We start from the raw sequence: 43,971 nt of genomic DNA, 5'->3' as shown, positions 1-43,971 counted from the left end.
ATCGTTCTCTTTGAGCTAAGGCGAGGCAACGCTGTACCGGTTTTTGTTAATCCGCTATATTCCGCCATCTCTAAGATTTACAGCGATACACGGGTAATTTAAGGAATGCCCGAACCGTCATTCCCGCCACTTTTCGTCATTCCCGCGAAAGCGGGAATCTAGAATCTCGGACTTTCAGATAATCTTTGAATATTGCTGTTGTTCTAAGGTCTAGATTCCCGCCTGCGCGGGAATGACGGCTGCAGATGCCCGACGGTCTTTATAGCGGATTAACAAAAATCAGGACAAGGCGACGAAGCCGCAGACAGTACAAATAGTACGGAACCGATTCACTCGGTGCTTCAGCACCTTAGAGAATCGTTCTCTTTGAGCTAAGGCGAGACAACGCTGTACTGGTTTTTGTTAATCCACTATAAAAACCATCAATCGGAAAATATTGCATAAACAGGCGGAAATATATCATTTAAAAGAAAACCCATACAATGTCTGACAGAAACAAGCCTCTTTGCCATTATTTCCTAACAGTTAAGCCCCACCCTTCAAGGCAGCGGATCGGCCTTATTTCAAAATGGCGCAAGCCCTTTCCGGAAGCTGCAACGCGCAGGATTAAACCATAATAGCAGCTTTCTTATCGTTTCTTATTGAAACATCGCACCAAACCCGATACAATCCGCCCTTGAACCATCAGTGAAAATCGTTCTCTTTTAATCAGTTAAACCGAATATGGAGCCGAAAATGAATCCAGCCCGCAAAAAACTCTTCTCTTCTCTTCTCTTCTCTTCTCTTCTCTTCCGCAGCGCGGGCGGCGGGTGAAGACCATGGGCGCGGCCCGTATGTGCAGGCGGATCTGGCCTACGCCTACGAACACATTACCCGCGATTATCCCGCCGACAACGCCAAAGTCTTCGACGACTCTCGCGACATCAAAACCCATTCCACCCACCCCCGCCTTTCCGTCGGCTACGATTTCGGTAACTGGCGCATCGCCCTCGATTATGCCCGTTACAATACCTGGAGACATAGCAAGCATATTCATGCAGAACAAACAAAACAATATAGTCCTGCTGTTACAGCCAAAACAGAAATAGACCACACCGACAAAGGCACATTCAAAGCCGAATCCAACTACGGCATCTCTGCCATCTACGATTTCGATACCGGCACCCGCTTCAAACCCTATGTCGGTGCACGGGTTGGTTTAGGCAAAATCAAACACAGCATTTCCTTGGAAGACCAAGTAACCATTACCATTAACAATATCAAACGAGGACCGACCAATGCCCACGACCCCATCCACCAAAGCCGCAGCATCCGCCGCGTGGGCTTCGGCGCAGTGGCAGGCGTAGGCATCGACATCACACCCAACCTAACCTTGGACGCCGGCTACCGCTACCACAACTGGGGACGCCTGGAAAACACCCGCTTCAAAACCCACGAAGCCTCATTGGGCGTGCGCTACCGCTTCTGATTCCCCGATGCCGATGCCGTCTGAACCTTCAGACGGCATTTTTGATGCACTCGCCGTTTACAGGCGCAGGACAGGCGTAGTGAAATACCCGAACCGTCATTCCCGACAACACCGTAATCTTGAAATCCGTCATTCCCGCGCAGGCGGGAATCTAGACCTGTCCGCACAGAAACTTATCGGATAAAAACAGTTGCTCAAACCCCGCGTTCTAGATTCCCACTTTCGTGGGAATGACGTGGTGCAGGTTTCCGTATGGATGGATTCGTCATTCCCGCGCAGGCGGGAATCTAGGTCTGTCGGTGCGGAAACTTATCGGATAAAACGGTTTCTTTAGATTTTACGCCCTGGATTACTGCCTGCGCGGGAATGACGGGATTTGAGGTTTCTGTTTTTGATTTTCCGCTTTCGAGAAAATGACGGTTTAGAGTTACCCGAAACCTCAAAAAAAACCGAAACCGAACGGTCTGGATTCCCGCCTGCGGGGAATGACGGGTTTCAAGATTACGGTGTATCGGGAATAATGGAAAACGGTGGGAATTGTGTAAAAAATGCCGTCTGAAGCCTTTCAGACGGCATTTGCGGCGTTTGGACGTTTAAAACTTCATTTCCAAGCTAAATGTGTAGTTGCGACCGGGGGCGGCATATCGGTTGTAAACGCCGACATTTTTGTGTTGGTTGACTGCGCCGCCGGCAGTTTGCCGCACATTTTCCCAAGTAACATAGCGGTGGTTGAGGAGGTTGTACACGCCCGCACGGAGGGTGAAGTGTTTTTTAATCGTGTAATAACCGGACACATCCACAATATACCAAGGGCGGGTACGGCGCGCGGTGGCTTTTGTATTGCGGCTGTTGCCGTTGAGCAAAGCCCGGCTGCCCAACAACTCTGTGATTTCCTTGGCTTTGGAATAAGTCAGCATACCGTTCACACCCCATTTACCTTCCGGTTGGTCATAGCCCAAGCCGACGACATAGCGCGAGGGTTGGATGGCATCAAACAGGTGTGATTGAATATCGGTGCGGTCTGCGCGTTTTTTGATGTCGCGGACACGGACACGATTATAGGCAAATGTAGAATACCAACCTTCGGGCAATTTATCCCATACGCCGTTCCAATCGATTTTGCCCAAAACATTGATGCCGGTAATCCGCGCGCTTTGGGCATTGAGGTAAGCTGGGTCGCCTTTGGCTTCTTCTTTGCCGTTTTTAATTTGCGCTTCATAACCCCGGACAATCAAATCGCGGTAGGCATTGTTGAACCAACTTGCCTCCAAGTTGCCGAAATCGCCTTTAAACACGATGCCGACTTCTTTGTTGAACGATTTTTCCGGATCGATTTTGACGGCTTTTATTTTATCGCCCGACCGCCAGCCGTACATTTCCGAAAACGAGGGCAGGCGGAAGCCGGTTGAAGTGCGGTAAGTCAAATCCAGCCAGTCGACAGGTTTGAGGACGATGCCGGCGTTCCAGGACAGGGTGCGGTGCGTGCCGGTGGAAACGCTGCCGTCGTCCGAATGCGTGCTGCGGTAGTCGTAGCGCAAGCCCGCGCCGACATCCGCCCACCTGCCCAAACGGACATTGTCCCGAACTGCCGCGTAATAGCTTTTGCCGTTGATGCTGCGCGGCGTGCAGTCCGTATAAGTATTGTTGCCCGAGCGGCAGATTTGCCCCGTAACCACATTTCCCCCGCCTATGCTGACCCAATAGGGTTTGTCTTGGCTGCCGTTGGGGCTGATTTTTTGATTGCCGTTTTGAGTGGGTATTTTCGACGAATAGGCGCGGTTGGCATTTTGATAATAATAATCCTGATGGCGGAGGTCGGAACCAAAACGGTCAAAACCGAGGTTGACGCTCAGGTTGTGGCGGATTTTGGCGGTATCGAAGGATTTTTTGAATGCCGCCTGCAAGAGCCTGTGGCTTTCCCCGTAAATCACGCGGTCGGATTTGTAATAGGAAAACGGCTTGTCGGCACTCGGACGGCAATATTTGTCCGAACCGTCGGCAGAACAGTGCGTCTGCTGAAAATGATTATCCAAACCGATACCCTGCCGGTCGTAAGAGAGGCGGGCATAATCCGCCCAAGTGTCTTTATCGGCATTGGTATAGACATATTCCAAACCGTAGCGGCTTTTGGTGTGCGTCTCGTCGTAAAACACGCCCGTACCGTATTCCGCGCCCACCAGCGCACCGTTTTCGCCGTTGGTAAACAGACCGCCGTATTTGTGGTCGCCCGCGTATTTGCCGTTGCCGGACAAAGAACCCGCCTGTTTTTTATTTTCATCAAAAACCGCCTTGGTCAGGAATGCCGGAACCGTCATATCGCGCGTGTCGAAAGTTTGTTGCGTGCGTTCGAGTATGCCGCCGATGTAGTGCCGTTTGTTGTCAAAACGAAAACCCGGGCGGAACAGCCACGACCGGCTTTCGTATGAAAGCGGATCGGCGAGGAAGCGGTTGGGACCCGTGTAGTCTCGGGTGGAAACCGTTTGACGTTCGTCTTTGCCGACAACATCTTTTTTCGGATTCGCTTTACACGTTTCGTAATTCCCGCTTTCGCATTCTTCTTCAACGATGAAATTTGCGTACTGATTGGTATCCTCAACCGGCACCAGCCTGTTAAAGCTCTGAACGCCGCGTCCGGCGGCTTCGTGGGCGCGGATTTCCCCCGCGCGCCGACCCGTGTGGATCAGCAAAGCCTCCGCACCGCCGATGCGCCCCGCCAGCGCGATGGATTGGGTAAGCCCCCGGTTTTTGCCGGAATAGGCGGTTTTACTCTGAATCCCCCACTGCCTGCCTTCCCCGATAACATCGTCGGCGGTTTTGGTTTGAAATGCGACCGAGCCTGCCAATGCGCCGCTGCCTTGTTCGACCGAGTTTGAGCCTTTGCTGATTTCGACAGCTTTGACGTTTTCATACTCGATTTCATTGATTGCGCCGCTGCTGCCCGCCGTCCTCGTCCCGCCCAATGCCGCCTGCGCGGTGTAGGACTGTATTTGCGCCAAGCCGTCTACCGTCAAGGAAACGCGGTTTTTGTCCATACCGCGTATCGAATAGCCCGAGCTTGCGCCGCGCCCCTGTTCGACGACGGCGATGCCGGGGTCGTAGCGAGTCAGGTCGCGGATATCGAGTACCTGTTCCTTGCTGAGGGTGTCGGCGGTTTTGACCAATTTGCCCAAACCGGTTACTTCGTTATCGCGGCGGGTTTTCTGTTTTTTGGCTTTTACCTGTATGGTATCCAACTGTTTTTCCTGTGCTTGTCCGGCTTGCACATTTTCTGCATAAACGGGCAGCGCAGTCATCAGCGACAGGCATAAAATATTTAATCGGAACAAATGTTGCTGTTGCATAGTGTTTCCCTACTCTTCGCTTTCAGACGGCATCGGAAGGAGCGATGCCGTCTGAAGCCTTATTCTCGATTGTTCGGCAGCCGTACTTATTGCACAAGCTGTTGGCGTTTCGCACCGAATACCACGGTCGCGCTGTTGGCGGCTGACGTACCTGACCCCGAAGCGGACGGCTGCGCCTGACTGTCGCCCGGATAGGCAAACCATCCGCCCATTTCTTCGGCTTTAGGCCCGTAAAAACCGCCGGTTACAGTGGCATTGATGCTCGCTTTATGGGAGGCTTCCGTATTTTTCGGATCCAGCGCAAAGCCGCCATCACCGGTTTTCGCCGTACCTTCAAAGCCGTTGCCCTGAATCATTCCCTCAATGGTAAAGGTTGCCGCCTGCCTGTTTTCAGCGGTTAACGTGCCGGTAATTTTTTTCTCGCCAAAATTCACGGTAAAGTCCGCCCTGTTGCCACTCGTTGCATTGGAAGCATTGCCGCTCCAGCTTGTGCCGTTGGCAATATGCCCGTACCAAGACCCCCGATAAACGACGTTTTGCTCGCTTGGAATCTTGTTTTCATCGGTGCGCTCGCCTTGGAGGAACATACTTTGTGCACCCTGTGCCGTTTGGGCGGCGGTTGGGCTGCCGTTGCCGCCTTCCCCCGTATTGCCGGCAGTCTTGCGCGTCAGCAACCCGTATTTCAGATAATTGAGGTTGGAACAGCAGACTTCGACTTCATAGGTTTTTGTTTTGCCATTGGTATCACCTGCCGTATTTGAAGCGGCTTGATCGCCATTCGCCGCCGTACCTGCTTGGGTGTCTTTTTCATCGCTTTTCGGCGTGTAGGTTGTTTTGTAGGTAAAGGCTGTTCCGCCATTTGTACCTTGATTGGCTTGATTGTTCCCACTTTCGGAAGCCTCGGGCAGAAGCGGAATCATAATGCCGTCGACAACCAGTTGGGCGGCATTGCTGAAGTTGTCGAGATTTTTGATTGCTGTGCCGCCGTGCGTCAGCTCGACCGCATCCAAAACCGTGGTCAGCTTACCGTTTTCAGACGGCATAGCTGCCGCACCGCCCGATGCTGCCGCACCTGCGCCGCCTGAAGCCGCTGCGCCATTTTCCGTTTTGTCTTTGGTTTTCGCGCTGCCGACAACCGCAACTTTTTGATCGTCGCTCAAAAAGCGGAAACCCAATTCCTCACCCTTCGGACCGAAAAAGCCGCCGCTCAAAGAAGACGAGTCGGAAACAAAGGGATGTAGTTTGGTTTCTCCAGTGCCGGGCTTGTCGGTTGCCATCGCCTTGCCGTTGAAGCGGTTGCCTGTTACTTGAGCCTCAAGGCTGTAATATTGCGTGGTATGTTTGTCGCCAGTAGTAGCGTTTGTAACTCTATTATTGCGTATCAATTTACCCGTCAATTTTTTATTATTGAAATCCACTTCTAAATTTGAGGTAAAACCATAACCCTCGTGATTATTATTAAGGTCGGAATCAGTTCTATTGGAAGTTGTTTCGCCTTCATCGCCCGAAAATCCGCTGTACTTATCTCCTTGCCCTTTTGAAGTTTCAAGAATATCGTTAAATTTTTGTCCCTGTTTCGTATCGGTTACAAAATGCCACACACCTTTGTAGATAATGTTTCCAGAAGCGGGAAGTTGTCGGGAAGGTTCTTTGCCGTGATAAAAGATATAACCGTCGTCGCCGTTTTTTGCACTTTTATGTTCCCCCTGTAAGTTAAACTCTCGTTTGGCATGTTTATAAAACCAGCCGGAATAAACATATTGGAAATTTTCGTAACCTTTTGCCCAATTTTTAGGTTGGTTTACACCGTTGCCAGTGTTGCCGTTTTGATGGTTTGATTGCGCGAGATAGGGGGAAGTGTAAATATTGTTGTCGCCATTGTTTGCTTGTACTTTTGAAATGACGGATTCTTGTTTTAATGGCAGTTTCTTGGGTTCTGTCGGTAATCCTGTCGCCTCCCAATCATCATTCTTTAATTTAACCTCATTTTCTTTAGGCATTGCCATAGGATGCCAATTCCTCCGCTTGAAGCGCATTGCAAAACCGTATCCGCCTTGGTCTTTTTGGGCTTGCGGTTTTTCGGAAGAAACATCTTGATACTTTGGCGCGGGACGCGGGGCTTCGGTATCGACAGAATCAAGATCGAAACTGCCGCCGCCTCCGCCCAAACAAGCACTCAACAAAAACACCGGCAGCACCATAGCAGCCTGATTTACCAATGGATTGTTCATATAAACCCAATTCAATTAAAGAATGATAAAGATTATTATTTTATTTATTTTTAACAAATTTGCAAATACTTTTTTATTTTTTAGGGAATACACCAAAATCCCGTCATTCCCGCGCAGGCGGGAATCCGAACGCGTCCGCACGGAAACCTATATCCCGTCATTCCCACGTATATCCCGTCATTCCCACGAAAGTGGGAATCCAGGACGTTCGGTTTCGCTTGTTTTAAGTTTCGGGTAACTTCCACTTCGTCATTCCCGCGCAGGCGGGAATCCAGTGCGTTGAGTTTCAGCTATTTAGAATAAATTTTGAAACTCTAATCGCGTCATTCCCACAAAAGTGGGAATCCAGTTTTTTGAGTTTCAGTCATTCCCGATAAATTGCCTTAGCATTGAATGTCTAGATTCCCGCCTGCGCGGGAATGACGGGATTTGAGGTTTCTGTTTTTGATTTTCTGTTTTCGTAGGAATGACGGTTTAGAGTTACCCGAAACCTCAAAAAAAAAAACCGAAACCGAACGGACTGGATTCCCGCCTGCGCGGGAATGACGGGTTTCGAGATTACAGTGTATCGAGAAGGAGGGGAAACGGTGGGAGTTGTGTAAAAAATGCCGTCTGAAGCCTTTCAGACGGAATTTGCGGAGACGGGGCGTTTAATACGGCAGGGCGTTGCGGGTGCGTATGCGGATGGCGCGGACGGGGACGGTTTCCGTCCGTACCTGCCGCTACCCCAAAGACACCATTTCAATCTGCTCCATCGTCCTGCCCAGAAAACGCTCGCCGATGGTTCTGAATTTCAAAGGAATATCGCTGACGTAAAAACGGTAGTCGGGATTGTTGTTGTCGGTATTGAGCAACCCTTCCTGCGCAAGGACGCGTGCGGTTTCTTCGGCCGTCGTAATCGCGGAATCGACCAGCGCGACATTGCCCGCCTCCCTGCCGATTAAGGGCTTGAGCAAGGGAAAGTGCGTGCAGCCCAACACCAGCGTATCGATGCCGTCTGCAAGCAATGGTTTGAGGTATTCGCATACGGTCAGGCGGGTAACTTCGTGTTCCAACCAGCCCTCTTCCACCAAAGGGACGAGCAGCGGCGCGGCCTGCGTGCGGACGAGCGTGTCGGGGTTGTTCCTATGGATGGCGCGCGCATAGGCATTGCTGTTGACTGTGGTATTGGTGGCGATAATGCCGATTTTGTTGTTGCGCGTGGTTGCCAGCGCGGCTTTCGCGCCGGCGGAAATCACGTCCAAAACCGGCATATTGCCCGTCTTTTGACGGATTTTCTGCCCCGCCACCGCCGCAATCGTATTACATGCGATAACCATCGCCTTAACATCGTGTTCCAGCAGAAAATCGACAATCTGCATCGAGAAATTTTCGATGGTAGCCTTAGATTTCGTCCCGTAAGGCACGCGCGCCGTGTCGCCGAAATAAATGATGTTTTCCATCGGCAGCCGTTCCATCAGCGCGCGCACATTGGTCAAACCGCCGATTCCCGAGTCAAAAACGCCGATGGGTCGCTGCCTGCCGATATTTTCCATCCTTTTTCCAATCCGTCCTAAACATACAATCCGCGTATTGTACACGCGCCGCTTTTTCTTGACAGCCATGCCGTCTGAAAGCAGGATGCGGATTTGGCTGTTATAATGCTCGGAAAAGAAGCATCCGCCCCTCGGGTGCAAAGTTTGTAAAACCTGCAAAACTGCCCATAATACCCCAAACCTTACAACAAACCGTTTCCATGTCTGATTTTCCCCCCGTTTCCCGATTCCTTGCCGACGAAGCTGCCACACTCGATTTGGGTGCGGCGTGGTCTTCCCGTTTAAACGCACCGCTGGTCATTTATCTCGAAGGGGATTTGGGTGCGGGCAAAACCACGCTGACACGCGGAATCCTACGCGGACTCGGTCATCGGGGACCGGTCAAAAGCCCGACTTACGCCATCGTCGAATCCTATCCGCTGAAACCCTTTACCCTGCATCATTTCGACCTCTACCGTTTCACCACGCCCGAAGAATGGGAAGATGCCGGATTGGACGAACTGTTTGCCGCAAACAGCGTCTGCCTGATCGAATGGCCGCAACAGGGAGGCGAATTTACCCCGCCTGCCGACATCACCACAACATTGACACACGACGGCGACGGCAGAAAATGCCTGCTGACCGCCCATACCGAACGAGGACGTGAAAGCCTGCCGCTATGACCAAACTGACACGAAGACAAATCATCCGCCGCACCGCCGGCACACTGTTCGCCCTAAGCCCCATCGCATCCGCCGTTGCCAAAACGGTACGCGCACCACAATTCACTGCCGCACGGATATGGCCGTCGCACACCTACACCCGCCTGACGCTGGAAAGCACCGCCGCGCTCAAATACCAACACTTCACGCTCGACAACCCGGGCAGGTTGGTCGTCGATATACAAAACGCAAACATCAATACCGTATTGCACGGACTGTCTCAGAAAGTCATGGCAGACGACCCCTTTATCCGCAGCATACGCGCGGGTCAGAACACGCCGACCACCGTCCGCCTCGTCATCGACCTGAAACAATCCTCACGCGCACAAGTCTTTTCCCTCCCCCCTGTCAGCGGCTTTAAGAACCGCCTCGTTATCGACCTCTATCCGCACGGAATGGATCCCGACGATCCGATGATGGCGCTGCTTAACGGCAGCCTGAACAAAACCCTGCGCGGCTCTCCGGAAGCCGACCTCGCCCAAAACACCACGCCCCAACCCGGGCGCGGCAGAAACGGGCGCAGACCCGTCATTATGATCGACCCCGGACACGGCGGCGAAGACCCCGGTGCCATCAGCCCGGGCGGCCTACAGGAAAAACATGTCGTCCTATCCATTGCCAGGGAAACCAAAAATCAGTTAGAAGCATTAGGCTACAATGTATTTATGACGCGCAACGAAGATGTGTTCATCCCGTTGGGCGTGCGTGTCGCCAAAGGGCGCGCACGGCGGGCGGACGTATTTGTCTCCATCCACGCCGATGCCTTCACCAGCCCCTCCGCGCGCGGAACCGGGGTTTATATGTTGAACACCAAAGGCGCGACCAGCTCTGCCGCCAAATTCTTGGAACAAACCCAAAATAATGCCGACGCAGTCGGCGGCGTACCGACCAGCGGCAACCGCAATGTCGATACCGCCCTGCTCGACATGACCCAAACCGCCACGCTGCGCGACAGCCGCAAACTCGGCAAACTGGTGCTTGAAGAATTGGGCAGGCTCAACCACTTGCACAAAGGCAGGGTGGATGAAGCCAATTTCGCCGTTTTGCGCGCACCCGATATGCCGTCTATCCTGGTCGAAACCGCCTTCCTGTCCAACCCTGCCGAAGAGAAGCTGCTGGGCAGCGAATCCTTCCGCCGGCAGTGCGCCCAATCCATTGCCTCGGGCGTCCAACGCTACATCAACACTTCCGTATTGAAGCGGGGTTGATTCCGAAAAATAAATGCCGTCTGAACATTTTTCAGACGGCATTTTTGTACACTTTCCTCAACGGTTCGATCCCTGCACCATATCAATCAGAAACAGGCGACAATCGAGGTTGCCGTTATAAAGTGGGATTTTGCGTTTTGGCGACAGGCGCATGAATTTGGGCATTTCCCTGTCGCCGGTAAACATGCCGACCCGCCAGCCGGCATAGTGTTTTTTCAACCACGTACCCAACTGCGGATAAAGTGCCTGCAAAGCGTGGACTTCCTCAAGGCGCACACCGTAGGGCGGATTAGACACCATGATGCCGTTTTCGCCGTTCGGACGGACGGATTGCGCGTCGGCAACGCTGAAGGAAACGATGTCGTCCACTTCGGCACTGCGTGCGTTGGCCAATGCCGTCTGAATGATGCGGCGGTCGTTGTCGCTGCCTGCAATCGGGGCGCGGACGGGGCGGGTTTGCGCTTCGGCGCGGCGGCACAAATCCGCCCACAGCGTTTTATCGAAATTTTGCAGTTTTTCAAAACCGAAGCGGCGCATCATACCCGGCGCGCGGCGGGCGGCAATCCAAGCGGCTTCGATAGCAATCGTGCCGCTGCCGCAAAACGGGTCTTGAAACGGCTGCGTGCCGTCGTAGCCTGCCGAGAGCAGCAGTCCGGCGGCAAGGTTTTCGCGCAGCGGTGCTTCGCCGGTATCGAGACGGTAGCCGCGTTTGAACAAGGCTTCGCCCGAAGTGTCGATGAAGATTTCGACATTGCGTTCGTCCAAAAAGGCGTGGATGCGGACATCGGGCGCAGCTTTGTCCACGCTCGGACGTGCGTCGTAAATGTCGCGGAAAGCGTCGCAGACGGCATCTTTGACAGTCAGTCCGACAAATTGGATGCTCTTAACGTTGGCACGCTTTGCCTCGATTTTGACTTTGAACGTCTGCTGCAAGGTAAACCAGTTGAACCAGTTGATGTTTTTGGCAAGTTTGTAGATGTCGCGCTCATTGCGGTATGTACCTTTGGTCAGACGCAGCAGGATACGGCTGGCAGTACGCGAATGCAGGTTGGCGGCGTAGGCCTGTTCCAATCCGCCCCGGCAGGAAACGCCGCCGTCAAACGCTTGAACATCGGTACAGCCGAGGCTTCCGAGTTCTTGAGATAAAACGGTTTCCAAGCCGCGCGGGCAGGTGGCGAAAAGTGTATATAAAGTATTCATAGCGTGTCCTTTCCGGACGGATGTTCCGGCAATGGCGGATTGAAAGGTTTATTCGGCGGTAAATGCCGTCTGAAATGTCCGGCTGCCGATTGTAATGTCCGCCGTAAAATCGCGCCTGCCTTCGACACAGACGGGCAGGCGGATGCGTGCTGCCTGCCAAGTCCCCGACGGTTGCCGCTCGAACATATAGCGGTTGAACCCCATATCCATATTTTTCATACTGAAGCTGATACTGACCTGTTCCGTGCCGATGGGTGCGTGTTCGATATAAATATCAAACGGTTTTTTGGTTGAAACGGCGGCGGCGCGGACGCGGCTTCCGTCCGGCAGCGTGCAACCTTCGGTCAAATCGCATTGCGCCGCCACGGCTTGCGGCTGCTGCGCCTGCCACCATTGCAACAAAACAAGCTTGAAGGCGGCAAAGGCAATCAGCAGCAATGCGGCAAGCAGTAATTTGCGGTTTTTAGCCATTTCCGTTCCCCATTTTTTCATCGGCCAACACGGCGTGTGCGCCCGCCGCCAGCCATTGCCCGCCGCAATGCGATGCCGTCTGAACGTCGGCGGCAACGACCAGCGGCACGGATACGCCGTGCTTCAACACTTCGTCCACCGCTGCGGCTTGTGCGGCATTACCGACTCGCCAGACGACCACATCTGCGCCCTTTTCCTGCGCCTGCCTCCATTGTTCGCGGGTCTGCACCATCATCCACACGCTGTCGGCGTGTTCGGGTCTGTCCTGCCATTGCGCCGCCTCCATCAAAACGTTCGCACCGCTTCCCTCTGCCGAACCCAAAGGCAGGACGCGGTACGCGCCCATACTGTTTTCGCCGTGCAAACCCGTTTTCAGGCTGCCGTACAAACGGCGCGGGACGGACAGCGAACGCAAAAGCGCGCCGTTGGCGGGCAGCATGGGGGCAACGGTAAAATCACCCGCCTTCTGCCACGACCATGCCTGTCCTTCGCGCGATTGCGGTTCGCCCGTCCATTGGTCGGGGTTTACCCATAGGAATTTCAGGCAGACATGCGCGTGTTCGTAGGAATGGATTTTGGTCAGCCAAGGCGTGGCGGCGAGGATGCGGATGCCGAGTTCTTCTTCAAACTCGCGTTGCAGGGCTTGGAAGTCGGTTTCGCCCGCTTCGACCTTGCCGCCGGCAAATTCCCAATATCCGGCATAGGGCTTGCCTTCNGGGCGCGAGCNGAGCAGGTAGTTGCCGTCTGAATCAAGCAGGATGCCGGCAACGACGCGGATAAGGGGGCGGGTGTCTTGGATCATGGCGGGTATGCGGNTGGTCGGTCGGAGTGCAAATGAGGGACGGGCAATGCCGTCAACGGGTTTGCCGCATTTCAGACGGCATTATTTTTCGGCAACGGCAAATGCCAATACGGTGTCTTCTTCGTCGCTCATGCTGAGGCTGACGCGGCTGATGCCTTGTTCTTCCAGCCATTCGGAAAGGGAGGGGGCATAGAAAAATTCGGGTTTGCCCAATGCGTCATGCCCGATGCCGATGTTGCGGAAGGAAACCGCGCCGCGTATGCCCGTGCCGACGGCTTTGGCGAAGGCTTCTTTGGCGGCAAAGCGTTTGGCGAGGTAGTTGACGGGTTTGCCCGCCTGCGGAAATTCAAGCAGCTCTTCCGGAGTGAGGATACGCACGGCAAATGCTTGTCCGAACTTTTTGCTCAGGCGGACGATGCGTTTGAGGGAAACAATATCTGTGCCGATGCCGTAAATCATATTTGCGCTCCTTTGTCGTGAAATGCCGTCTGAAACGGTTTGCCTGCCCTTAAGGCAGCAGCCTTGCCCTGAACATCGCCTCCTTCATCTGGCGCACGGCCTCGGGCAATCCGAGGAAAAGTGCCTGCGAAATCAGCGAATGCCCAATGTTCAGCTCGCGGATGGCGAGGATTTGGGCGATGGGGGTAACGTTGTGTATGGTCAGTCCGTGTCCGGCGTTGACGACCAAGCCCAAATCGCTGGCAAAATGCGCGCCGTTTTGCAGACGCTCGAATTGCTTGATTTGTTCGGCGTGGCTGCGTGCATCGGCGTATGCGCCGGTGTGCAGCTCGATAACGGGTGCGCCGACATCACGGGCGGCTTGGATTTGCTCGTTGTCGGCATCGATAAAGAGCGAGACTCGGATGCCTGCGTCGGTCAGGATTTTGGTGAACTCGGCAATTTTTTCTTGTTGCGCCAATACGTCCAAACCGCCTTCGGTCGTGATTTCCTGACGTTTTTCAGGCACGATGCACACGTCTTGCGGCATGACTTTGAGTGCGTTTTCCAGCATTTCTTCAGTCAACGCCATTTCAAGGTTCAGGCGCGTGCGGATGGCGTTTTTAACGGCGAACACGTCCGCGTCTTTGATGTGGCGACGGTCTTCGCGCAGGTGCATGGTAATCAAATCCGCACCGTGCGTTTCCGCGACCAATGCCGCTTCCACAGGGCTGGGATAAGTCGTGCCGCGCGCGTTGCGGACGGTGGCGATGTGGTCGATGTTGACACCCAAAAGCATAATGTTTCCTTTTCTCTTCGTTTTTCTGTTTGACGGCATGGTGCGGGCGCAGCTACGCGGTATTGCGGTCGAACTGCCTTATCTGTTCCAACACCTGCCGCGATTTCAGCCCTTCGGGCAACAGGTGGCGGATAAAAAGCCGTGTGATTTTCAATGCCTGTTGCAGGCTTTCGGCGGTGCGGAAACTGCCTTCGCGCAAATCGATCAGGCTTTGCCCTTCGACAATTGCGCCGGCCTCGTGCGAAAGCGCGTCCGTGTCCCGGCATACGGGCATGACCGCCTCTTCGGGCATCAGCCGGTAGGTTTTGTCCGCCAAAATATCGCCGCCCGTACCGTCGGCGTGCAAATCGGGGGCAACGCCCAAGGCATTGAGCAGCTTCCACTCGAAGCAGCGCAAATCGGCAATGTGGTTGGCTTCACGGCACACCGCCTCCATCACTTCCGCCAACGCGTCGTACAGTTCGGGCATCGGATCTTCGCGCGCGGTCAGTTTTAAAACCAGCTCGTTCACATACAATCCGCCAAACAACGCCCTGCCCTGCGGCTGCCGCCAACCGCCGACCCATTCGGCGCGGTGAAGGGTTTTGAGTTCCTGACTGCCGTACCACGACACGCTGACAGGGACGAACGGAACCAATACGCCGCGCAGCTCGCTCTGCCGTTTGCGCGCGCTGCGCGCCAGCAAAGCCACACGCCCGTAACGGCGGCTGAATGCTTCAACCCACAGGCTGCTTTCGCGCCAAGGCGAAGATGCCAGCATAAAAACGGGTTCGTGGTTGACTCGGTATTCGGACATAATCGTTGGGGGAATGCCGTCTGAACGCTGCCGCAACTACAAAACGGCAGTCGGATACGAACCAATGATTTTGACAAACGAAGCGCGCCCGCCCAACTGTTTTAATGCCGTCTGAACCTTGTCATCCGTCCGGTGTCCCTCGATATCGATAAAGAACAGGTATTCCCACAACGCCGCTTTTCCGGGACGGCTCTCAAACTTGGTCATGGAAATGCCTGATTCGGTCAGGGGTTGCAGCAGCGAGGCAACCGCGCCTGCCCGGTTGGGTGCGGAAACGACCAGCGAGGTTTTGTCGCTGCCGCCAGCACCGGTTTCATGATGACCCATAACCAGGAAGCGCGTGGTGTTGTTCGTCTCATCCTCAATGCACTCAGCAACGGGGCTGAGTCCGTAGATTTCCGCCGCAGTACGCCCGGCAATGGCGGCAACCGTACCGTCGTCCGATTCGGCAACCAGCCTTGCGGCTTCGGCATTGCTAGACACGGCAATCCGCTCGGCGTTGGGAAGGTGTCTGCCCAGCCAGTCGTTGCACTGCGCCAACGCCTGTGCGTGCGAAAATACTTTGGTGATGCCTTCGGTACTACTGCTGTTTTTACGCAGAAGGTTGTGGTGTATGCGCAAGACAACTTCGCCGCAAGCCTGCAATGCGGTAACGGCAAGCAGGTCTAACGTGCGGCCGACCGAGCCTTCGGTCGAATTTTCCACGGGGGCGACCAGATAATCCGCCTGACGCGTTTCAACCTGTTTGAAGCAGTCGTCTATGGTCGGACACGTCATAGTGTGTGCGGCATGACCGAAATGCTTAATCGCCGCCTGTTGGGTAAACGTACCCTGCGGTCCCAGATAGGCGATGGTCAGCGGGCGTTCTACGGCGAGGCACTCGCTCATCACTTCCCNGAACAGGCGGGCGACTGATTCGTCGGGCAGCGGGCCTTTGTTCAAATCCTGAATGCGGCGCAACACGGCAACCTCGCGTTCCGCGCGGTATACCGCGCCCGTGCCTTTCAGGTCGCCGATGGCGTGTGCGTGTTGCGCGCGTTCGTTGAGCAGGCGCAGGATTTCCGCATCGATGGTGTCGATGGCGTTGCGGTGGGGAAGGAGGAGTTCGTCGATGTGATGGGACATGATTTTGTCTGAATGGTAATTTATCGTGCATTCTAACATCAAATGCCGTCTGAAACGGTTTCAGACGGCATTTTCCGTTAAAGGTATTCGCTTTGCCCGTTTTCTTTCCACGCACGATGCGAGCAGAGCCACAGAAGCGCAATGCCGCAAGAGGTGGACGCGGTCATGGTTGCCGCCATCACGGTTGCCGAACCGTCGTGCAAGAAGGTCGCCGCCATACCTACCCCCGCGCCGATTAAAGATTGGAATACACCCAATACGGCGTTTGCGCTGCCGCCCTCTTCTTTGAAATAAGACATAAAGCATGCCTGCGTGTTCGCGCCGACCAGACCCTGCGTACCGACGGAAAACATCACGCACGCAACCAGCAACCAAAACGGGGGCAGCCCGAAAAACAGCACGGCGGCGAGTTGGGACAGGTTGGCGGCAAACTGAACGACAATCCCCCACAGCAGGATGCTTTGCGGATGCGCGCCGGTTTTGAGCCGCCACGCAGTAACGCGGTTGAAAAACATCATCGTGATGATGTTGAGCGCAAACGCCCAAGCGTATTGATGCGGCGTAACGCGGTAAAGTTGCTGGTACACGAAGGACGATTCGGTCAAAAAAACAAACATCGAGCCGAAACTGAATGCTTGGAAAAACAGATACCCCATCGCGGCGCGTGTTTTCAAAACACGTTTAAACCGCCCAGCCACCAGCCCGAACACGTCCCGTCTGATTTTGCCGCCGACGGCAGGCTTGGGCAGGAAATATTGCACCAAACCGAGCAACACCAGCGAATAAGCCGCCAGAAAAACAAAAATCGCCTGCCAGCCACCCAAGCCCTGCAACAATGCGCCGACCATGGGCGCGACAAGCGGCACAACCATCAGAATGATGCCGATAAGGGCAAACATCTGCGCGGCTTTCCGCCCTGAATAATAATCGCGCACCATCGCACCGACGATGACCACAGTCATGCCTGCGCCGAACGCCTGTACCGCACGCAGGTTAAGGAGCTGTTCGGCACTTGAGGCAAATGCGATGGCGGCAACGGCAAGGCAATATACAATCAAACCGGTCAGGGCGACGGGTTTGCGCCCTTTGATGTCGGACACCGAACCGCCGACCACCTGCCCGAACGCCGTGCCGAACATAAACAAACTCAGGCTCGGTTCGATACGGTGAACATCCGCGTTCAGCGACTGCGCCATTTCGGGAATCGCGGGCAAGTAGGCATCGATGGAAAACGGCATCAGCGCGACCAGCATCGCCATCAAAACCGCCATCAGTTTTTCGTTCATCGGAGGAAGGGTCGGAGACATGGTTTTTCCGTTCAAATCAAATAAAGAAACCGTCGCAAACGACGGTCGGTACGGGCGCAAGTTTAACATATCGGACGGCGGGGCAAAACCGGAGGATATGCCGTCCGAAACCGCTTCAGACGGCATTGCCGTTTTGCGCATCCCTGCGCGACAGCCAGCCGGCGGCAAATGTGGCGGCGATGACGACAAACACGCCCAAGGCGGACACGGGCGATAAATATTCGCCCAAAATCAAAACCGCCAACAACACGCCGACGACGGGTTCGAGCGAAATCAACAGTCCCGACGCGTTTGCCGGAACACGGCTCATGCCTTTATTCCACAGCCAATAGGCATACCAGCTGCACCCCACGCCCAAATACAGCAGCGACACCACGCCCTGCCAACTCCAATGCACGGTATAACTCTGTGCCAAGGCAAGCGAAAACGGCAGGCACATCAGCGATGCAGCGGCAATGGAAACAGATGTGAATGCCGGTGCGCCGATGCGGGCCACCAACCTTTGCGTCGGACGCATAGCGGCACAAAAGCCCGCACCCGCCAACAACACCAGCAGGCAGCCGAACCAGCCGACTTCGCCGCCCTCTTCCGCCCCGCCCACCATCAGCAGCGCAATGCCGACAAACGCTGCCGCGCCGCATATCCAATGATAGGCACGGGCTTTGTCGTTGAAGAAAAAGTGTCCGATAAACACCATCAGCAGCGGCTCGAGTCCGACGATGGTCGATGCACTGGCGGCAGACGTATATTTCAGTCCGACAAACTGCAGCATCAGGGTAAATACATAAGTGATGAAGGATACCGCCAGCAGGGGCTTCCATTCCCTGCGCGGAATCTTGCCGATATACCGGCGGCAGACGGGCAGCACCAGCAGTGCGGCAATCAGCAGGCGCACGCCGACCATCAGTGCCGGATCGATGACGGCATAGGCGTATTTGGCGGCAATAAACGAGCTGCTCCAGATAATCAGGGCGAAGATTTGGTAAAACATTTCAACTTATTCGGCTTAAAAACTGTGTTTGTTGGCGGAGGGGCGGATGGGAAGTTTCACCACCGGCGGGGCAAAACAAACCGCCTGCCGGTTTCAGACGGCATCCAAAACCATGTGTTTTAAAGCAGGCAGCCTGCTGCGGACGCTGTTCAGCCTGCCTGCATCGATGTCTGCCGTAACGATGCCTTCGCCCTCGGGCAATACGTCCAACACGTCGCCCCACGGATCGACAATCATACTGTGTCCGAACGTGCGCCTGCCGTTTTCGTGCACCCCGCCCTGCGCCGCCGCCACAACATAACATTGGTTTTCGACGGCACGCGTACGCAAAAGCAGCTCCCAGTGCGCCTTGCCCGTCGTATGGGTGAATGCCGCCGGAAGCATCAATACGTCAAACGGCAGCTGGCAGCGGAAAAATTCGGGAAAGCGGACATCGTAACAAATACCTGCCGCCACCGGCACGCCCTCTGCCGACAAGTGCGGCACTTCCTGCCCCGCGCGGATGGTATCAGCTTCGGCATAGCGTTCGCCCAAACCGGAAAAACCGAAGAGGTGCATTTTGTGATACAGACCCGTTCTTACTCCGTCCCGTCCGTACACCAACAGCGTATTCATCACCTTGCCCGCCTCGCTGCTTTGCAGCGGCACGGTTCCGCCAAACAGCACCACGCCGCACGCTTTCGCCGTTTCACTCAATGCCGTCTGAAAGCGTCCGCCGCCCAAAGGCTCGGCAAGCGCAAGTTTGTCGGTATCGTTTGCGCCCATCAGCACCCAATATTCGGGCAACAGCACCCAATCCGCACCGCACTGCGCCGCTGTTTTAACCAAACGCCTCATGGTTTCGATATTTTTATGGGGAGACAGCCCGGAAACCATCTGCACGGCGGCTATTCTGATTTTGTCCACTTTTCCTCCTTTACCCGCCCATCTTGCGGGATATTCCGCCGATACGCTACCATGACGGTACTTTGCGAAAGTTTTTTACACAAATGCACATTTTGAACCATATCGTCCTCGTCGGCGTAGGGCTGATCGGCGGTTCGTTCGTCCTAGACCTCAAGAGACAGGGGCTCGTCCGTACCGTTACCGGCATCGACACCGACCGCGACAACCTGCAACGTGCGCTGGAACGCGGCGTGATTGACCGGGCTTCCGCCGTCATCGATAAAAACAGCATCGCCGATGCGGATTTGATTGTTATCGCCACGCCCGTTGCCTCCGTCTCCGGCATCTTAACCGCGCTTGCACCCGTTTTACCCGCCCACGCTTGGATTTCCGATGTCGGCAGCACCAAAATCTCCGTTATCAAGGCTTTCCGACGCTGCCTGCCCGACAGCATTTACCGCTGTATTGCCGCCCACCCGATTGCCGGCTCCGACCGAAGCGGGGCAGATTCGGCGCAGTACGGCCTGTTCCAAAATAGAAAACTCATCATCACACCACACGGCGGCGAAGATTCAGACGGCATCTCATTGATAGAAAACCTATGGCGCGCCGTCGGGGCCGAAATTTATACGATGGACGCGCAAAAACACGATGCGGTTTTTGCCGCCGTCTCTCATATGCCCCACCTTGCCGCCTTCGCCTATGTCCACCAGCTCTTCGACCACCCCGACGGAAAGGCGTATCTGAAATTTGCCGCCACGGGCTTTCAGGACTTTACCCGCACCGCGTCCAGCCACCCTGCCGTGTGGGCGGACATCTGTCTTGCCAACAGGGACAACCTGTTGGAGCTGATTCGGGGCTTGGGCAGGCAGTTGGACACTTTGGAAACCATCCTGCTTAACCGGGACCGCCCCTCCCTGTACCGCTATTTTGAAGAAGCCAAAGCCACGCGCGACGGCTGGTCTGATGAGAATTGATGTTCAGACGGCATCCCACCCAAGCCAAAACCGCCGCAGACCAGAAATCTGCGGCGGTTTTACTCAACCGGGCCTGCCGTCCGAACGCGGACGGAACAGCCAAGGAATGTACTTCCACGCATACAGCAAAAGCGCGATGGCAAACAAAACCGAAGACGTGCGGATACTGTGCGTGTAGGCAGTGCCGGAAGAAAATACGGCAACCATACGGACGGCGGTTGCCGCCATCATCAGCCAAAATGCGACCGGAACGGATTTAGGCGGCGGATAAATGGGATTGCCTGTATGACCGAGCGCGGTACGCGCCATCATGCCCAAAGTCAACACGCCGATACCGCCCACACCGATCAGATGCACGCCCAAATTGAGGAAGGCAGGTTTGAAATAAGACACGCCGACCGCAATCAGCCCCAATCCGGTAAACAGATAACCGGCAAACAGAATCCACAGCATCGGCTCTTTCAACACGGGCTTATACCACCAACGGTAAACCTGCACGGTAAAGATCACGCCTGCCGCAAAGGCAAAAACGGCAGACAGCCAAGCCAACACACCGTGCGCCATCAGCATGGCAGTCAGCATGGGCAACCACAGCGAAGCCTGCGCAACCCATTTCGGACTGGGAATCTGCGGCACATTCAAACGTTTGGACGTAAAAAACGAAATAATCCGCATCCCAATCAGGCCGATAAAGCCCGACACCATAATCAGCCCCGACTGCAAACCGCCCAACAGCCCCTCAAAATTACCGTTGTGAAGCTGGACGTGAAACGCCGCATGCGTGCCGCCCAACACAAATATTGCGAATACGGCGACATAGTTGCGTCGATTCTGTGAACGGATAACGGGCAAAGCCATGCACACCGCGCCATACCAGAAAAACAGCGTACCGAGTATGCCGCTTGCCGCCGCACCCCAACCCGGGATAAAGACGGCAATCCGCGCAGCCAACCAAAAGGCGGTCAACCCGACCAGAACGCCGCCCCTCGTAGGCGGCTGCCCCGTCCAAGTGGCGACGGCGGTCAGCAGGAAGGCGATGACGACGAGACCGGCATAACCCCAGATCATTTCATGCGCGTGCCAATAGAAACCGGACAGTTCGTACGTCCCCTTGTAGCCGAAACCCCACAGCAATACGGACAATGCGCCGTACAGTGCCGCCAGCGAATAAAACGGGCGGAACGCCATTGCCCAGACGGGGTGCTTGGTAAATGCATTCATGTGTGTTCCTTATTCTTCATTAATATATTTACCCCTCCGAACCGGCAGGTTCAGACGGCAAAAAAGGTTCTACGGCAGGAAACAATTCGCGTTCTTCAAACCGCGCATGATCGCGAAGCGTTACGGCAAAATCCGTGTTCCATACTTTGCTCCCGTATTCGGGTTCCGCCATCATCTGCCGCAGTTTGGCATGGTCCCTCTCGAAACGGGCTTTAAGCTCGGGGGCAATATTCTGCCAAACGGGAGCGAACATGGTTTCTTCTTCGCGAAAATGAACTTCCAGCTCGGCAAAATGGGGCTCGAGCTCGTTCCGATGTTCCTCTTCCGGCGTACGCAACAAGCGTACGCACAGGGAAAGCGAATGGTGATGCTCGCGCGAAAGTCCAATAAGTGCCGAATGTCGTTTCAACGGTTTCATGATTTTGAGTTATAATAATAAATTATCAAACGGTAGCCCGCCTGTTTCAGATGGCATACTGCCGCGAACAGGCTGCATTCTACCGCCCTGACTGACAAAGTTTCAACCTTTAAGGTATTTTCTGTGAAACTTGGGCAACGACAATAAAAATAACGAACCATACTGGAAAAATCATGTATCTGACCCAACATACGGACTACGGTCTGCGAGTCCTCATCTATGCCGCCATCAATGACGATATGCTTGTCAATATCGGCACCATTGCCGAAACATACGACATTTCCAAAAGTCATTTAATGAAGGTGGTTACTTCGCTGGTCAAAGGCGGGTTCTTACACAGCATACGCGGAAAAGGCGGTGGACTGAGGCTTGCCGCACCACCCGACTGCATCAATATCGGTGCGGTCGTCCGTCACCTCGAACCGATGCAGTTGGTCGAATGCATGGGACCGAACAATGAATGCCTGATTACACCGTCCTGCCGCCTGACAGGCATACTCGGCGGCGCGATAAAGTCGTTTTTTACCTATCTGGACGGCTTCACACTCCAAGACCTGCTCGACAAACCGACTTACGACTTGCTCTACGAGCCGAAAATCCCGATTGTGACGAAAAATTGAAGCTGCAAAAATGCCGTCCGAACCCGTTTTCAGACGGCATTTTATTTGATGTTTCAGACGGATATTCCGCCTGGGCACGATATGTGCCGACATTTCGGATTTCTACCGGCGGCGGATATGATGCCGTCTGAACGGTTTATGCTTCAGACGGCATCTGTTGTCCTACAAACCGAACACTGCCGTATCGCCGCAACCTTGGCGCACCAATTCCGTACCGTCGGTCATGTCGATGACGGTAGTCGGATCGGTTCCGCACCAGCCGCCGTCAATCACCAAATCGACGGCATGCTCCAAGCGGGCGCGTATTTCATAAGGGTCGGCCAGCGGCTCGCCGTCTTCGGGCAGCATCAGGGTGCAGCTTAAAAGCGGTTCGCCCAACTCCTCCAGCAGGGCTTGTGCAATGGCATTATCGGGAATACGCAGCCCGATGGTTTTGCGTTTCGGGTGCAGGGTGCGCGCCGGCACATCCTTCGTCGCCTGTAAAATAAAAGTATAAGGCCCGGGTGTAGCGGCTTTAAGCTGACGAAACTGTACGTTGTCGATTTTGGCATATGTACCCAACTCGCTCAAATCTGCGCACATCAGGGTCAGGTGGTGTTTCAAATCGATTTTTCGGATGGAGAGTATGCGTTCCATCGCCGCCTTATCGCCGAGTTTGCAGCCCAAGGCGTAACACGAATCGGTCGGATAAACCACCACGCCGCCTTTATTGACGATTTCGACCGCCTGCCTGATGAGGCGTTCTTGGGGGTTGTCGGGATGAATAGCAAAAAACTGTGCCATAGTTTGCGTCCTTATCGTCATGTTTTCCGTATTGTACGCCCAAAATCCAAACAAAATGCCGTCTGAAAATTTCAGACGGCATTTGATGCTTACAACCATCAACCCAAATACCAGAATTTCAGTGCCCACAATACGGCAACAATCCATACCATAGGCGGAACATCCCCGGTTCGGCGACACAAAAGTTTGACTACGGCATAACTGATGAAGCCGAAAGCGATGCCGTCTGCAATCGAATAAGTAAACGGCATGAAGACAATGGTCAGGAATGCGGGTGCGGCTTCCGTCATATCGTCCCAATCGATGTCCCTCGCGCTGCGGAGCATCTGCGTGCCGACATAAAGCAGGGCGGGTGCAGTAGCAAAAGCGGGAACACTTTTCGCCAATGGGGAGAACATCAGACACGCCAGCATCAATACGCCGACGGTAACCGCCGTCAGACCGGTACGCCCACCCGCCGATACGCCCGCCGCACTTTCCACATAGGGCGTGGTTGAAGAAGTACCCAAAGCCGCACCCGCCACAATAGCGGTTGAATCGGCCAACAGTGCACGCTTCAAACGTGGCAGCTTACCGTCCACCAGAAGTCCGGCACGATGCGATACACCGACCAGTGTTCCGGTACTGTCGAACAGATCGACCAGGAAAAAGACGAAAATCACGCTGACCATGCTAACAGTAAACAACCCTTTAAAATCCATCTGCATAAAAGTCGGCGCAATGCTCGGTACTTCGCCTATTACCCCGTGGAATTCATTCAAACCCATCAGGCTGGCGATAACAGTAATGGTCAAGATGGTAATGATGATTGCACCTTGAATGCGGAAGTATCCCAAAACAACCACCATGGCAAAACCGAACAGTGCCAACAACGCAGACGGTTGATGAATATCGCCCAAACCGACCAAGGTTGCCGGATTGGCAACGATAATACCCGCACCTTTCAGGGAAATTAGTGCCAAAAACAAACCGATACCGGCAGCAATCGACATTTTTAAACCCATAGGCAAAGCATTGACCAACATTTCCCTGATTTTGAAAAAGCTAAACAGGATGAAAATCAAACCTGAAATAAATACCGCACCCAAAGCCACCTGCCAAGGCACACCCATACCTTTAACGACCGCAAAGGTAAAATACGCGTTCAAACCCATACCCGGGGCAAGCGCAATCGGATAGTTGCCGATAAAACCCATGACAAAACAGCCGATGGCGGATGCAATACAGGTGGCGACGAATACCGCCCCCATATCCATTCCGGTCTCGCCCAAAATCAGGGGATTGACGATAACGATGTAGCACATCGTCAAAAAGGTCGTCAAACCTGCCATCAACTCGGTACGCACCGTCGTACCGTTTGCCTTCAGGTTAAAAACCCTATCCAGCAATGTTTGTTTTGAAATATCCATATCTAGCAGTCCGTTTCAAGTAAAAAATCTGAACCCGCACACCGCAAACCGCACAGGATTCGGCATATTGAAAAATATACCTCCCAAATCGGGAAAACCGGTTCGGGAGGCAATAGGTTTACGGCAAACGGCACATTATTTGTCTGAATTGTGTTGACGACGCAAAATTGCAGGGATTTCAAAATCGTCAAGGACAGACTGATTATCGAAATCCGCAGCCGTCAGATTCATGGTACGGATGCCGCGATTAGTGCGAATCATACCTTCTACATTGTAGCTTTGCGCCTGTTTGGATGAGGAAACCGATTCAGTTTCTCTGACCGGAGCGGCTTCAACCGCACCTTTTTCTTTCAAACCGGTTGCAATAATAGTAATCCGGATTGCATCTTCACTCATGGTTTCGTCTTCTGCAGCACCAAATTTGCATTCCAAATCAGGATGCGCGCTTTGGTTGACGATTTTCATAACCTCGGACAGCTCGGACATTTTCAGACAACCGGGTGCGGTCGTGATATTGACAAGCACGCCGCGCGCACCGTCCAACGTCACATCATCCAACAACGGGCTGGAAATGGCCTGATCGGTTGCCATGCGGGCACGGTCTATACCTTGGGCATAACCCGAACCCATCATGGCGATACCGCGATTACTCATCACGGTTTTCACATCTGCAAAATCGAGGTTGATGATTTCGCTCGGACAAGTAACCACTTCGGAAATGCCGGCAACGGCATCACGCAATACATTGTCAGCGGCACGGAAGGCTTCGCGCATGGTTACGTCTTCGCCTAAAGCCGTCATCAATTTGTCGTTCGGGATAATAATCAGCGAATCGACGTGTTCTTTCAACTGTTCCAGACCTGCCTGTGCGACATGGACGCGTTTGCCTTCATATGCGAACGGCCGGGTAACCACAGCAACCGTCAAGATACCCAGCGATTTGGCGATTTCGGCAACAACCGGAGCCGAACCGGTACCGGTACCGCCGCCCATGCCGGTCGTAATAAAGAGCATGTTTGCACCGCGAATGGCTTCTTCAATGGCTTCCCTATCCTCTTGGGCGGCCGCGCGGCCAATATCGGGATTGGCACCCGCACCCAAACCGCGTGTCAGATTCGTACCCAACTGGATTCTCTTCGCCGCATGGTTTTTTGCCAAAGACTGCGCATCCGTATTGGCACTGATAAACTCCACACCGCGCACATTGTTGGCAACCATGTTATTGATTGCATTGCAACCTCCGCCGCCCAATCCGATTACTTTAATCACCGCAGGGCTGACTGCCGATTCTGCCACGTCGTAAACAAATTCCATTGAAAAACTCCTGCTCGCCCATTCAGAGGACGGTTGAAAATAAATTATTATTTATTATTATATAAGAAGTATCTTGTTACTTGCAAAATACTTCTTACCCAGTCAAACGGCAACCTGTCTGTTTAGAGATTGTTTTCAAACCACCTCTTCAACCTTGCCCACAAACCACTGCCGGCTTCTTCTTTGTCTTGCACTATTCCGCCTTGCTGCTGCACATGGACACCTTCCAAACTGCGTGCTGCCTGAAGCAGTCCAATGACAGTAGAGTAGCGCGGCGTACGGACGCGCTCGGAAACGCCGCCCATCTCCTGAGGTATGCCGATACGTACGGGCAGTTCGAATACTTCTTCGGCAAGTTCTTCAATACCGGACAGCATGGACGTACCACCGGTCAATACTATTCCTGAAGTCAGCACTTCTTTTGGGAAACCCGATTTACGCAATTCGCTAGCCACTACCTCCAGAATTTCCCGTATACGTTCCCTGATAACGATTGCCAGAACCTTACGGGAAACCTGACGCGGCTTCCTGTCGCCCACACTGGGAACTTCGATCATTTCATCCAGTCCTTCCATCTCCGGAGAGACTACACCGTAATGGATTTTGATGTATTCGGCAGCATCATGCGGCGTTCTCAAAGCCTGTGACAGATCTTTGGTAATCAAATCGCCGGCCACCGGAATGACGGATGTATGCCGGATCGCGCCATTGGTATAAACAGCTATATCTGTTGTTCCTCCGCCGATATCGATGACGCATACGCCAAGGTCTTTTTCATCCTCAGTCAATACGGCCTGACCGCTTGCCAGCGGCTGCAACATCACTTCATCCACCTTTAGGCCGCAGCGCTCAATACATTTTTGGATATTTTGCACGGCTGTGCTTGCACCGGTGATAATATGTACCCGCGTATCCAACCGGACACCGCTCATCCCGATAGGTTCCCTCACACCCAATTGTGTATCAATGATGTAGTCCTGAACAACGGCATGCAGGATTTTATGATCGGGCGGAATATTGACTGCCTTTGCAGTTTCGATAGCACGGTCAATATCTGCCTGCGTGACTTCACCGTCTTTAATTTTGACCACGCCTTGCGAATTAAGGCTGCGGATGTGGTTGCCCGCAATACCCGTGGTAACATGAGTAATCTTGGTATCCGCCATCAGCTCGGCTTCATTGACCGCCTGCCTGATGGCTTGAACGGTGGCATCTATATTGGTAACCATGCCTGCACGCAAGCCGCGGGAAACCGACTGTCCCAAACCGACGATGTGGATTTCGTTGTCATCCTGGACTTCACCGATCAGCGCCAAGACTTTCGATGTACCGATATCCAATACGCTGATATATCTTTTCTGTTGTTCCATTGTTCATGTGCTCTTAAGACTAATTAAAATTTGTGCCTCGCCGTTTTCAGACGGCACGACTATAATCTTTCTAGTACCTGCTTCACTATTCTTCGGATTCTTTTTCAGGCAAACCGTCGGAGTCATAACGGACTGAAAATCCGTCTTTATACCTCATATCCACATAGGATAACCGATTTTTATTTTTACGCAACAAATGCTGCCACGCCTCGGTAAAAAGCCGGAGACGTTTTATATCGTTTTCCCGACCGAGCCTGACAGTGATATTGTTGTCCAACACAATAATCCACGCCGAACGCGCCGTATAGGTTATTTCTTTGATACCCAAACCCTGCTTTGCCAAAATTGCCGAAAACTCACCGTAACGGCGGAGTATATCGGCAGACGTTCCTTCCACGCCTCTAAATACCGGCATACCCGGTCTGTTTAGACGAGCCTTAAAAACATTACCCTCGCTATCCACCAAGGCACTGTCTCCCCAATGCGCAACCGGCTTACGTTCTGTCAAAACAATCTCGACCGTATCAGGAAACCTGCGGCGCACCATGGCAGAAGCAATCCACGGATATCGGCGGTAGGCCTCCTGTACTCCGTTGATATCCGCCCTCAATATATTTCCATGAATATATTTTTTCGCCAAAACGCCCAATTCTTTTTGATTGGAATAAACCAAATCACCCTTTAATGATACCTGCTTAACAGGAAGATAATTTGAATTATAAAACCAAACGAATCCTGACAAAGCCAGCAACACCGCCACAATAACAAGCAGCCAGCGCGTCAGCCGTCCCATTGCTTCAGCATTATCCCACATGTGCGGTCTTCAGAATTTCAATGCATAAATCGGCAAAATCCACGCCTGTCCGGGCGGCGGATTTCGGTACTAAACTGTGGCTCGTCATCCCGGGCAACGTATTGATTTCCAATAAGTACAGCTTACCGTCGGTATCTCTGAGGAAATCGACACGCACGCAGCCTTCTGCCCCGATTGCCTGCGCCCCGCGAACTGCCAACGCGCGCATCAGGTTTTCTTCAGCCTCGCTCAAGTCTTCGGACGGACATTGATAAACAGTGTCGTCGCGGTTGTATTTGGCTTCGTAGTCGTAAAACTCGGTCGCGGGGATGATGTGTATGCTGGGCAGGCCTTTGCCGTTCAACACGGGGCAGGAATATTCGCCGCCGCCGATAAACCGTTCGGCAATGATTTCGCCTTGAAGGTGCTTCAATTCTTCGTACACGCTTTTCAGACGGCCTTTTTCTTTCACTTTCACCACGCCGACGCTGCTGCCTTCGGCTGCCGGTTTAACAAACATGGGCAAACCGAGCTGCTGCTCGACAGCATCGAAATCAGAGTCTTCATGTAAAACGGCGAACTCAGGAACAGGCAACCCCAAGGCTTGCCAAATCAGCTTGCAGCGGTATTTGTCCATGCCGATGGCGGAAGCGGCGACACCGCTGCCGGTATAGGGGATGCCCAACAGTTCCAACGCGCCCTGAACAGCACCGTCTTCGCCGTAAGTACCGTGAAGGATGTTGAATGCCGTCTGAAAACCTTGTGCCTTCAATTCAGACAATGGGGTTTCCTTGGGATCGAAGGCGTGTGCATCTATGCCTTTGCTTTTTAAGGCATTCAAAATAGCGGCACCGCTATCCAGCGAGATTTCGCGTTCGCTGGAAAAGCCGCCCATCAATACGGCTACTTTGCCAAAATTCTGCATTGTTTTTGTTCTTTCTTGATTGCTTTTTTGTTTGATACAGGTCGTCTGAAAACAAATCAGGTTTTCAGACAACCTTAATCTCGTTTGCCCCACCTGATGAAACATCGCTTCATCAGGCAGCTATCGCGGCATCACGATAAAAGTTGCGCCTCAGGCTTTTTTCGACAACTCCAACATCGCGGCAGGCACGCGGTTGATGCTGCCTGCACCCATATTCAACACGACATCGCCATCCTGTAAAACGTTCAATAGCATTTCAGGTAAGTCGGCGACGTTTTCACAGTAAATCGGCTCAAGTTTGCCCAATACGCGGATAGCACGCGCCAAGGCGCGGGAATCGGCCGCGGCAATCGGCTCTTCACCGGCGGCATAAACTTCGGTCAACACCAGCGCGTCAACGGTATTGAGGACTTTGGTAAAGTCTTCAAACAAATCGCGTGTACGGGTATAGCGGTGCGGCTGAAAGGCCAATACCAAACGTTTTTCCGGATACGCGCCACGTGCAGCGGAAAGGGTTGCCGCCATTTCGACGGGATGGTGGCCATAATCGTCTACCAGCAAAGCGGTTCCGCCGTTTGGCAATTTAATGTCGCCGTATTTTTGGAAGCGGCGGCCGACACCTTCAAAGCCGAGCAAGCCTTTTTGGATCGCTTCAACCGATGCGCCGACTTCCAGCGCAACACCGATGGCTGCCAAGGCATTGAGGACGTTGTGGCGGCCGGGCATATTCAAAACAACCTCAAACGGCTCTTGCTCATGTCCTTTCATTTGCACATGAACGGTAAATTTCATTTGCGCGCCAACACTTTCGATGTCGGTCGCGTAGATGTCGGCGGTATCGTCCAAGCCGTAAGTGGCGTAAGGTTTGCTCACTTTGGGCAGAATCGCGCGGACGTGTTCGCTGTCAACACACAAAAACGCTTTGCCGTAGAACGGCATACGGTGGATAAAATCAACAAACGCCTGATGCAGTTTTTCGACGCTGTGTCCGTAGGTATCCATGTGGTCTTCGTCGATATTGGTGACGACGGACATAATCGGGGTCAGATGTAGGAAGGACGCATCGGATTCGTCGGCTTCGGCGACGATGTATTCGCCTTTGCCCAAACGGGCGTTGGTACCTGCGGCATTGAGTTTGCCGCCGATAACGAAAGTGGGGTCGAGACCTGCCGCGCCGAGGATGGAAGCGGTCAGGCTGGTGGTCGTGGTTTTGCCGTGCGTACCGGCGATGGCGATGCCGTCACGGAAGCGCATCAACTCCGCCAGCATCAGGGCGCGCGGAATAACGGGGATTTGTTGCTCCAACGCAGCGACAACTTCGGGATTTTCTTTTTTGACGGCGGTAGAGGTAACGACAACATCCGCACCGTTAACGTGTTCTGCGGTATGACCGGGATAAACTTGAATGCCCAGGCTGCTCAAATGCTCGGTAGCGGCATTTCGCGCCTGATCCGAACCGGAAACTTTAAAGCCCAAATTGTGCAAGACTTCGGCGATACCGCTCATGCCGACGCCGCCGATACCGACAAAATGGATGTTGGTAACTCGATTTTTCATCATAATGTTGCGTTCCGGTGGATTTTCGATGCGTAAAGGCGTTATTTTAAAGGGCTATCCGCTTCCGCGCCATAGTTTTCTTGTAAATTACAGATGTTTCGGCATACAGGATTTCATATCGATGGCAATATAGTTAAAAATAAGGCTGCACTCGGCGGCAAACCCTGCTTTCCTACCCATTTTCAAACTCGATTTCACATACCGAAACACCCGAAAAAACAAAATATAAGGCCGTCTGAAACCGGTTTCGTGGTTTTCAGACGGCATCTGTTTCGTTTATCGCATCATATCATCATGCCGTACACTCAATAGCGGCTTCCGCCACGTCGTCTGCACTGTGCGGCAGTGCCAACGTACGGGCATTTTCCGCCCATTTGAGGCATTTTTCGCGGTTTAAGCCGCCGAGAATTTCGGCAAGTTTTTCCGCTGTCAACTGACTTTGCGGCAACAGCAATCCCGCCTCCGCCTGCACCATAAAACGCGCGTTGGCGGTTTGATGGTCATCAACTGCGTGAGGATACGGCACCAACAACGCACCCAACCCTGCCGCAGTCAACTCGGCAATCGTCAGCGCGCCGGCACGGCAAATCACCAAATCGGCATCGCGGTAGGCGGACACCATGTCGGTAATAAATTCCACGCATTCCGCTTGCACGCCCAGCGCGTCGTAATCCGCCTGCAAGCTGCCCAGTTTGCCTCGACCCGATTGGTGGTACATCTGCGGACGCGCATTGTCGGGCAGCAAAGCCAATGCCTGCGGTACGGTTTTGTTCAAAACGTCTGCACCCAAACTGCCACCGACCACCAAAATTTTCAGACGGCCTTCACGCCCTTGGAAGCGTTCGGCAGGCATGGGCAGGTTGCTAATATCGGCGCGGACTGGGTTGCCGACCAAACCGCCTTCGTGGCTGAACGCTTTCGGGAAAGCGTACAACACCCGTTTCGCCCAGCGCGACAGGTGGCGGTTGGACAAACCGGCCACGGCGTTTTGCTCGTGAATCACAATCGGCACGCCCAAGAGCTTCGCCGCCAAACCGCCGGGGAAGGTAACGAAGCCGCCAAAACCGATGACGCACTCGACACGGTGTTTGCGGATAATCCGCTGCGCCTCGCGGACGGTTTGATACAAAGTAAACGGCAGCATTAGCTTGCGTTTGATGCCGTTGCCGCGTACGCCCTTAATCGCCAGCGTTTCAAGCGGAATATCGTATTGCGGCACGATACGCTCTTCCATCGAATCCTTACTGCCCAGCCAAATCACATGATGGCCGCGCGCGCGCAACGANTCCGCCACCGCCAGCGCAGGGAAAATATGACCACCGGTACCGCCCGCCATCAGCATGAAGGTTTTACCGCCCATGATTTACTCCTCTCGGTAACCGCGCATTTTCCGGCGGTTTTCATAATCGATGCGCAACAGCAGCATAATACTGAAAAACATTACCCCCACTGCCGAACCGCCGTAAGAAATCAGCGGCAGTGTCAAACCTTTGGTCGGCAACGCGCCGATATTCACGCCGATATTGAAGAAACTTTGGATACCGATCCAAATACCGATACCCGAAGCGATATAGGCATTGAAGGTCAACCCCAAATCACGCGCCTGTTTGCCGATGGAAAACGCGCGTACGACCAGCCAACCGTAACAGAACACCAGCACGCACATACCGAAGAAACCGAATTCTTCGGCAATAATGGCGAAAATAAAATCGGTATGCGCTTCCGGCAGAAACCCGCGTTTGCTCAAACTTGCCCCCAAACCCATACCGAACCAGTCGCCTCGCCCGATTGCCATCAACGACTGTGTAAGCTGATAGCCTGTGTTCTGTTTGTCCTGCCAAGGGTCGAGAAAGGTCAGCACCCGTTGCATACGGTAAGGGGCGGCGGCAATCATCAGCGCCATCCCAGTCAAAACGCTGCCCACCAGAATGAAAAAATATTTCCACGGCAAACCCGCAAGAAACAGCAACCCGACAGTAATGACGGTAATCACGACAAACGAACCGAAATCCGGCTGGAACATCACCAGCGTCAAACCGAACGCCACCAACATGATAGGCAGGATAATCGACCGGAAGCGGTTATACATTTCTTTGGTTTCGCGGCGCGCCTGAGGATTGGTGAAGGACATCGCCAGATTGGCCGTCCCCCGCCAAATCGACCGCCAGCCGAGGTGTTCCATACTGCGCAACACTTCTTCGCGGCGGGTAAACAGGCTGGCCAGATACAAGATGACCGCCAACTTAAATAACTCGGTCGGTTGGAAATTGACTATCACCAAGGGAATCCAACGTTTCGCACCATTGACTTCATTGCCGACAAGCAGCACGGCGACCAACAATATAACCGAACTGGCGAATATCCACGGCACCAGCCACCGCCACGTTTTCATCTTACAAAAACTAAGTAAACTGCATATACAGGCAAAGAAAGCGACAAATCCCGCCTGTTTGCCGACATAGCCGAATTGGCTGCCGCCTTCGCGTACCGCTGAATCTACCGAAGCCGAATAAATCATCAGCAGGCTGAATACCGTCATCAACACCAGCATCCACAAAAGCGACGTGTCGAATTTCCTGCCGTCGCGCACAATCTGCCTGTCGAGCAGAACGGTATGGATACCGCTCCCCACCTTTACCAATATGTCCGAAATCTTCAAAAAAACCACCTGTCATTCTGTTTGCATCTGCCGCAAAGGGCAAAAATTTCAGACGGCAGATAATGCCGTCCGAACATGCGATACATCCCCAATCGGTATTCTAAATCTTTACTTCCCGCCCAACAATGACGGCGTTTGCGTTTCAGACGGCATCACAAAGCCTTAAACGCCTCGATAAATACTTCCGAACGGTGCGCATAGCCTTTAAACATATCGAAGCTCGCGCAGGCGGGGCTGAGCAGCACGATATCACCCGCTTCGGCTTGGGCGTATGCCGTCTGAACGGCTTCTTCCAAAGTGGCGCAGTCGGTCATATTCAGACCGCAGCCCTCCAAATCGCGGCGGATTTGCGGCGCATCGACGCCGATCAGGAACACGCCTTTTGCCTTTCCGGCAAGCGCGTCGCGCAGGGGTGTGAAGTCCTGCCCTTTGCCCATGCCGCCCAAAATCACAAAGAGCGGATTTTGCAAACCGGCAATCGCGGCGGCGGTCGCGCCGACGTTCGTGCCTTTGCTGTCGTCGATGAATACCACGCCATTTTTCTCGCCGATTTTTTCCACGCGGTGCGGCAGGCCTTGGAAGGTTTTGACGTGTTCGAGCAATGCTTCGCGCGGCAAACCGACGGCTTCGCACAAGGCAACGGCAGCCATGACGTTGGCGGCATTGTGCAAGCCTTGCAGCGGGATGTCTTGCGTGGCAATCAAATCTTCATTGCCTTGTTTCAGGCGGCCTGTCTCACGTTCCAACCAAAAATCAGCTTCGTGTTCCAAAGAAAACCATTTTACCTCGCGCCCGGCGCGTTTCATCGCGCGACAGAACGCATCGTCCGCATTCAAAACCTGTACGCCATTGCCACGGAAAATCTTGTCCTTGGTATGCGCGTAGTCGAGCAGGTCGTCGTAACGGTCGAGATGGTCTTCGGAAATGTTCAGCACCGTCGCCGCAGTCGGGCGCAGGCTTTCAGTGTTTTCCAGTTGGAAGCTGGAAAGCTCCAACACCCACACGTCCGCCTTTTTGCCTGCGCGCTGCCATTCCGCCTCCAAAACCGGCGTCCCGATATTGCCCGCGATAACGGTATCCAGCCCGCACTTGATGCAGAGATAGCCGACCAGGCTCGTTACCGTGGTTTTGCCGTTGCTGCCGGTAATCGCGATTACCTTGTCGCCACGGCGGTTCACAATGTCCGCCAGCAATTCGATATCGCCCAACACACGCCCGCCGTTTTGCTTGAACGCCTCGATATCCGGCTGACGCTCGCTGATGCCGGGACTGAGCGCCAAAATATCGAAACCGTTGGAGAGCGCATCTTTCAGACGACCCGTGTAAAACACCGGCCCGTCAAACATCTTACCGATTTGCGACACGCGCTCGGCTTTCAGCTCCGCATCATACGCGGCAACCTCCGCGCCGTTTTTGCGCAGATAGGCAATCATGGAAATACCCGTGCCGCCGAGTCCGGCGACGAGGATTTTTTTGTTTTGGAAAGTCATGTTGGTTTTGTCCTAAAACAAATCATATTGAGCAGGGGGATGTCTGCCCCCTGCACAAGCCGCTTTCAGACGGCATCGCGAGCCGATTAATAACCCGCCTTCAGGCGTTGGTCATTGTCGCAGCTGTTTTGGTCTCCGTTTTGACAAGCCTTACCGTACCATTCTTGTGCAAGGGCGAGGTCTTGGCGCACGCCGCGTCCGGTTTCATACATAACGCCCAAACTGTTTTGGGCTTGGGCTAACCCCTGTTCCGCCGCCTGCCGATACCATTTGACCGCTTCGACGTAATCTTGGCACACGCCGCGCCCTTTGCTATACATCAAGCCCAACAAAGCTTGGGCTTGGGCATACCCCTGCTCCGCGGCCTGCCGATACCATCTGACCGCTTCGGCATCATCTTGGTGCACGCCGCGTCCGTTGGCATACATACTGCCCAACAAAGCTTGGGCTTGGGCATACCCCTGCTCCGCGGCCTGCCGATACCATCTGACCGCTTCGGCATCATCTTGGTGCACGCCGCGTCCGTTGGCATACATACTGCCCAACAAAGCTTGGGCATGGGCATCCCCCCGTTCTGCCGCCTGCCGAGTCCATCTGACCGCTTCGGCATCATCTTGGCGCACGCCGCGTCCTTCGTAATACATCACGCCCAAATTCTTTTGGGCTACGGCATGCCCCTGCTCCGCCGCCTGCCGATACCATCTGACCGCTTCGGCATAGTCTTGACGGACTCCTTGACCATTGTCGTACATCAAACCCAAATTAAATTGGGCTTCTGCATTTCCTTGCTCCGCAACTTGAAGCGTTTCCTTAAAATCCGATACGTCATCCGCCCACACCGCTTGTTTCAAGCCCAAGGCAATCAGGGCGTCTGCAAGCCATTTGACTGTCTGTTTCATGGTTTCTCTCCTGTTTCAGTATAAGGCGGGTTTCAGCCGCCGTTAACGATAGGACGGGACAGATTGCCGCCGCAGGTTTATTGCGCGTTCAAATGCCGTCTGAAAGGTGTTCAGACGGCATAGGTTCAGCGGATTTTGAGAGTACTCAAACCGATCAATACCAAGACGATGGTAATAATCCAAAAGCGGACGACGACTTGGGTTTCTTTCCAGCCTTTTTGTTCGTAGTGGTGGTGGATGGGTGCCATCAGGAAGATGCGTTTTTTGGTTTTCTTATACCAGCCGACCTGAAGCATAACGGACACAGCTTCTACGACGAACAGACCGCCCATAATCACTAAAACAAACTCTTGGCGGACGATGACGGCAACGGTACCGAGCGCGGCACCCAATGCCAGCGCGCCGACATCGCCCATAAAGACTTGCGCGGGATAGGCGTTGAACCACAAAAATCCGAGGCACGCGCCGCACATGGCAGTGCAGAATATAGCGACTTCGTTCGCACCGGCGACATAGGGAAGCTGGAGGTATTGGGAAAATTGGTAGTGTCCGCTGACGTAGGCGAAAATGGCAAGCCCGGCGGCAACGAGGACGACGGGGAAGGCGGCAAGGCCGTCCAAGCCGTCGGTGAGGTTGACGGCGTTGGATGTGCCGACGATGGTCAGGTAAGACAACACCAAAAAGCCGACCACGCCCAACGGCAGGGCGATTTGTTTGAAGAACGGGACAATCAAAATATTGTTGGCGGAATTGGCGGCAAGGTAAAACAATGCCAAACCGGCGATAATGGCAACGCTTGACTGCCACACCATTTTGAATTTGGCGGACACGCCGTTGGGGTCTTTATAGACGACTTTGCGCCAGTCGTCGTAAAAACCGAGTGCGCCGGTAGCAAGCAATACGCCCAAGAGAATCCAGATATACGGGTTCGCCCAGTTGCCCCACAACAGGGTGGACACGGTAATGGCGGTCAGAATCAGCGAACCGCCCATCGTCGGGGTGCCGTTTTTGACGAGGTGGGTTTGCGGGCCGTCGGTACGCACTGCCTGCCCGCATTTGAGCGCGGTCAGCCTGCGTATCGTCCACGGGCCGAACATCAGGGAAACCGCCAAGGCGGTCAACGCCGCCATGACGGCGCGGAATGTGGTGTATTGAAAAATATTCAGACCGGTTAACCAGTTGCTGAAATGTGCGAGCCATAAAAACATGGGGCTTCCTTTTTTTGTTTTGTCGTTATAGTGGATTAACAAAAACCAGTACGGCGTTGCCTCGCCTTGCCGTACTATTTGTACTGTCTGCGGCTTCGTCGCCTTGTCCTGATTTTTGTTAATCCACTATACATCGGGCTTGCGCCCGTTTGAGGTTGGCTTGCCGTCCGACAAGGTTTCGGACGGCTTTTGCAGATTAACGTGCAGGGACTTTCTCAATCACGCAAATCGGGTAACTCCCCGGATTTTTACCGCCGCCCAAGTCTAAACATAAATCTTCATAAAGATACGCCTGCGTCCGCATTCCGGCATAAAACGCGCCGACCAGCGCGGCAATCAGCAATAAGGCTTTAAAAAAACGTCGGCTTTTCATTTTCAGACGGCCTCTTTATCCGTCAGTGCCTCGGCCACTTCTTCCATCTGCATAAAACGCGAACCTTTCACCAACACGGTGGCGCATTCGGGCAAATCGTGGCTCAACACTTGAATCAACGGGTCTTTGGCGGCAAACCACAAACCGTCCGCGCCAAATTTTTCCGCCGCTTCGACGCTGTTGTCGCCGACAAAATAAGCCGCTTCGATGCCTTGGTCGCGAGCATACGCGCCGACTTCGGCGTGCATGGCGGCGGCTTCGTTATCGCCCAGTTCGCCCATATCGCCCATTACGAAAATACGCGGCGCAGGCATACGCGCCAACACGTCAATCGCTGCCCTCATGCTGTCGGGGTTCGCATTATAAGTATCGTCAATCAGGGTCGCGCCCTTAATGCCGGATTTGACGTTCAGACGGCCTTTGATGTTGCTGAAGCCTTGCAAACCTTCCGCCACATCGTTCAAACTCAAACCTGCAGCCAAAGACAGCGCGGCGGCGGCGGCGACGTTGTGGACATTATGGCGGCCGGGAACAGGCAGCACCACGGCTGCGCATTCGTCGCCGCACACCAAATCAAATTCGCACGACAAAGGTTTCAGCACGATATTTTCCGCGCGGACATCGCCGCTATCGACGCCGAAAGTGCACGTATTCAAATTAAACGTTGCCGTTTTGAAGACAGCCATATTGGCATCTTCTTGAGGAATCAGTGCAATGCCGTCTGAACATAAGCCTGCATAAATCTCGCTTTTCGCTTTGGCAATATCGCCCACTCCGTCGAAACCGCAGCCGACATGGGCACGCATGGCGTTGTTGACCAATGCGGCATCGGGCTTGGCAATTTGTGTCAAAACCGCCAGTTCGCCGAAATGGTTCATGCCCATTTCAATCACAGCATAGCGGTGTTTCTCGTTTAATTTCAACAAAGTCAGCGGCAGCCCGATATGGTTGTTGAAATTACCCGCAGTCGCCAACACGGCATCATCGCCGAAACGGCGGCGCAATACCGCAGCCAGCATTTCCTTCACCGTCGTCTTGCCGCCCGAACCGGTAATGCCGAACACAAACGGATTCACATTTTCACGCCACGCCTTCGCCAGCGTTTGCAATGCGGCAAGCGTGTCATCGACTTTCAACGCGCCTTTCAAAGCCGAGCAATCTTCACGCGAAACCACAACCGCCGCCGCACCAGCAGCCAATACGTCTTCAACAAAATCATGCGCATCAAACCGTTCGCCCGCCAATGCGAAAAACACATCGCCTTCCCGAATATCGCGGCTATCGGTTACGATGCGCGACACGGGTTTGTTTTCAGACGGCATCGGAAGCTTGAGGGCTTGGCAGATGAAATTTAAATCTAGTGGTTTCATGATTTCTTCCGTTTGTTTTTTCAGATGGTTTTAATTAAGACCGCCTGAACATTTTTGATATGACCTATCCCAGCTCTGCCAATGCTTTTTCTGCGATTTCAAAATCGGAAAAATGGTGCTTCACGCCTTGTACATCCTGATAGTTCTCATGCCCTTTGCCAGCAATCAGAATGATGTCGTTTGCAGCGGCGCGTTCGACCGCATAACGGATGGCGGCGGCGCGGTCAGCTTCGACGCATTCGGGCGCGGGAACGGCAGGCAAGATATCGTTGATGATGTCGTGCGGATTTTCCAAACGCGGATTGTCGCTGGTTACGACGACTTTATCCGCGCCCTGTACGGCTGCTGTACCCATCAGCGGGCGTTTACCTCGGTCGCGGTTGCCACCGCAGCCAAATACGCACCACAAAGCCGCGCCCTGCGGTTTGATTTCCTGCAAGGTGGCGAGTGCTTTTTCCAATGCGTCGGGCGTGTGGGCGTAATCGACAACGACCAATGGTTTGCCGCTGTTCATGATGCAGTCCATGCGGCCTGAGGCGGGACGGATTGTTGCCAGCACATCCAATACTTTATCAAGCGGATAGCCGTTAGCGCACAGCAAGGCGATGCAGGCGGCGAGGTTTTGCGCGTTGAACCGTCCGAGCAGGCGCGTGCGACAGCGGCCTTCGCCCCACGGGGTTTGGAATACGGCTTCCATGCCGTCTGAAGAAGCGGTGAAATGAACAATGCGAATGTCGGCGTGTTCGCTGAAGCCGTAGCCGTAAACAGCCAAATCGGGACAGTCTTTTTTCAGATGACCTATGAGTTCTGCGCCGTATTCGTCATCTACGTTGATAACGGCGTGTTTTAAACCGTGCCAGTAAAACAGGCGCGACTTGATGGCACCATAGGCTTCCATCGTGCCGTGGTAGTCGAGGTGGTCTCGGGTGAGGTTGGTGAAGATTGCGCTGCGGAATGGCACGCCGTTGACCCGCGACTGGTCAAGTTCGTGGCTGGANACTTCCATCGCGGCGGCTNTTGCGCCTTGTTGACGGAAACGGTAGAGCAGGGTTTGGACATCGACGGGAGCGGGGGTGGTGTGTGTGGTTTCTTCCAATGCGCCCCAAAAGCCGTTGCCGACTGTGCCGATAATGGCGGTTTTTTCGCCCAACAAATCGGCGGCTTGCGCCAGCCATTGTGTGATGGAGGTTTTGCCGTTGGTTCCGGTTACGCCCCAGACTTTGAGACCGTCTGAAACGTTGCCGTAAACCTGTGCCGCCAATATGCCGGCACGGTGTTTCAAATCCTTAATCCCTTGATTGGGGACTTTCCATTCGGGATTCCACGCGAATTTACCGTCGTCGTCCCAAAAAACAAAAGCCGCGCCGTTGGCAATGGCTGCGGGGATATAACTGCGGCCGTCGGTATATTCGCCCTGACAGGCAACGAAAATATCGCCTTGTTTGATTTGGCGGCTGTCTGAATGCAACAAACGCCCTGCTGCGTTTGCACACAGCAGAGGCGGAATGTTGGTTTCAGCTAAAGGGGTTAACTTGCTGAACATAAAATAATCTCGTTGATACTCGGATTAAGACGGTGTTTTGACGGCTGCAACATTGGTCAAAGGTTTGGTCGGGGAAACGCCCAAGATGTTCAGGCTGCCGCCCATGACTTGCTTGAAGACCGGACCTACCACTACGCCGCCGTAGTAACCGTTTGCAGTCGGTTCGTCGATGGTTACCGCCACAATCACACGGGGATTTTTGGCAGGTGCAAAACCGATGAAAGTGGCAACGTGTTTGTTAACGACGTAACGCCCGTTGACCAACTTACGCGTCGTACCGGTTTTTGCGCCGACGTCGAAACCATCTACCGCACCGGCAGTACCGGTACCACCGGCTTCGGTAACGGAAACCATCAACTCGCGCACTTTTTTCGCAGTAGAGGCTTTGATGACGCGCTTGCCTTTAGGGGCAACTGCTTGTTTTTCAAAACTGACCGGCAACAATTCGCCGTCATGGGTCAAGACAGTATAGGCACGTGCCAATTGCAACAGGCTTAATTGCAGGCCATAACCGAAAGACATGGTTGCCTGTTCGATTTTTTGCCATCTGCGCCAGCTTCTCAACAAACCTGCAGTCTCACCCGGGAAACCTGAATGCATGCGTACGCCCACACCTAAATCGTGATAGAAATCGTACATTTCTTTAGGCGTAAACATGGCAGAAAGTTTACTGGTACCGACGTTGGAAGATTTTTGCATAATGCCGCGCACATCCAAAGTAGGATAAACGTGGGTATCTTGCACGGTAGCCGGACCGATTTTGTACGGCAGGGTATTGAATGTGTCTGTTGGATCCACTTTGCCTGAATCCAATGCTTTGGCAATGGTAAACGGCTTCATGACAGAACCAGGTTCAATCATATCGGTTACGGCGCGGTTGCGGCGCTGTTCGCTATTGGCTTGGCCGGGCTGATTCGGATCGTAAGCCGGGCTGTTGACCAAAGCCAAAATCTCGCCGGTTTGCGCATCCAATACCACAACCGCACCCGCTTTGACTTTGTGATAAGCCGCAGCCTTGTTCAACTCGTCATAAGCCAGCGTTTGAATACGCTGATCCAAAGACAAAATCATGTCTTGGCCGTTTTTAGGCACGCTGTTGCGTGGAGAATCGAGGCTGTCTACGATATTGCCTTTATTATCGCGCAATACGACTTTCGCACCATCCTCACCGCGCAGGCTGTCTTCACGGGAAAGCTCCAAGCCCTCCTGACCTTTGCCGTCAATATCGGTAAATCCGATGACATGTGCAAAAAGGTTGCCCATCGGGTAATGGCGTTTTAATTCCTTTTGAAATGCAAAATGTTTCAAACCTAAGGCTTCCACCTCTTCGGCAAGCTTGTGGTTGAGCTGACGCTTGATCCAGATAAACGATTTGTTTTTCTGATCAAGTTTGCTCCTTAAAACATCGACCGGAACATCGATAAGCTCGGAAAGATGTTCCAATTGCGCCGCAGTTGGCATCTCCTCCATATCTTTGGGAACGGCATACAGAGATTCTGTAGGTGCACTCAATGCCAAAACCGCACCGTTCCTGTCCTCAATCGTACCGCGTGTAGCCGGCAACACCTGAGTCCGTACAATCTGGTTATCACCCTGATCTTTTAAGAAGTTATACGTTACTGTTTGAAGATACAAGCCACGAACTATCAAACCGGCAAACAAAACCGCCATCGCCAGCAAGACGAAACTAATCCGCCCGTCACTGGTCAACGGTTTTTTAACCTGCTCTTCCTTAGACAGCATCCGGGGCTTATATTCGCTCTTAATCAACATGTTACTTCTCGTTATTTTATGTTACCGCCCTACTGCCGGAACCTGATTCCGGCAGACAGGTTACTTCTATTTTTGATGTTCCACCATAAAGGTATTACCTGAAACCGGCGGACGGAGATTTTGTTTTTCTGCCGCCGACCTAATCGCTTCATGATTCGCCAACCGCGCCTGTTGCAGCCTTAGTTGCGCATAGTTCTGCTCCAAAGCGATTTCCTGCTTTTTCGCCTTATACAAAGCCGTAAAGTTAAGCCTGTACTGGTTTTGCTGAATCACTACGGAAAAAGCCGAAATACAAACCGCAATCAGAAGAAGAAAATTCAATTTATTCATTGTTATTCAGATGTTTTCTCTGTTATCGTCCCAGTATCGGGCCGGCAGTCCGTTCCGCCACACGCAAAACCGCGCTTCTCGCTCTCGGATTGGCGGCAATTTCCGCCTCACCCGGCTTTAATGCCCTGCCCACGATTTTCAGGGGCGGCTCGGGCAAATCCGCTTCTCTGACCGCCGCCCAGCGCGGCAGGGGCGCGTGTTGCGAATATTTTTTGACAAACTGCTTCACAATGCGGTCTTCCAACGAATGGAAAGCAATGACCGCCAAACGTCCGCCCTCTTTCAGACGGCACACGACCTGCGGCAATACTGCCCCTACTTCTTCAAGCTCGCGGTTAATAAAGATGCGGACCGCCTGGAAGGTGCGCGTCGCAGGATCCTGCCCCCGCTCACGAGTACGGACGTTTTGTGCCACAATCTGCGCCAGCTTGCGGGTTGTATCGATTGGACTTTCCGCCCGTTGCGCAACAATGGCGCGCGCAATCTGGCGGCTAAACCGCTCTTCACCATAATTCTTGATTACCTCGTGCAAATCCTGTTACGACGCAACCGCTATCCACTCTGCGGCAGACATACCGCGCGTCGTATCCATACGCATATCCAAAGGGGCATCGAAACGGAAGCTGAAACCGCGGCTGCCGTCATCGATTTGCGGAGACGAAATCCCCAAATCAAACAGCGCACCGTCCACCTTGCCGATACCCAAATCATCCAATGCCGTCTGAAAAGAAGCAAAGCCTCCATGCACGACACTGACCCGCTTATCCGAACGCGCCAGCTCTTCTGCCACAGCAATCGCCTGCGGGTCTTTATCGAAAACAATCAACCGCCCCGCATCGCCCAACCGCGACAAAATCAGCCGGGAATGCCCTCCCCTGCCGAACGTACCGTCCACATAAACACCGTCCTCGCGCACGGCAAGCGCATCTACAGCCTCATGCAGCAAAACCGTAATATGCCGGTAACTTTCTGTTTCACTCACAATTGCAAATCCGTCTGACTCAACTGGAAGGCAAGTTCGCCAGGATCGTCGTCCAAAGCCTGAACCATTTCGGCCTCCCACTGCTCACGACCCCAAAGCTCCAAACGGTTGGCCCGCCCGACCAGAACAACTTCACGGTCAAAAACCACCCTCTTCCTCAGCCCGGCAGGAACCAATACCCGACCGGCACTATCCCATTCCAAAATTTCCGCGTTATGCAGCAGAAGATTTTGAAACCGTCGTAAAACAGGGTTATCCGCCACTTTTAAGTTCAAAAGTTGCGCCGCGACCTTTTCCCACTCTGCAACAGGATACATCAACAGCTTATGCTTCGACTCAAGCGTTACTACCACGGCAGGCGTATAGAGGCGCGACAGAATATCGCGGAATTTGGCAGGAACCGCCAACCGCCCTTTACTGTCGATACTCAATTCATGTGCGCCGCCGAACATAGATGTCCCAAGTTGAAGTTAAAATTAAATAAGGGCAAAGAAGACACTTTGACCCACATTCTCCCACTAATCGACACTATAAGAAATTTTAAACACTCGGTCAAATCAAGACAGAAAACTTCATTAACATATCTGAAATTTTAAACTCCTTTTAAAACAATAAGATAAAAAAACACCAATAACAGGAAGTTGTACACAGTATAGAGT

At 53.4% G+C, this 43,971-nt stretch carries 40 protein-coding genes and 1 pseudogene; 6 read left to right on the top strand and 35 right to left on the bottom strand.

Annotation, left to right across the window (positions count from 1 at the left end):
• Positions 1-739 precede the first annotated feature (739 nt).
• Together ACRPFF_RS06875 and ACRPFF_RS06870 are read left to right on the top strand one after the other, a co-directional pair.
• Complete coding sequence (locus ACRPFF_RS06875) at positions 740-1,468, top strand: opacity family porin (RefSeq protein ID WP_432674193.1); 729 nt, start codon at positions 740-742, stop codon at positions 1,466-1,468.
• Between the two features lie 13 nt (positions 1,469-1,481).
• On the top strand, positions 1,482-1,652 hold the full coding sequence (locus tag ACRPFF_RS06870; RefSeq protein ID WP_432674190.1) for a hypothetical protein: 171 nt from the start codon (positions 1,482-1,484) through the stop codon (positions 1,650-1,652).
• A 409-nt stretch (positions 1,653-2,061) separates the two neighbouring features.
• Here ACRPFF_RS06870 and tbpA read toward each other — a convergent pair whose 3' ends face one another.
• The 3 genes from tbpA to murI form a co-directional block, all read right to left on the bottom strand.
• Positions 2,062-4,809 (bottom strand): transferrin-binding protein TbpA, encoded by a 2,748-nt coding sequence (gene tbpA, locus ACRPFF_RS06865; RefSeq protein ID WP_432674189.1) that lies wholly within the window; start codon positions 4,807-4,809, stop codon positions 2,062-2,064.
• Positions 4,810-4,895: 86 nt separating this feature from the next.
• The gene (locus ACRPFF_RS06860; RefSeq protein WP_118811358.1) at positions 4,896-7,040 is read right to left on the bottom strand and encodes a transferrin-binding protein-like solute binding protein; all 2,145 of its coding nucleotides are present in this window, start codon (positions 7,038-7,040) and stop codon (positions 4,896-4,898) included.
• A gap of 722 nt (positions 7,041-7,762) precedes the next feature.
• On the bottom strand, positions 7,763-8,575 hold the full coding sequence (gene murI, locus ACRPFF_RS06855) for a glutamate racemase (RefSeq protein WP_002223465.1): 813 nt from the start codon (positions 8,573-8,575) through the stop codon (positions 7,763-7,765).
• A gap of 200 nt (positions 8,576-8,775) precedes the next feature.
• Here murI and tsaE point away from each other — a divergent pair, with 200 nt between their 5' ends.
• Positions 8,776-9,237 (top strand): tRNA (adenosine(37)-N6)-threonylcarbamoyltransferase complex ATPase subunit type 1 TsaE, encoded by a 462-nt coding sequence (gene tsaE / locus ACRPFF_RS06850; RefSeq protein ID WP_432674188.1) that lies wholly within the window; start codon positions 8,776-8,778, stop codon positions 9,235-9,237.
• Entirely contained in the window at positions 9,234-10,484 is a 1,251-nt protein-coding gene (locus tag ACRPFF_RS06845; RefSeq protein WP_432674187.1) for an N-acetylmuramoyl-L-alanine amidase, read from the top strand. The genes tsaE and ACRPFF_RS06845 overlap by 4 nt, the downstream gene beginning before the upstream one ends.
• A 57-nt stretch (positions 10,485-10,541) precedes the next feature.
• Here ACRPFF_RS06845 and ACRPFF_RS06840 read toward each other — a convergent pair whose 3' ends face one another.
• The 10 genes from ACRPFF_RS06840 to ACRPFF_RS06795 form a co-directional block, all read right to left on the bottom strand.
• Positions 10,542-11,684, bottom strand: a complete 1,143-nt coding sequence (locus ACRPFF_RS06840) for a THUMP domain-containing class I SAM-dependent RNA methyltransferase (RefSeq protein ID WP_432674186.1) — start codon at positions 11,682-11,684, stop codon at positions 10,542-10,544.
• Between the two features lie 48 nt (positions 11,685-11,732).
• Complete coding sequence (locus ACRPFF_RS06835; RefSeq protein ID WP_432674185.1) at positions 11,733-12,155, bottom strand: hypothetical protein; 423 nt, start codon at positions 12,153-12,155, stop codon at positions 11,733-11,735.
• Entirely contained in the window at positions 12,148-12,957 is an 810-nt protein-coding gene (locus ACRPFF_RS06830; RefSeq protein ID WP_432674184.1) for an NUDIX domain-containing protein, read from the bottom strand. The genes ACRPFF_RS06835 and ACRPFF_RS06830 overlap by 8 nt, the downstream gene beginning before the upstream one ends.
• 81 nt (positions 12,958-13,038) lie before the next feature.
• Positions 13,039-13,416 (bottom strand): holo-ACP synthase, encoded by a 378-nt coding sequence (gene acpS / locus ACRPFF_RS06825; protein WP_432674183.1) that lies wholly within the window; start codon positions 13,414-13,416, stop codon positions 13,039-13,041.
• A 49-nt stretch (positions 13,417-13,465) separates the two neighbouring features.
• A complete protein-coding gene (pdxJ, locus tag ACRPFF_RS06820; protein WP_432674182.1) occupies positions 13,466-14,194 on the bottom strand; it encodes a pyridoxine 5'-phosphate synthase in 729 nt (242 codons plus the stop codon).
• A gap of 52 nt (positions 14,195-14,246) precedes the next feature.
• Positions 14,247-14,990 carry a DNA repair protein RecO gene (recO, locus tag ACRPFF_RS06815; RefSeq protein WP_432674181.1) on the bottom strand — a complete coding sequence of 248 codons (744 nt, stop codon included), beginning with the start codon at positions 14,988-14,990 and terminating at the stop codon, positions 14,247-14,249.
• Positions 14,991-15,026: 36 nt separating this feature from the next.
• Positions 15,027-16,154, bottom strand: coding sequence for a prephenate dehydratase (gene pheA / locus ACRPFF_RS06810; protein ID WP_432674180.1), 1,128 nt, complete (start codon positions 16,152-16,154; stop codon positions 15,027-15,029).
• Positions 16,155-16,192: 38 nt separating this feature from the next.
• Positions 16,193-17,422, bottom strand: a complete 1,230-nt coding sequence (locus ACRPFF_RS06805; protein WP_432674192.1) for a multidrug effflux MFS transporter — start codon at positions 17,420-17,422, stop codon at positions 16,193-16,195.
• Positions 17,423-17,537: 115 nt separating this feature from the next.
• Entirely contained in the window at positions 17,538-18,413 is an 876-nt protein-coding gene (locus ACRPFF_RS06800; protein WP_432674179.1) for a DMT family transporter, read from the bottom strand.
• Between the two features lie 93 nt (positions 18,414-18,506).
• On the bottom strand, positions 18,507-19,319 hold the full coding sequence (locus ACRPFF_RS06795) for a carbon-nitrogen hydrolase family protein (RefSeq protein WP_432674178.1): 813 nt from the start codon (positions 19,317-19,319) through the stop codon (positions 18,507-18,509).
• Positions 19,320-19,402: 83 nt separating this feature from the next.
• Between ACRPFF_RS06795 and ACRPFF_RS06790 the strand changes: the two genes are divergently transcribed.
• Entirely contained in the window at positions 19,403-20,275 is an 873-nt protein-coding gene (locus ACRPFF_RS06790) for a prephenate dehydrogenase (RefSeq protein WP_432674177.1), read from the top strand.
• Positions 20,276-20,338: 63 nt separating this feature from the next.
• Here the strand turns inward: ACRPFF_RS06790 and ACRPFF_RS06785 are convergent, their stop codons facing one another.
• Both ACRPFF_RS06785 and ACRPFF_RS06780 read right to left on the bottom strand, forming a co-directional pair.
• Positions 20,339-21,496: an NnrS family protein gene (locus tag ACRPFF_RS06785; RefSeq protein WP_432674176.1), complete on the bottom strand. Its 1,158-nt coding sequence runs from the start codon at positions 21,494-21,496 to the stop codon at positions 20,339-20,341.
• A 28-nt stretch (positions 21,497-21,524) separates the two neighbouring features.
• Entirely contained in the window at positions 21,525-21,914 is a 390-nt protein-coding gene (locus ACRPFF_RS06780) for a hemerythrin domain-containing protein (protein WP_108044029.1), read from the bottom strand.
• Positions 21,915-22,087: 173 nt separating this feature from the next.
• Here ACRPFF_RS06780 and ACRPFF_RS06775 point away from each other — a divergent pair, with 173 nt between their 5' ends.
• Complete coding sequence (locus ACRPFF_RS06775; RefSeq protein WP_250314779.1) at positions 22,088-22,534, top strand: Rrf2 family transcriptional regulator; 447 nt, start codon at positions 22,088-22,090, stop codon at positions 22,532-22,534.
• A 162-nt stretch (positions 22,535-22,696) separates the two neighbouring features.
• Here the strand turns inward: ACRPFF_RS06775 and ACRPFF_RS06770 are convergent, their stop codons facing one another.
• The 20 genes and pseudogenes from ACRPFF_RS06770 to mraZ form a co-directional block, all read right to left on the bottom strand.
• Positions 22,697-23,317: an L-threonylcarbamoyladenylate synthase gene (locus ACRPFF_RS06770; protein ID WP_432674191.1), complete on the bottom strand. Its 621-nt coding sequence runs from the start codon at positions 23,315-23,317 to the stop codon at positions 22,697-22,699.
• 98 nt (positions 23,318-23,415) lie between these two features.
• Positions 23,416-24,726, bottom strand: coding sequence for an NCS2 family permease (locus ACRPFF_RS06765; protein ID WP_107997109.1), 1,311 nt, complete (start codon positions 24,724-24,726; stop codon positions 23,416-23,418).
• A gap of 135 nt (positions 24,727-24,861) precedes the next feature.
• Positions 24,862-26,040 (bottom strand): cell division protein FtsZ, encoded by a 1,179-nt coding sequence (gene ftsZ / locus ACRPFF_RS06760; RefSeq protein WP_003676708.1) that lies wholly within the window; start codon positions 26,038-26,040, stop codon positions 24,862-24,864.
• A gap of 122 nt (positions 26,041-26,162) precedes the next feature.
• Positions 26,163-27,410 carry a cell division protein FtsA gene (ftsA, locus tag ACRPFF_RS06755; protein WP_432674175.1) on the bottom strand — a complete coding sequence of 416 codons (1,248 nt, stop codon included), beginning with the start codon at positions 27,408-27,410 and terminating at the stop codon, positions 26,163-26,165.
• Positions 27,411-27,495: 85 nt separating this feature from the next.
• A complete protein-coding gene (locus tag ACRPFF_RS06750; RefSeq protein WP_107960598.1) occupies positions 27,496-28,224 on the bottom strand; it encodes a cell division protein FtsQ/DivIB in 729 nt (242 codons plus the stop codon).
• Positions 28,214-29,128, bottom strand: a complete 915-nt coding sequence (locus ACRPFF_RS06745; RefSeq protein WP_308031112.1) for a D-alanine--D-alanine ligase — start codon at positions 29,126-29,128, stop codon at positions 28,214-28,216. The genes ACRPFF_RS06750 and ACRPFF_RS06745 overlap by 11 nt, the downstream gene beginning before the upstream one ends.
• Before the next feature lie 150 nt (positions 29,129-29,278).
• Positions 29,279-30,688 (bottom strand): UDP-N-acetylmuramate--L-alanine ligase, encoded by a 1,410-nt coding sequence (gene murC / locus ACRPFF_RS06740; protein WP_411713041.1) that lies wholly within the window; start codon positions 30,686-30,688, stop codon positions 29,279-29,281.
• Positions 30,689-30,772: 84 nt separating this feature from the next.
• The gene (locus ACRPFF_RS06735; RefSeq protein ID WP_308031110.1) at positions 30,773-30,952 is read right to left on the bottom strand and encodes a hypothetical protein; all 180 of its coding nucleotides are present in this window, start codon (positions 30,950-30,952) and stop codon (positions 30,773-30,775) included.
• Between the two features lie 25 nt (positions 30,953-30,977).
• Complete coding sequence (murG, locus tag ACRPFF_RS06730; RefSeq protein ID WP_432674174.1) at positions 30,978-32,045, bottom strand: undecaprenyldiphospho-muramoylpentapeptide beta-N-acetylglucosaminyltransferase; 1,068 nt, start codon at positions 32,043-32,045, stop codon at positions 30,978-30,980.
• 3 nt (positions 32,046-32,048) lie between these two features.
• Positions 32,049-33,353: an FtsW/RodA/SpoVE family cell cycle protein gene (locus ACRPFF_RS06725; RefSeq protein WP_432674173.1), complete on the bottom strand. Its 1,305-nt coding sequence runs from the start codon at positions 33,351-33,353 to the stop codon at positions 32,049-32,051.
• A 143-nt stretch (positions 33,354-33,496) separates the two neighbouring features.
• Complete coding sequence (gene murD / locus ACRPFF_RS06720; protein ID WP_432674172.1) at positions 33,497-34,834, bottom strand: UDP-N-acetylmuramoyl-L-alanine--D-glutamate ligase; 1,338 nt, start codon at positions 34,832-34,834, stop codon at positions 33,497-33,499.
• A gap of 86 nt (positions 34,835-34,920) precedes the next feature.
• Complete coding sequence (locus ACRPFF_RS06715) at positions 34,921-35,733, bottom strand: tetratricopeptide repeat protein (RefSeq protein ID WP_432674171.1); 813 nt, start codon at positions 35,731-35,733, stop codon at positions 34,921-34,923.
• 125 nt (positions 35,734-35,858) lie between these two features.
• Positions 35,859-36,941: a phospho-N-acetylmuramoyl-pentapeptide-transferase gene (gene mraY, locus ACRPFF_RS06710; protein WP_432674170.1), complete on the bottom strand. Its 1,083-nt coding sequence runs from the start codon at positions 36,939-36,941 to the stop codon at positions 35,859-35,861.
• A gap of 196 nt (positions 36,942-37,137) precedes the next feature.
• Entirely contained in the window at positions 37,138-37,314 is a 177-nt protein-coding gene (locus ACRPFF_RS06705; RefSeq protein WP_002218790.1) for a hypothetical protein, read from the bottom strand.
• A 2-nt stretch (positions 37,315-37,316) separates the two neighbouring features.
• Positions 37,317-38,684, bottom strand: coding sequence for a UDP-N-acetylmuramoyl-tripeptide--D-alanyl-D-alanine ligase (locus ACRPFF_RS06700; RefSeq protein WP_432674169.1), 1,368 nt, complete (start codon positions 38,682-38,684; stop codon positions 37,317-37,319).
• Between the two features lie 64 nt (positions 38,685-38,748).
• The gene (locus tag ACRPFF_RS06695; RefSeq protein WP_432674168.1) at positions 38,749-40,227 is read right to left on the bottom strand and encodes a UDP-N-acetylmuramoyl-L-alanyl-D-glutamate--2,6-diaminopimelate ligase; all 1,479 of its coding nucleotides are present in this window, start codon (positions 40,225-40,227) and stop codon (positions 38,749-38,751) included.
• A 24-nt stretch (positions 40,228-40,251) separates the two neighbouring features.
• Positions 40,252-42,000, bottom strand: a complete 1,749-nt coding sequence (locus tag ACRPFF_RS06690) for a peptidoglycan D,D-transpeptidase FtsI family protein (RefSeq protein WP_432674167.1) — start codon at positions 41,998-42,000, stop codon at positions 40,252-40,254.
• Between the two features lie 66 nt (positions 42,001-42,066).
• Positions 42,067-42,330 (bottom strand): cell division protein FtsL, encoded by a 264-nt coding sequence (gene ftsL / locus ACRPFF_RS06685; protein ID WP_003676740.1) that lies wholly within the window; start codon positions 42,328-42,330, stop codon positions 42,067-42,069.
• A gap of 22 nt (positions 42,331-42,352) precedes the next feature.
• Positions 42,353-43,312 (bottom strand): annotated as a pseudogene (gene rsmH, locus ACRPFF_RS06680) (16S rRNA (cytosine(1402)-N(4))-methyltransferase RsmH).
• Positions 43,309-43,764, bottom strand: a complete 456-nt coding sequence (gene mraZ, locus ACRPFF_RS06675; RefSeq protein WP_003676745.1) for a division/cell wall cluster transcriptional repressor MraZ — start codon at positions 43,762-43,764, stop codon at positions 43,309-43,311. The pseudogene rsmH and the gene mraZ overlap by 4 nt, the downstream one beginning before the upstream one ends.
• Positions 43,765-43,971 lie beyond the last annotated feature (207 nt).

Source organism: Neisseria sp. SLRRB23 (genome assembly GCF_050896295.1).
Taxonomy (GTDB): domain Bacteria; phylum Pseudomonadota; class Gammaproteobacteria; order Burkholderiales; family Neisseriaceae; genus Neisseria.
This window is presented reverse-complemented; position numbering and strand designations above follow the sequence as displayed.

Coding starts and splice junctions, on each gene's coding strand:
- ACRPFF_RS06800 (WP_432674179.1), bottom strand. CDS start 18,413: ATGTTTTACCAAATCTTCGCCCTGATTATCTGGAGCAGCTCGTTTATT.
- ACRPFF_RS06735 (WP_308031110.1), bottom strand. CDS start 30,952: ATGCCGTCTGAAAACCACGAAACCGGTTTCAGACGGCCTTATATTTTG.
- ACRPFF_RS06860 (WP_118811358.1), bottom strand. CDS start 7,040: ATGAACAATCCATTGGTAAATCAGGCTGCTATGGTGCTGCCGGTGTTT.
- ACRPFF_RS06690 (WP_432674167.1), bottom strand. CDS start 42,000: ATGTTGATTAAGAGCGAATATAAGCCCCGGATGCTGTCTAAGGAAGAG.
- ACRPFF_RS06775 (WP_250314779.1), top strand. CDS start 22,088: ATGTATCTGACCCAACATACGGACTACGGTCTGCGAGTCCTCATCTAT.
- tsaE (WP_432674188.1), top strand. CDS start 8,776: ATGTCTGATTTTCCCCCCGTTTCCCGATTCCTTGCCGACGAAGCTGCC.
- pdxJ (WP_432674182.1), bottom strand. CDS start 14,194: ATGCTTTTGGGTGTCAACATCGACCACATCGCCACCGTCCGCAACGCG.
- ACRPFF_RS06805 (WP_432674192.1), bottom strand. CDS start 17,422: ATGTCTCCGACCCTTCCTCCGATGAACGAAAAACTGATGGCGGTTTTG.
- ACRPFF_RS06750 (WP_107960598.1), bottom strand. CDS start 28,224: ATGTGGGATAATGCTGAAGCAATGGGACGGCTGACGCGCTGGCTGCTT.
- ACRPFF_RS06840 (WP_432674186.1), bottom strand. CDS start 11,684: ATGAATACTTTATATACACTTTTCGCCACCTGCCCGCGCGGCTTGGAA.
- ACRPFF_RS06765 (WP_107997109.1), bottom strand. CDS start 24,726: ATGGATATTTCAAAACAAACATTGCTGGATAGGGTTTTTAACCTGAAG.
- ftsZ (WP_003676708.1), bottom strand. CDS start 26,040: ATGGAATTTGTTTACGACGTGGCAGAATCGGCAGTCAGCCCTGCGGTG.
- murI (WP_002223465.1), bottom strand. CDS start 8,575: ATGGAAAATATCGGCAGGCAGCGACCCATCGGCGTTTTTGACTCGGGA.
- ACRPFF_RS06700 (WP_432674169.1), bottom strand. CDS start 38,684: ATGAAACCACTAGATTTAAATTTCATCTGCCAAGCCCTCAAGCTTCCG.
- ftsA (WP_432674175.1), bottom strand. CDS start 27,410: ATGGAACAACAGAAAAGATATATCAGCGTATTGGATATCGGTACATCG.
- ACRPFF_RS06715 (WP_432674171.1), bottom strand. CDS start 35,733: ATGAAACAGACAGTCAAATGGCTTGCAGACGCCCTGATTGCCTTGGGC.
- ACRPFF_RS06745 (WP_308031112.1), bottom strand. CDS start 29,128: ATGCAGAATTTTGGCAAAGTAGCCGTATTGATGGGCGGCTTTTCCAGC.
- ACRPFF_RS06835 (WP_432674185.1), bottom strand. CDS start 12,155: ATGGCTAAAAACCGCAAATTACTGCTTGCCGCATTGCTGCTGATTGCC.
- mraY (WP_432674170.1), bottom strand. CDS start 36,941: ATGTTTTTATGGCTCGCACATTTCAGCAACTGGTTAACCGGTCTGAAT.
- ACRPFF_RS06845 (WP_432674187.1), top strand. CDS start 9,234: ATGACCAAACTGACACGAAGACAAATCATCCGCCGCACCGCCGGCACA.
- ftsL (WP_003676740.1), bottom strand. CDS start 42,330: ATGAATAAATTGAATTTTCTTCTTCTGATTGCGGTTTGTATTTCGGCT.
- ACRPFF_RS06705 (WP_002218790.1), bottom strand. CDS start 37,314: ATGAAAAGCCGACGTTTTTTTAAAGCCTTATTGCTGATTGCCGCGCTG.
- ACRPFF_RS06790 (WP_432674177.1), top strand. CDS start 19,403: ATGCACATTTTGAACCATATCGTCCTCGTCGGCGTAGGGCTGATCGGC.
- ACRPFF_RS06870 (WP_432674190.1), top strand. CDS start 1,482: ATGCCGTCTGAACCTTCAGACGGCATTTTTGATGCACTCGCCGTTTAC.
- mraZ (WP_003676745.1), bottom strand. CDS start 43,764: ATGTTCGGCGGCGCACATGAATTGAGTATCGACAGTAAAGGGCGGTTG.
- tbpA (WP_432674189.1), bottom strand. CDS start 4,809: ATGCAACAGCAACATTTGTTCCGATTAAATATTTTATGCCTGTCGCTG.
- acpS (WP_432674183.1), bottom strand. CDS start 13,416: ATGATTTACGGCATCGGCACAGATATTGTTTCCCTCAAACGCATCGTC.
- ACRPFF_RS06780 (WP_108044029.1), bottom strand. CDS start 21,914: ATGAAACCGTTGAAACGACATTCGGCACTTATTGGACTTTCGCGCGAG.
- recO (WP_432674181.1), bottom strand. CDS start 14,990: ATGTCCGAATACCGAGTCAACCACGAACCCGTTTTTATGCTGGCATCT.
- murC (WP_411713041.1), bottom strand. CDS start 30,688: ATGATGAAAAATCGAGTTACCAACATCCATTTTGTCGGTATCGGCGGC.
- ACRPFF_RS06770 (WP_432674191.1), bottom strand. CDS start 23,317: ATGGCACAGTTTTTTGCTATTCATCCCGACAACCCCCAAGAACGCCTC.
- ACRPFF_RS06785 (WP_432674176.1), bottom strand. CDS start 21,496: ATGAATGCATTTACCAAGCACCCCGTCTGGGCAATGGCGTTCCGCCCG.
- murD (WP_432674172.1), bottom strand. CDS start 34,834: ATGACTTTCCAAAACAAAAAAATCCTCGTCGCCGGACTCGGCGGCACG.